Source organism: Flavobacterium hydrocarbonoxydans, assembly GCF_009789235.1.
Taxonomy (GTDB): domain Bacteria; phylum Bacteroidota; class Bacteroidia; order Flavobacteriales; family Flavobacteriaceae; genus Flavobacterium; species Flavobacterium hydrocarbonoxydans.
Genome location: NZ_WSTB01000007.1, coordinates 1 through 57671, shown reverse-complemented (window position 1 = coordinate 57671; position 57671 = coordinate 1). Strand labels below are relative to the sequence as shown.

Sequence of the window (57671 nt, the reverse complement as noted above, 5' to 3'; positions counted from 1 at the left end):
AACGATAGACAACATCTTTGCAGAAGTTCCTAATTCTAAAATTGGGAATAAATCGGTTAAGTAATCACGTAAAACATTTCCGGTTACCGAGATAGTGTCTAAACCTTTGATGATTCTGTCTAAAGTAAATTCTGTAGCAGCAACTGGATTCAGGATACGAATATCAAGGTTTACAGTATTGTGATCTTTTAGGTATTTCTGAACTTTTGCAATCAATTCTCTGTCGTGTGCTCTGTTTTCGTCTAACCAGAAAACCGCAGGAGTATCAGATAAACGGGCTCTGTTTACAGCTAGTTTTACCCAGTCCTGAATAGGAGCGTCTTTTGCCTGACACATTCTGAAAATGTCGTTAGCTTCTACATTTTGTTCCATCAAAACAGTTCCTTTAGTGTCAACTACACGAACAACTCCGTCAGCAGTCATTTGGAAAGTTTTGTCATGAGAACCATATTCTTCCGCTTTTTGAGCCATCAAACCTACGTTAGGAACACTTCCCATAGTTTTTGGGTCAAAAGCACCGTGTTTTTTACAGAAATCGATAGTTGCAGTATAGATTCCAGCGTAAGAACGGTCTGGGATAATCGCAATTGTATCTTGTTGTTTTCCTTCTTTATTATACATCTGTCCAGAAGTACGAATCATGGCTGGCATAGAAGCATCCACAATTACGTCAGACGGAACGTGTAAGTTGGTAATTCCTTTGTCAGAATTTACCATTGCCAGAGCTGGTCCGTTTGCGATTGCAGCATCGATTGCAGCTTCCACTTCTGCCTGCTCAGGTTTTCCAGCAATTTTAGCATAAACATCACCTAAACCATTTCGGGTATCAATGTTTAATTCATTGAATAAAGTTTCGTATTTTTTGAAAACATCAGCGAAATATACTTCAACGATAGCGCCAAAGATAATCGGATCTGAAACTTTCATCATCGTAGCTTTTAAATGCACAGAAAGTAAAACACCTTCTTTTTTGGCTTCAGCAATTGCATCAGCAGCAAAAGATTTTAATTTTTTTACACTTAAAACAGAACTGTCTATAATTTCTCCGGCTTTAAGCGGAGTACTTGCTTTAAGAACAGTTGTAGAACCGTCTTTAGCCACAAATTCTATTTTTACATCATTAGCTTCAGCTACAGTAAGGGATTGTTCACTTCCGTAAAAATCACCATTTGGCATCGAAGCTACTTTAGTTTTGGAGTCAGCAGACCAGGCACCCATAGAGTGTGGATTTGCTTTTGCAAAGTTTTTCACGGCTCTTGGAGCTCTACGGTCAGAGTTTCCTTCACGTAAAACAGGGTTTACAGCAGAACCTAAAACTTTAGAATATTTTGCCTTGATTTCCTTTTCAGTATCATTTTGTGGATCTTCTGGAAAATCAGGAATTTTGTAACCATGAGACTGCAATTCTGCGATTGCTCCTTTTAATTGAGGAACAGAAGCCGAAACGTTCGGTAATTTGATGATATTAGCTTCTGGTAAAGTAGCTAATTTTCCAAGTTCTGCAAGAGCATCTCCGGTTTTTTGATCCTCTGTTAAAAATTCAGGAAAATTAGATAAAATTCTACCTGCTAAAGAAATATCTCTTGTTTCAATTGCAATACCAGCAGTACCAGTAAAGGCTTGGACAATAGGTAATAAAGAATAAGTCGCTAACAAAGGCGCCTCATCAGTTAAGGTGTAAAAAATTTTTGAATTCTGTGTCATTTTTTTTTTTTTTTTTATAATCGTATCGCCTGAAGTGGGCGATGTAAAAGGTGTATTCGGCTCGAAACGAGCGGAGCAAATATAATAAAAACAGTCCGAAAACGGTTTAGTTTTAAAGATAATTCGGGAAATTAACAGATTATTATTTGAATGACTTTAAATTGTCAAATCGATGATTTTGATATTAAAAAATTACGGTTTTATCATTTGAAAAAAACAGGCATAAAAAAAACTCGTTTCAAATGATATGAAACGAGTTTTTTATAACAAAGAGATAAATGATTATCTTCTTTTATCTTTAATCTTAGCTTTTTTACCAGTAAGTTCTCTGAAGTAGAAAATTCTAGCTCTACGAACAGCTCCTTTTTTGTTGATTTCAATTTTCTGTAAAGCTGGTAAGTTTACTGGGAAGATACGCTCAACTCCAATAGCTCCAGACATTTTACGGATAGTGAAAGTTTCTGTGTTACCAGAACCTCTTCTTTGAATAACAACTCCTTTAAAAAACTGAGTTCTTGTTTTTTCACCCTCTTTAATTTCGTAGAAAACTGTGATAGTATCTCCAGCTCCGAAAACAGGGAAATCTTTTTTAGCAACTAATTCGTCTTGAACGAATTTCATTAAATCTGCCATGATAATATAAATTATGGTTTTTTATAATAGAGTAACATTCACGGATCTCGCCAGAGGTTAGTCTAATTCGGGTGCAAATGTAAGCAAAAAAATTAAAATTCCAATAAAATTAAATTCCAAATTTCAATTTCTTAACTGGTTCATTAATTGGAGTTTGCAGTTTTTCTTTTTGGAATTTCGTAAAATTTAGAGAACGAGTTTCGCAAGCTTTACTTTGCGTTGTAATTGTTTGATGTTTTTACTGGTCTTTTTATTAAGATCTAAGAATTTGTCATTTCCTAAAGATGATTTTAAATCTTTATCTCTTTTGCTAAACAAACCGTCAATTTTGCTGTCTCGTTCTGTTTTCGACACTGATTTTTTATCTAAATTTAATAAGCCCGTTGCTAAATCGGCATTTGCTTTTTCGTAACTGCTTTTTTGTTTGGCATCAAGTGTAACGCCTTCTGTTTTGTTTAACTCAGAAAGCAATGATTTTTTATTTAAACCCTGAGCAAAACTTACGGATGAAATTAAAAAAGCAAGGCAAAAACTTAGTTTGATAATTACTTCTTTCATAATTTTTAGTATTTGATTAATTAATAAGTATTTAAAATTGAAATTAAGTTACATTCATTTTAATAAAATCAAAAACAAAAATGCTGAAAGAGTTTAGTTATTCTTCCAACAAATCCGGACGTCTGTTTTTAGTATGTTCATACGCCATATCTTCGCGCCATTTATCAATTTTGGCAAAATGTCCGCTGGTTAAAACCTCAGGAACTTTCCATCCTTTATAATCGGCTGGTCGTGTATATATAGGACCCGAAAGCAAATTGTCCTGAAAACTATCTGTTAATGCAGATGTTTCATCGCTTAAAACACCTGGAATCAAACGAATCAAAGCATCAGATAAAACTAAAGCACCTAATTCTCCGCCTGATAAAACATAATCACCAATTGAAATTTCTTTGGTAATAAAATGATCACGAACACGCTGATCTACTCCTTTATAATGTCCGCACAAAATGATGATGTTTGCATACATCGACATAGTATTGGCCATTTTTTGATTTAAAGTTTCTCCGTCAGGCGACATATAAATGATTTCATCGTACGCCCTTTCGCTTTTCAAATGCGTAATACAGGCATCAATTGGCTGTACGGTCATCACCATTCCTGCTCCGCCTCCAAACGGATAGTCATCTACACTTTTTTGTTTGTTGGTGGTATAATCCCGCAAATTATGAAAATGTACTTCAACCAGTCCTTTGTCGATGGCGCGTTTCATAATCGAAGCCTCAAAAGGACTTTTTAATAATTCTGGTAAAATGGTGATAATATCAATTCGCATTGCTGTTGTTCAGTTTTATGCGGCAAAGATACAAAGTTTATGATTTGTATCATTTTTGTATGAAACATTTAAAAATTCATATTTTTTAAACACCGAATTGTTTTAAATGATAATCAAGGTGTTTCCATATCAATAAATCCCATTCCTCATAAGTTAAATCTCCAAAAAACGGATGATTCATTTCTGGAATAGCATCTCTTCCTTGATCTGCAAATACTGTAATGTATCTGATTAATTCACTTTTGGCTTTGCTAAAAACATAATGTCTTGTTATTAACAACTCTTTAGCAGTAGGACCTCCTTTTTGAAAATCACCGTTGTAAATAATTTTATGTTTTAATGTTTTTCCCAAAATTTTCATTAAATAATTCATTTTTAATTCCAGTTTTCCCTGCGATGTTTTAATGGCTAAACTACAATGTTTCAACATTTGATCAACACTCATTGTTCCCCACAATGGTTGTGAATCTTCATGTAATATATTGATTCGGGCTATCATTTTATCAGTTCCATTTTTGTCAAATATCGAATCCATAATTTGAAGTATTTAGACTACAAATGTATTTAAATATAAAATATAATGTAAGATTTTATCTCGTAATTTTATTATTTTTTTGTTTTTAAGATATTCATAACCAGCTTTGTATTAAAATTTATGTTATTTTCAATCAAATATTAATTTTTTGAAGATTAGTGCAAAAAAAATGGAATAAATAAGTTGTGTTTTTTTATGGAATTGTATCTGGGTAAATGGAATAAATCATTTGATATTTATAAAAATTAATAGTTATGAAACTAAAATAATAGTAGTTTTACGAATCTAATATTTTCATTGATTAAAATGATAACAAGACGAAATTTTATAATTAATACCGGGCTGGCTACTACAGCGGTTTTAGCTTTGCCTTCTTTAGCTTTTACTATGAATAAAAAACAAATAGGTTTGCAGTTATATACTTTGAGGGAGGAACTTCCTGGAAAAGTAAAAGAAACATTAGAAAGAGTTGCAAAGGCTGGATTTACGACTGTTGAAACGTATGGTTTTTCTATTAAAGATCAATTCTGGGGGTTATCTGCGGCAGAACTAAAGCAAATTTTAGAGGCTAACGGGCTTAAAGCTGTAAGTGGGCATTATAATTCAGGTAGTTTTTTATCTGATGGAAATACCGATGAATTAAAAGCCTCTATTGAAGCAGCAAAGATTTTAGAAAGCGAATATTTTACGATTCCCTGGCTTGATGCCGAGTTAAGAAAAAACATTCAGGATTATAAACAAATAGCTGTTCGTCTGAATGTGGCTGCGAAAATGTGTCAGGAAGCAGGTTTAAAGCTGGCGTACCACAATCATGATTTTGAATTTGATAAACACGATGGTCAAACGGGCTTCGAAATATTATTAAAAGAAACCGACAAAAATCTGGTTTATTTTGAACTGGATTTGTATTGGGTTATTTTTTCAGGTTTAAATCCTGTTGAATTGTTTCAGCAGAATCCGGGGCGTTTTAAGCTTTGGCATGTTAAGGATATGGATAAGTTAAATCGAAAATTAAATACTGAAATTGGTTCGGGATCTATCAATTTTAAAGATATTTTTAAGGAAACTAAAGTGTCAGGAATGCAGTATTTCTTTGTAGAACAGGAAAATAATTATAGCCCTACTATATTTGATTCTATAAAAACAAGTCACGATTTTGTCGCAAAAGAGTTGGCTTAAGCGATAGAAATAGTTGAATGTTTTATTTTTGTACCCATAAAAACAAATAATATGCAAAGTTTCGGAACAAGCAAAGAATTTATAAAAGGATCAGAAATCGAGTGGGAAGTAGTAGGAGAAGGCGTAAAACGCAAAATTATGGCTTTTGATGATCGTGTGATGCTGGTAAGCGTTCATTTCGAGACAGGTGCGATCGGTACTTTGCACGAGCATTACCATACACAGGTAACCTACATTTCCAGCGGAAAATTTGATGTTACGATCAGTGGCGTTACGCAAACCTTAGAAGAGGGAGATAGTTTTTACATTCCGCCTCATGCAATTCACGGCGTTCTTTGTTTAGAAAGCGGAATTTTAACCGATGTTTTCAGTCCGATTAGGGAAGATTTTATGGTTGGAAGAACATATTAAAATCAAATTTGGCCTTCGTTTTGGGTAGAGCTCACGAAAATTTATATTTTTTTTAAACTTTCGATAAAAAATAGTGTAGTATTTTTGCCTGATGAATTTATCCAAAACGAATGTCTTGTTTATGGCAGCTTGCACTGGACTTATAGTTGCAAATCTGTATTACTGCCAACCCTTAATTGTTTTAATTGCCAACGAATTTAAAATTCCCGAAGCCAACGCAGGTACGATAACCTATCTTACGCAGGCAGGTTACGCGATTGGATTGTTTTTTATGGTTCCGCTTGGCGATAAAATCGAACGCAAAAAGCAAATTTTAATCACCACTTTAGCTTCGGTAATAGCTTTGATTATTGCTGCGACGGCCAAAAGTTTCGTAATTCTTCAAATAGCCTCATTACTTATCGGAATCACCTCGATTGTGCCGCAGCTTATTTTGCCTTTGGCTGCTTCCTTGACTAGTCAGGAGCAAAGAGGAAAAGTGATCGGGACTATTATGAGCGGTTTATTGGTTGGTATTTTGCTGTCAAGAACCCTTAGCGGATTTATAGGTCAGGTTTTAGGTTGGAGGTCTATGTTTTGGATCGCTGCCGGAATTTGCTTACTGATATTTTTTGCTATTCAAAAGAAATTTCCAGTGAATAAACCTCAATTTCAAGGTACTTACGGTCAATTAATTCAATCACTTTTTACTTTAATAAAAACACAGCCAGTATTGCGCGAAGCCACCTTAATCAATGTGTTTTGCTTTGCTCAGTTTGGCGCTTTCTGGACTACGATGGTTTTGTTGCTTTCGGGGGAACCTTTCAAATTTAATAGTGCTACGATAGGGCTTTTCGGAATCGTTGGAGCTTCGGGAGCTTTGGCAGCACCACTGGTTGGAAAAATGGGAGACAAGGGAAATCCGAGAGTAGCGGTAGGTTATGGTTGTTTATTGATGTTAATCAGTTTTATTACTTTTTACTTTTCAATCGAAAGTATAATTGGCGTTGTCATCGGAATTGTTTTTATCGATATCGGAATTCAGGGCGTTCACATTTCCAATCAAACCCGAGTATATTCGTTATTGCCGGAAGCCAGAAACAGACTCAATACGGTATTTATGTCGTTTAGTTTTTTAGGAACAGCCGCTGGTTCTGCCTATGGTTTATTATTATGGAAGCTTGGCGGATGGCACGCTGTAACTATAGGATGTGCAGGATTGGCATTGTTAGCATTATTAGTTTACGGACTTACATTCAAATCATCCCGAAGGATCGGGACTAAAAAATAGAAAGCACAAATTGATATAGAATTAATTTGTAAATTTGCATTCAAATTAAAAATAACAACGATGGAAAACGGAATATACGCTAAATTCAACACGAGCAAAGGTTCGATTTTAGTAAAACTAACACACGACTTAACACCAGGAACCGTAGGGAATTTTGTAGCGCTTGCAGAAGGAAATATGGAAAATAAAGTAAAACCACAAGGACAAAAATTCTACGACGGATTAAACTTTCATAGAGTTATTCCAGATTTTATGATTCAGGGTGGTTGCCCAAAAGGAACAGGAACTGGAGATCCAGGTTATAAATTTGATGATGAATTTCACCCAAGTTTAAAACACGATCGCCCTGGAGTTTTAGCAATGGCAAACTCAGGTCCTGCAACTAATGGTTCTCAATTTTACATTACGCACGTTCCAACTTCTTGGTTAGATGGGAAACACACTGTTTTTGGTCATGTTATCGAGGGTCAGGATGTTGTTGATGCAGTTGCTCAGGGTGATGCTTTGGAGACTTTAGAAATTATCAGAGTTGGAGAAGAAGCGCAAAAATGGAATGCAATCGAAGCTTTTATTGCTTTAAAAGGTGCTCGTCTTAAAAGAGATGCAGAATTAAAAGCGGCTTCTGAAGCAAAAATGGAGCAATTGGCTGCTGGTTTTGATAAAACAGAAAGCGGTTTACGTTACAAAATGATTCAAAAAGGAGATGGTAAAAAAGCAGAAGCTGGTAAAACGGTTTCAGTTCACTACGAAGGATCTTTAGAAACAGGAAAAGTTTTTGATTCATCTTACCCACGTAAAAAACCAATCGAATTTAAATTAGGAATTGGTCAGGTTATCGAAGGATGGGACGAAGGTATTGCTTTATTACAAGTAGGTGACAAAGCTCGTTTTGTAATTCCATCTGATTTAGGATATGGACCTGCAGGTGCTGGAGGAGTTATCCCACCAAACGCAACTTTGATTTTTGACGTTGAATTAATGGACGTAAAATAAGAAGATAAAAGACAATTTAAAGTTGTTTTAAATAATAATCCCATTCGTCTGTCGAATGGGATTTTTTTTATATTTACTAAAAAACAAACGAAACATGAAATCAAGAATTTTAACCGCAGCAGTTGCTTTAGTATTATTTTCCTGTGCAACTAAAACACCTGCAGTAACTGAGGCCGCACCTGTTGCAAAAGCTGTAGAACTAACACCAGAATTGGCTGCAGGACAAAGTTTGTATGATAATAATTGTGCAAAATGCCACAAATTATATGAACCGAAGAAGTTTACTCACGAGGAGTGGAAGCCAATCCTGGTAAGAATGCAGAAAAAAGCAAAACTAGATGATACACAAATGGTTTCCATTTCAAATTATATCAATTCTCAATTGTAATTTTTAAACCCGACAGGTTTTTTAAACCTGTTGGGTTTAAAATTAAATTTATTCGTAAAAATTATAGAAATAGGTATTTTATTTCCATTTAATATTACAGCCAATACTTGGTTTCTGAGGGTTTTTTAAACTTCGATTGTAAATTAGTGCGTCGATCGCGCTTCGCAAATCACTTCCGCTTAACGGAATTCCGTTTCCAGGTCTGGAATCGTCTAATTGACCGCGATAAAATAATTTATCCTGACTGTCAAATAAATAAAAATCTGGGGTACAAGCAGCATCAAAAGCTTTGGCAACTTCTTGATTTTCATCAAATAAATAAGGGAAATCCATTTTATTTTCGAATGCAAATTCTGTCATCATTTCTGGAGAATCCTGCGGATATTTTACAACATCATTACTGGAAATAGCTATTATTCCCAAGCCTTGTACACGATAATCATTGGCAATCATAATAATTTCTGGCATAACATGATGTACAAACGGACAATGATTGCAGATAAAAATCACTAATGTTCCTTTAGCGCCTTTTATGTCTTCAAAAGAATAATTATAGTTTGAGTTAGTATCTTTTAATTTGAAATCTGGAGCAAGCGTTCCAAGTGGAAGCATATTTGAAAGAGTTCTAGCCATTTTTACAGAAAATTAGTTATCCAAATTTAACTTTAAAATTCTGTAATCAAAAGAAGTAGGAGATTAAAAAAAATACCCAAAGAAGTTTTGCTCAAAAAAATAGTACATCCTTTGGGTATTGGTTGAAAATTTACGAATTCAGAAAATTCAATAAATCCTCATTTAATTTATCTTTTTCGGTATAAAATAGTCCGTGTGGTGCGCCTTCATAAACAATAAAAGTATTATTGGCTATGGCCGCAGCCGTTTTTTCTGAACTCACTTCTATCGGAACATTTTTATCTTCATTTCCATGAATAATTAAAGTAGGAACTTTAATAGTGTGCAATTCATCTCTAAAATCAGTAGTATTTAATGATTCGGCACATTTTAAGGTAGCTCTTGAAGATGCAAACGAACATAACATTCTGTAATATTCTAACAATGGCGTACTCAAAGGTTTGTTGATGATGTTGACACCAAAAAACGTTTTACCAAAATTATCAAGAAACCCGATTCGGTCTTCTTTGATGGCTGCTGCGCTGGCTTCACCTTTTTCTTGTGGACGTCCTTCCGGATTGTCTTCGGTTTTTAATAAAAAAGGAATAATCGACGAAATCAAAGCGGCTTTTTTAACGCCTTTTCCGCCATGTCTGCTAAAATAACGAACGACTTCACCGCCACCCATTGAGAAACCTACCAACGTTACATTTTCTAATTCGAGCTGCTCAATAATTTCTTTTAAATCATCTGATAAAGTGTCGTAATCATAACCATTCCAGGGTTGGGATGATTTACCAAATCCACGTCTGTCATAGGCAATTACTCTATAATTGTTTTGAACTAAAAACTCAATTTGATATTCCCACATTTCGTTCGAAAGCGGCCACCCATGTATCAAAATGACAGGTTCTCCCTGACCATAATCTTTTACATAGAGTTTTACATTTTGTTCCGTTTCTATATATTTATCAGTATTTGGATGTTTCAAGTCATATTGAAAATACCGAATTGATGGGTTGCTGTTAGTCAGAATATTTTCCATTTTTAGTAATTTAAATGTTATCTTATAATGTGTTTTGTAAATTTAGTTTTTACTTAAAAAAATAATTTATAGAATTAATGGAATCCCTTACAGAATTAATAGATTTGTAAAACAACATTAAAAAAAAAGCAAAAATGGATTTAACCTGGAGTGAATTTGAAAGAACTGATATGCGTATTGGAACCATTATCGAAGTAAATGATTTTCCAGAAGCCAGAAAACCAGCCTTTCAGCTTACGATTGATTTTGGTTCTGAAATCGGAATTAGAAAATCATCGGCACAAATTACCAAAAGATATTCTAAAGAAGATTTATTGAATCGCCAAATTGTGGCGGTTGTCAATTTTCCTAAAAAACAAATAGGCAGGTTTATGAGCGAATGTTTAGTTTTGGGCGCAGTAGGACAGGAGGGAGACGTAATTTTACTGGCTCCCGATTTTAAAATTGAAAATGGTTTAAGAATAGGGTGATTTTTAAGATTTAGGAAAAGATTTGCTTTTTTGTAGTTGCTCAGAAAAAAAATAAAAAAATCTGTTTTTATCCGCGTTTTTACGAAGTAAATCCGTGTTATCCGCGGTCTATTTCAAGTTTAGCTTAGTTACCAACTGCTCTAAAATCAATTGTCCTTCTTCCCAGTATTCTAAATCCGAATCTGAGTTGATGTGTCCTTTTTGGCCAACATTTACGAAATCACTTCCCCACATTTTGGCAAAATATTGTTTTCTTTCAAAAGAAGCATAAGGATCATTTTCGCTTGCTACTACAATCGACGGAAAAGGCAATTTTGCAACAGGAATAGGCGAAAAATTGCGTACAGATTCGGGGGTGTGAATTGGCGAATCCACATCGGCTGGAGCCACTAAAAGCGCACCGATAATATTTTCATTTTTATTGGAACTGGCCCAATGCTGCACTAAAGAAACCGCCAGACTATGTGCCACCAAAATAGTTGGTTTTTCAAGTTTTGAAATTTCTTCGTTCAATCGTTCTAACCAATCTTTCAGTTGAGGTTCATCCCAATTATCCTGAACAATTCTTATCGAGTTTTTATATTTTTTATGCCAGAAGGTTTGCCAGTGTTTTTCTCCGGAATTTCCAAGTCCGGGTAATATTAAAAGATTGGTTTCCATGGCCGTGGATTTATTTAATGATTATTTTTAATTTTCCTTTATAATTCGGTTTACTTCGTTTACTAATAGTGGAAAAGCAGGTTCTGTCATACCGTGACCATAACCGTCTAATTCAAAAAGCTGGGTTTGTTTGTGCCCAACCAATTTCATCATTCGCTCCATATAAGCGTTCTCTTCATAGCGGCCTAACATTTCCAGTTCACGGTTACCCGTTATTAATAATAAAGGCGGAGCATCTGCGCGTACATGGAAAAGCGGAGCAAAAGCATCGATGGTAGGTTGTTTTTCAGGAATTCCGTTTTGTCTTCGAATTTCAAAATGCGTGATACACTGACTGCTAAACGGAATAAGCCCAGCAATTTTATTGGCATCAATTCCCTCTTTTTGCAGCCATTTTTTATCCAGACCAATCATCGAGGTTAAATAAGCACCTGCAGAATGTCCTGCAACAAAAATTAAAGAAGAGTCACCGCCATAATTCGCAATATTATTGAATGTCCAGGCTACTGCAGCAGCAGCGTCTTCAATACATTTTTCGGCTTTAACTTTGGGAGATAATCTATAATTTACACCAATAATTGCAAAACCTTTATTCTTTAAAGCTTCTGGTATTTCTTTGCTTCCGCCAGTTAGACCGCCACCATGAAACCATACAATCGTAGCAAAATTTTTACTGTTTTTTGGATAATAAATATCCAGCACGCATCGCTCATTGATGTAACTGTCAGCTTTGTTTACTACAGTATTATAATATTGAATGTTTGATTTGGTTTCATATTCTGTTTTTTGAGCAACAGCTGAAAATCCAATTAGGATGAAACTTATTATAAACGTTATTTTTTTCATTAGATATAGTTTTTATTCTACTTTAAAATTTCCTTCTAAACCATTTTCGGCATGCGAAGCTATCCAGAGTTTAAAATCGCCAGGCTCAGTTTTTAGCTCCATCTGATCATTATAAAAAGCCAAATCCGAAACCGGTATAGAGAATTCTACTGTTCTGGATTCTTTTGATTTTAATTCTATTTGTACAAAATCTTTCAATTCTCTAACAGGTCTCACGATACTTCCTGTAATATCCTGCACATACAATTGTACCGTTTCAATTCCGGTGGTGTTGCCGGTATTGGTGATATTCGCAGTAACTGTCAGACGATCATTGGTTTTTAAGTTTGTCTTTTCAATTTTTAAATTATCATATACAAAAGATGTATAACTTAGACCAAAACCAAAAGGAAACTGAGGTTCGTAGCCAGCATCCAGATAATGCGAATTGTTGCCTAAAGAACTTTGCCAGGCTTCAACCGGAATATCCTGAATGGCTACGAAAGTTTTAGGATCTGCAGGTCTTCCGGTACTAGGATGGTTGTAATAAATAGGAATCTGTCCCACTTCTTTTGGCCAGGTAACCGGCAATTTTCCGGATGGATTTGCAATACCTTTTACAATATCCGAAATAGCTGGTCCAGCCATAGTTCCGGGATGCCAGGCCATAAGTACGGCTTTTACATTGGGTAAAACGGCTCCAAGTGTAATAGGTCTTCCAGCCATAATTATCAATACGATTGGTTTTCCTGTTTTGGATAATTCGGCAATTAATTTTTCCTGTAAACCAGGTAAATTAATATTCGCTCTGGAATGCGCTTCACCAGATAGTATGGCTTCTTCACCAGCAAAGAACAGAATGACATCTGCTTTTTTGGCTTCAGTAACGGCTTCTGCGAATCCTTCTTCAGAAAGTGATCGGCTGTGTGAAAGCCCTGCTGCGTAAAAAACGTTATTTTGACCAAAACTAGTTTGCAAAGCTTTCAAAGGAGTCTGAGAATCGGCTTTGTTTCCGTCAAAAATCCAGGTGCCTAATTGTTCTCTTGGCGCATCCGCTAATGGGCCAATTACAGCAATTTTTTGATTGGATTGTAAAGGCAGGATTTGATTTTCATTTTTCAATAAAACACAACTTTTAATAGCAGATTCTTTTGCTGTTGCTAAAGATTCGGCAGTCAAAATCGAAAATTTTTCTCTGTCTTTAAAATAGGGATTTTCGAATATTCCGGCGCGAAATTTTATTCGTAGAATGTTACGAACCATTTCATCTAATTCTTTTTCGGAAATTTTCTTTTCTGTAATTAATGTTTTTAAATGATTTGCATAAGACAAGCTCGTCATTTCCATGTCTAATCCTGCCGAAGCAGCTTTGAGCGCGGCATCTTTTTCATCAGCAGCAAATCCGTGTGGAATCATTTCGGTGACAGAATTCCAGTCGCTTACCACAAAACCATCATATTTCCATTCTTCGCGTAATATTTTTTTAAGTAAAAATTTATTTCCCGATGCTGGAATTCCATTAATATCATTAAAAGAACTCATAAAAGTAGCTGCTCCTGATTTTGCGGCAGCTTCAAAAGGTTTTAAATATACATTTCGCAGCATCGATTCAGACATACTCACGGTATTGTAATCTCTTCCGCCTTCAGCGGCTCCATAAGCTGCAAAATGTTTGGCACAAGCTAAAATTTGTCCAGGAACCGAAGGATCTTCACCCTGAAATCCTTTAATATACGCTACTCCTAATCTCGAAGCCAATAAAGGGTCTTCACCCGGTGATTCGGCAATTCTTCCCCAACGGGCATCTCTGGCAATATCGATCATGGGTGCAAATGTCCAATTGAAACAATTTGAATACGATTCGTTTGCTGCAATTTTTGATGTTTTTTCGACCAATGGAATATCCCAGGAGGCGGCTAAACCAAGGGGAATAGGAAAAATAGTTTTATAGCCATGAATGACATCTCTACCAAATAATAGCGGAATGTGGCTAGGGCTTTCGTCAACAGCAATTTTTTGTATTTCAAATACTAATTTGGGATCTGTAAGGTTTAAAATGGCACCTACCAATCCTTTACGTACCTCATTTTTAAGTTCTTCAGATAAACCTTTACTTCGGCTCGAAGTTCCTTTTAGACAAGCCTGACCAATTTTTTGTTCAATTCTCATCTTTTTTATAAGATTATCTATTTTTTTTTCTATTTGTGGATTTGTTTTTTGTGAATAAGAAGAAAAGCTTATCACAAAGAACAGGACCAGGTAAATAATTTGGTTTTTGGTTATAGTTTTCAAGATCGTGTGGTTTTTGATTTTTAAATATATAAAAAAAGTCCAAAATGCAGCACATTTTGGACTTTAAGTTTTAAAAAGTCATTTTTTAATGACTAAATATCATCAAAATCAATGTCGGTAAAACTTGATCTTTGAGTCGCAATTCCTTCAGGTTTATCAGAACCGTACTCTTTTTTAAAATCTTTTTGGTGTCTTTCAGAGATTACTTCTTCGCCTTTGTGGTTCAAGACGTATGAAGTCATTTCTTCAAGTATTTCGGCAAAAGCACTAAAATCTTCTTTGTATAAGTAAATTTTGTGTTTTTTAAAATGAAAAGAACCATCTTCTTCAGTAAATTTTTTGCTTTCTGTAATAGTGATGTAATAATCGTCAGCTTTAGTAGCTCTCACATCAAAGAAATAAGTTCTTCTTCCTGCTCGTAATACCTTAGAAAAAATCTCTTCTTTTTCTAACATGTCATTTTCTCTCATAATACGTTCTATCATTTTTGGAATTAATAGTACTCAAAAATCATAAAAAATTATCTATTACACAACAATTAAAGTAATTCTTTTTCCGAAAGTTGTTTCAAATATAAAGCAGCATAATAACCATCCTGATTTATTAATTGATTATGAGAGCCTTGTTCGATGATTTTACCATCTTCCAGAATGATTATTTTATCGGCATTTTTTGCCGATGAAACACGATGACTTACAATGATTGTAGTTTTATTTTTACAAATATTAAAAAGATTATTCAGGATAATTTCTTCAGTTTCAGTATCCACTGCTGATAAACAATCATCAAAAAGCAGTATTGCTGGATCTTTTATAATAGCTCTTGCAATCGAAACACGCTGTTTTTGCCCTCCCGAAAGTGTAATACCTCTTTCGCCTAAAATCGTATCATATTGTTTGTTGAATGTGATAATATTATCGTGAACGACAGCATTTTTTGCAGCTTCAATTACTTCTTCATCGGTTGCATCCTGATTTCCAAATTTGATATTATTTTTGATGGTATCCGAAAATAAAAACGCATCCTGAGGCACAATACCGATGTTGTTTCGTAAATCATTTAGATTTAAAGTGCTTATTTCGTTTTCGTCAATTGTAATTTTTCCATCGGTAACATCATATAAGCGGGAAATTAGAGATAAAATTGTCGATTTTCCAGAGCCTGTTTTTCCTAAAACGGCTAATGTTTCTCCTTTTTTTACTGTGAAAGAAACATTTTTCAAGGCTTCAATATTGGTGTCTTCGTAAGTATAACTTACATTTTCGAAAATAATAGATCCCTGAATATCGGATGGATTTTCGTTATTATTTTGGATTTCCGGTTCAATTTTCAGGAATTCATTCAAACGTTTCTGCGAAGCTTCTGCCTCTTGTACCATAGACGAAACCCATCCTAACGAAGCAACGGGCCAGGTGAGCATATTTACATATAAAATAAACTCGGCAATAGTTCCGATGTTCGGAATGGTTCCGTTGATGTACATGACACCTCCAAAATAAATCACGACTAAATTACTAATTCCGATAAGGGCAATCATCAGAGGGCCAAACAACGACTGGACTTTTGCCAGATTCAAACTTTTGCTTTTGCTTTCCTGGGCAAGAGCCACCATATTATGCTGATGCTGATTTTCTAACGAATAGGCTTTTATTACTCGGATTCCAGAAAATATTTCTTGCGAAAAACTGGATACTTTCGATAAATATTGCTGAAAAATGGTACTTCGTTTATTGATTTCAGAACTTAATTTGAAAATACAATAAGACAAAATGGGTAAAGGAAGAATGGTATATAAGGTTAGTAATGGCGAAACATTATACATATATATAATCACAATGGCAAAGCGAATAAAAGTATTTATCGTGTACATAACGGCAGGCCCAACATACATACGGACTTTCGAAACATCTTCGCTTATACGATTCATCAAATCTCCAGTGCGGTTTTGTTTGTAAAAGTTTTGCGAAAGATTCTCGTATTGTTTAAAAACCTCATTTTTTAAATCAAACTCAATATGACGTGACATTACAATTAAGGTCTGACGGGTTAAGAAGAGAAAAAAACCTGAAATTATTGCAGTAGCTATAATTAAGAGTACATTATGAATTAAATCCCCTCGATAAGCATCAATAATGACTTGTGACATTTGATCTGCTTTTGGCAATTTATCAAACTTTTCAATTTCATTTAATGACTTACTAATAAGTTTTGGAGTGAATAAAGCAAATATTTGTGAGATTATTGCGATTAAAATACCAAGAGAAAAACTGTATTTGTATTTGATGAAATATTTATCTAAATAACGTAATTCTTTCATTTTTGTGAGATATTCGATGTTGAAACCAAAAGGTTTTGTAAATTATTCTCAATTTAATGTTAGAGATAAAGCAATTTTCGCAATCGTCTTTAACTATTAAATCGTTATTAAAAAGCTAAAAAATTAGCACATGTGTATTTTTTATTTAAATTTGAGTTGTCTTTTTGACGAATTCATAATTTTAATAAATAAATAGTAACACTATGGATGCAACTTTCGCAACTGGAAAAGAACTTCAAAAAATGGATCCTGTTTTTGGTCAGTTATCTTTTGACGATCATGAACAAATTGTATTTTGCAATGACAAAGATACAGGTTTAAAAGCAATTATTGGTATTCATAATTCAGTTATGGGGCCAGCTTTAGGAGGTACTAGAATGTGGAATTATAATACCGAATGGGAAGCATTAAACGATGTTTTGCGTCTTTCAAGAGGTATGACATATAAATCTGCCATTACCGGATTGAATATTGGTGGAGGTAAAGCAGTAATTATTGGTGATGCTAAAACGCAAAAAACACCTGAATTGATGCGTAAGTTTGGTGAGTTTGTTCACTCTTTAAGCGGAAGATATATCACTGCTGAAGATGTTGGGATGGAAACAAAAGACATGGATACTGTAAGAGATGTTACGCCTTATGTAACAGGTATCTCTGAAGAAAGAGGTGGTTCAGGAAATCCTTCGCCTATAACTGCTTACGGAGTTTATTTAGGAATGAAAGCGGCTGCTAAAAGTCAGTTTGGTTCTGATGTTTTAGACGGCAAAAAAGTTTTGGTTCAGGGAATTGGTCACGTAGGTGAAACTTTGGTTGATTATTTGACTAAAGAAGGAGCGCAGGTAACGATTACCGATATCAACGAAGAAAAATTATATCAGGTAGCTCAAAAATACGGAGCAACTATTTATACAGGCGAAGATTTATATACTGCTGATGTAGATATTTATGCGCCATGTGCGATGGGAGCAACAATTAATGATAATACAGTAAACAAAATCAAAGCAAAAGTTATTGCTGGTGCTGCCAACAATCAGCTTGCTGATGAGAATGTACACGGAGCAAGATTGCAGGAAAGAGGTATTTTATACGCTCCGGATTTCTTGATCAATGCTGGTGGAATTATCAATGTTTATGCTGAATTAGAGCATTATGGTAAAGCTGAAATCATGAGCAAAACCGAAAACATCTACAACACTACGTTAGAGATTATCGATTATGCTGTGAAAAACGGAATGACAACACATAAAGCTGCTTTAACAATTGCTCAAAATCGTATTGATTTGAGAAAAATTGAAAACAGTAAAAAATAATATTTTAAGTTTACAATCTCAGTTTTTAGCTCTTTGTTTCATCAGAAACGAAGGTTGAAAACTGAGATTTTTTTTATATCGATTATGAATTAGTTTTTTGAAACGTTTTTTATGGTATTAAATTTTAATATAAGACGTTAAATTCATAATTTTGCAGACTAATTTTTAAATGTTCTTACAAGGTGGTAAATAGAAGACACATACGCGTTAAAGTAATGCAATCCATTTATGCAATGCATCAAAGTGGTTCTGATAATATGGAAAAAGAAGAAAAATTTCTTTTTTACAGTATTGATAATATTCAGGATTTATACCTTATAATGCTTTCTTCGTTGATTGAAATTTGCAAAAAAGAATCTGTTTTTTTACATCTTTCAAGCAAAAAACATCTTGCAACCCCTGCAGAACGTAATCCGAACGAGAAGTTTATCAAAAATAAAATTTTTCAGCTTCTTGCCGAAAGCAACTCGCTTAGTATTGCTTTAGAAAACCGTAAAATCAACAATTGGCAGTTAAATGACGATTATATTTTATTGCTTTTAAATGATATTAAAGCAAGCGAATTGTACAAAAAGTACATGAGCAACACTACCAATACTTTTGATGAAGACAGACAATTTATAATTGATTTATTTGCCGAAGTAATTGTTCCTAACGAAAAATTATATGAGTATCTGGAAGATGATAAATTGACCTGGGTTGATGATATTCCGGTTGTAAATACGCATATTATCAAACAATTGAAAGCTATCAAAACGGAAGATCCGGATGATTTTAGAGTGCCAAAATTGTATAAAGATGTTGAAGATAAAGATTTCGCTAAAGATTTATTCAGAAGAACAGTTTTAAACGAATCCATTTTTGCAAAAGAATACGATGATAAAACACCAAACTGGGACAGTGAAAGAATTGCCGAAATTGATACGATTATTTTGAAAATGGCAATTTGTGAGTTTTTAAAATTCCCATCAATTCCTGTAAAAGTTACCCTTAACGAATATTTAGAGATTGCCAAAGAATATTCTACTCCAAAAAGTAGTATTTTTATCAACGGGATTCTGGATAATTTGGTAAAAGAACTAGAAGCCAACAAAAAAATGATAAAAGTGGGTAGAGGTTTAATGTAAGATTCTAAAATCTTAAATTTGAAAATCCAAAATCCAATTAGAATGTCACTCTGAGTAAAATCGAAGAGTCAATAATAAGAATATTAACAACAAAATTAAAACTATACACTATGCAAGATGTAATGAAATTTGCCCCATATTTACTAATGTTTGCTGTGCTTTATTTCTTTATGATAATGCCAGCACAAAAAAAGGCAAAAAAAGAAAAAGAATTTGAAAGCGCCCTTAAAGTGGGTGATAAAATAATTACAAAAAGTGGTATTCATGGTAAAGTGGCTGAGCTTTCAGAAACTACAGTAATCATCGAAACAATGTCTGGAAAATTAAAATTAGAGCGTTCTGCAATTTCTATGGAAATGAGTGCTGCTTTGAATGCTAAAAAAGCTTAATTTTTTTTTAGAAATTCCAAAAAAATATAAATCCCAAATTCCAATGTAATAATTGGAGTTTGGGATTTTTTTATTGAAAATTCATTCCAGTTTTGTCACCACGATTTATATATAAAACCAAATCTTTTTTTTTAGGAGCTAATCCCGCTATCCGTTACAATCTTTTGTTTTTTAAAGAAAAAAACAAAAGGATTTTCACTCCTATCGGGGCTAGGGCATCCGTTTTCAACAAGAATGTTTTTGTTTATTTTTTTTCATTTCGAACGAGGAATCTCTATAAGTATCTTGACAAAGATTGAAGAATAACTATATAGAGTATCTAGTGGAGATTCCTCGTTAGGAATTGACAAAAAAAAACCTTTTTCAAAGTTCAAAACTTTGAAAAAGGTTTCAATCCTTTTGGAATTTGGAATTTATTTTTTGGAATTTTTAAATTCTACCTGTATTTATCATTCAAACCAATACCTTCCAAAATCATCGGAATGATTTTTTCAAGTCTGGTCAATTTAGTTTTCTCTTGTTTGGCGGTTTCTATATATTCTAAAAACTCATATTGTTTGTAAGGAGTAAATTTCTGAAAAGCTTCTGCTAAATCCTTATTCTGGTTCATTTCCTTATTTAAAAGTTCCGAGATAATTGCTTCTTTTTTAGCAGGTTTGAGAACTTTACCTTGCTTTTCGTTTTCTATAGCTTCAACAATATATTCTAGAACTTCTTTTTCGTTAACGTCCTCTTTTGACGTAAAACGCCACTGACGTAATGATTTTGTTTTGTCTTCCTGAGCATTGATGAGTTTCTTTTTTTCATCTTTTAAAAAGACACCGTTGTAAAACCAAATCGCAAAATAGTCTTTAAAACCCCCAATTCCGATCACATTTTTTTTATTGAAAACATAAACTGGAGCGCCCCATTTTACAGTTTCAATCAGCTCAGTTTTATCAATAATGGTTTTTAGAAAAAGAATTTCTTCCTCCCAATTATTCATTTTATCCCAAACGTGTTTTTTATCTGCAATTGGTTCCACAATTATTTTCTAGTTTTAGATTTTTCAGTTACATCAAATACACCAGGAATAGCGGTCAATTCAGCAATTTTGACAATTACATCAGTGGCTTTCTGAATGCTTTCAGCCGGAACATATTCGTATTTTCCGTGAAAGTTATGGCCACCGGCAAATATATTCGGACACGGCAATCCCATATACGATAATTGCGAACCATCTGTTCCGCCACGAATTGGTTTTATAATTGGTTTTATGCCTAATTCCCGCATAGCTTTTTCGGCAATATCTACAATATGTTTTACAGGAGTTACTTTTTCTTTCATATTATAATACTGATCTTTAACTTCAGCAATTACAATATCTTCTCCAAATTGTTTAGCGAATTTTTTATTGATTTTTTTGGCAATTTTTCCAATTAAATCTTTTCGTTTTTCGAATTTTTTCTTGTTGTGATCACGGATAATCAATTCTAAAACTGTTTCTTCGATGCTTCCGGTTACGTGATGTACGTGAAAAAAACCTTCGTAACCTTTAGTTTCCTGAGGCGTTTCTCCTTTTGGAAGTTCGTTGATAAAATCATTTGCAATCAGCATCGAGTTGATCATTTTGCCTTTGGCATAACCAGGGTGAACACTTTTTCCTTTGAAAGTAATTTTGGCTCCAGCCGCATTAAAATTTTCGTATTCTAATTCGCCAATCTGGCTCCCATCCATAGTATAAGCCCATTGAGCTCCAAATTTTGCTACATCAAAATGATGCGCTCCGCGACCAATTTCTTCATCTGGAGTAAAGCCAATTCTGATCTTCCCGTGTTTAATTTCTGGATTTTGAACTAAATACTCCATTGCCGAAACAATTTCGGTAATTCCAGCTTTATCATCAGCACCTAATAGCGTAGTTCCGTCAGTTGTAATGATGGTTTGCCCTTTATATTGCAGCAAATCTTTGAAATAATTTGGCGATAAAATGATGTTTTTCTCAGCATTCAAAACAATGTCTTTCCCATCGTAATTTTCGATAATTTGAGGTTTTACATTGGCTCCGCTAAAATCGGGAGAAGTATCAAAATGCGAAACAAAACCAATGGTTGGAACTTCATGCTCTACATTACTTGGTAATGTAGCCATGATGTAAGCTTTGTCATCTATGGTAACATCTATTAAACCAATTGATTTAAGTTCTGCTACTAATTTATTAGCTAGAATCCACTGTTTTTCGGTACTTGGCGTAGTTTGTGAATTCGGGTCTGATTCGGTATCAATTGTTACATAACTGATAAAACGATCTATAATATGTTGCATTTGTTTATTTTTAGGCAAATATAAACAACAATTGCCCAACTTATCTATATAAAGTTGGGCAATTGTTAGGTGTGAAAAGTTCTAAAAAGTTTTTTTTAAATTATTTTTTAATATCCTGTACACATCTAAAACCAAGATGATTGGCAGGAGAATTATATTCACCTTTTCCTCTCGTTCCTACCATGTAACGGGTACAATATTGGTCGGTACATAAAAAGGAACCGCCACGTTGTACTTTTTTTGCGGCACCTGGCTCGGTTGGGTCACTGGTAGTGCTAGGACCTTGTGGATTTTTGATTACTCCTCCCTTTTCACTTAGTTCATTATAATAAACATCAGAATACCAGTCGTTTGTCCATTCCCATACATTTCCGCCTACATCGTATAATCCGTATCCGTTAGGAGCGTATTGTGCAGTAGGAGCAATACCTATAAATCCATCTTCTCCAGTATCTCCTTTTTCCAAAGGAAATTTTCCTTGGTAAATATTGGCTTGAAATTTTCCTTTTGGTTTTAATGTATTTCCCCAAGCGTAAAGTTCTCCTTTTTTTCCGCCGCGAGCTGCAAATTCCCATTCTGCTTCAGTTGGTAATCTTTTGCCGGCCCATTTTGCATAAGCAGCAGCATCTTCCCAGGAAACTTGTACAACAGGATAATTTCCTTTTCCTTTAATGGAACTTTCTGCGCCCTCGGGATGTCTCCAATCGGCACCTCCCTGATAGGTCCACCATTGCATATAATCGTTTAAGGCTACTTTAGTAGGAGTTGGTGTAAAAACTGCCGATCCAGCAATCAAATTTTCTAAAGGAACTCCCGGATATTCTTCTGGAGTAGGCTTTTTTTCTGCTAATGTTACATAGCCGGTCGCTTTTACAAAAGCTTCAAATTGATCGTTTGTAACTTCGGTTTTATCCATATAAAATCCATCAACATAGACCTGATGTATCGGTGCCGCATCTTTGGTAACTCCTTTTATACTGCATAAACTTTCATCTTCAATATTACTTCCCATCGAAAATTCTCCTCCAGGAATCCAAACCATCCCTTTTGGGATTTTATCAGCTGGAGGTACAGTTGTGTTGAGTATAGTTGGTTTAAATAACGAAGGTTCAGATGAAGTATTTGGAATTTCTGCGCAATCCGTAGTTGCCATCATTTTCTTTTTGGCAACAAAAAGTTTAGTATAGCTAAATGCAATTGTGATTATTGAAATGGTAAGAATAGCAAAAATCCAATAGGCTTTATTTTTCATTATAATTAGTTTAAAATAATTGTATTCGTAAGTAATTAATGATAAAGTTAAAAAAAATAACCTTATCAAACTCCATTCATTCGATAAGGTTACTAAAAATATATTATTCGTTAATTATTGTATTCCAAATACGGTTGCATAAGCTTTCTCATTACGGAAACCTTTGTGTGGTAACTGGTTTTAGAATTCAGATACATTTTCCTCTATGTAAATTCTTGATTCGGCTTTCTTTATATTGTATTAATTATCAGCTTCAACAAGAACAACTTCGTATTTGTCTTTACCATCAACTTGAACAGGTTGGTAGTATGTTTCACCAAATTTTACATATTTATTGTCTCCAATGGTTACTTCTTCACCACCTTCCGGTAAATTATCAACAAGAGTACCTGCTTGAGGCGCAACTACTGTGTAATTACTGCCGTCCTTTTCATAATAGGTACCGCCATAATAATAATTGTTTACAGTACCTGTATTAACTGTTTCAGCACCACTTGGAATATTGTTTACAGTTCCGCCTACAGGTGCAGGCACAGCGGTATAACCTCCACTTGTTGAGGTGTACCAGACTCCCTGATCATAGTGATATTGAGTGCTTTCTACGCTAACAACAATTGCTGTAACTGCTAGTGTAGTGATGAAAAATCCCCACGGATGCCAAACTGGTCCCCAATAAAATGGTCTGTATGGACGTGGATAATAAGGATGATATGCATTATAACGATATCCTCCGTATCTGTAAGGAGGACGGGCGTAAGGAAGTGTATTTCTTCTTACTACGGTATTACGATTGTTACGAACATGAACACTGTTATTCACGTTTATATTTACGTTTCTTTTGCTTTTATCAATATTTACTTTATTTCCTCCTTTGATATTGGTGTTTCTATTGCCAACTTTGTTTTTATTGATTGTTGAAGAACTTCTATTGTTGGTTATTTTTTTATCACCAATCTTTGAAGTAGAATTTGGTCTCGTAACTTTATTTTTAGAATTATTTAAACCGGTTCCGGCTCTGTTTACAGTAGATTTTCTGTTGGCTGTTGCTGCGGGTCTGTTATGTTGCGCTGCGGGTCTTGCCTGAGTAGCTCGATGTGCGCCACCGCCACCGCCACCAGCTCGGCGCTGCGCCATACTGTCAATTGTGATCAGAAAAAAAGATCCCATCAAACACATAAGTGTTGTTTTTCTAAGTGATTGTTTTATACTTTTCATTTTCAGTGTTTTATGTTATATAAATTTATTAAAAAAATTAGTTAAGTTTTAATAAAGTATGAAAATATACGTTATTAAAGTTTTTAATATCTTAGGAAACTTTCAAAACTCATACCAAAATTGATCACCTGTTCCAGTTGTGACCAAAGACGATGTAGTACCCAAAACTTCCGTCTGGTCCCATGGCAATATCAATCCTGGTTTTAAATTAAGATATGGAAAACAAAGCCCGGCATTATGCATATTTTTATCATCGTTAAAACTTTAATCATTTTTATTTTTTTTGATAATTTATAATGAAATATCCCATTGTACTCTAAAACGCCAACCATCTGCTAAAGGCAAAGATTTGTCCTGATAACTAAAATGACTCACCTCTGTTGTTAATTTGTTTTTGTGTCCTTTAAAAAACCAGTTTAATGCTAATGAAGATTCATTTTGAAGATTATCTCTGAAATTATTATCAGGTCTGTAAGTAGCATGTCTTCCAGCCATTTCTAAATTTTCAGGCCACCAGTTAAATGCATTATGAAAAAAATATCCCGCCTGAACATAATACCCTTTCATGGTGGTGGTTTTATCATTATCAAGTTTGTCTATAATATCTTTAGTATGCCATTCACTTTGCCATGAAAATCCCTGAAACATAAAAGCAGATTCCAAATTCCACTGATTGGTACGATATTGCCCTGGAGCACCATCTTCAAAACCTTCTAAGGCCCCACCGCCAGATTGCGAAAATCGTGTAAAACCACTTCTGTTAGTAAGTCCGGAAAAAGCAATTATAGCTGCCGGTTTTTCATGAAATTCTAAATCTCCGCCTTCAAAATCAAGTTGTCTTCCTAAAAAGTTCCACTGAGCCCGACCAAAATACATCAAATTGTTATCATCATTTTTAGTGTTTCCTCTTCCTGTTCCGGTAAGTGCTGCTGCCCAATAATTAAAATCGGCAATTCCTTTTCCTTTCAAATGACCATAAACTTCAACACCTTGTTGTCTGTCGGCTGTAAATGCTCTGTTGATTAGGGAACGGTCAACCATTTGTTGTTCGCCACTGCTAATAAAACGTTCTCGGGTATATTCTACTTTCCATTGCCCCACTTTAAAACTTAGCCAATCCCATTTTTCTATCATGATTCTAAAGTCTAATAAATTGGATTGGCTCAATTCATATTCCCAATAATATTTTAACCAGGGCTCAAAGGCATGACCGCCAACTTTTAGACGGGCTCTGTTTATTTTAAAAGCGGTTTGCTTGTCTTGATTATAATCATCAAAAGTGACTGGATCCTGATCATAAGGAGTAGAAAAACGAAACTGAAAACGACTTTGTAATTGAAAAAGAAACTTATTGTCTTTAGTTTGTAATTCTATTCCTTTACTACCGTATTTAAAATTTAGTAATTTGGTTGTGTCTTTTATTTGTTGCGCCCATACAGAATTAAAAAAGAGTAGCGATACAAAAACTACAGGCCAATATTTTATTTTTAGGCTGATATTAAGCATAAATAATTTTATTTTCGAGACACAAGAATTACTTTTTTAACTAAAAGATTATTGAAAAGAGAATATTTTTTTGAAATCATTTTTCATATCCACGACCATCCAGTTTTTTTCTTTTGCTTCTACTAATGCTGATTCTAAATGTCCTATGTAAGATTTAGAATCATAAGCATATTCTCTAATAGAATCGGTATGGTGCAGAATCATTCCAAAACTTTTGTATTTGCTTCCCGATGTATATTGAAGCATAGCTTGGTCACCATCGCTATTTCCTGCGCAGAAAACGGGAACTTTACCAATAAATCGGTGTATCGCTACAGGTTTGCCTTCTTTGTCATCAATAAAAGGAGCTCCTGAAATTTTTCTAATAATTGGTTTGCCATCAACAATTTCATATTTAGCTTCACCATAACTTCCTATAATTTGATAAGGTGGAATTCCATAAGTTTCTTCGGCGAAAGCCCTCATAAAATCTGCACCACCACCGCTCACGATAAATGTTTTAAATTGATTGGCTCTTAAATAATTTAATAATTCTACCATTGGAAGGTAAATTAACTCACTATATGTTTTATTAAATTTTGTATCCTTAGCGGTTGTCATCCATTTTTTTACTGCATCATCAAACTCGGTTTCGGTTTGGTTGTTGTTATGAGTAGTGTTTATTAATTTTAATATACCAGGAATTCCAGCTTTTTTAAGAGGTTCAAAATCTCCGTTAACAACGCCTTTTAAAACAGGATCTTTCAGTAAATCCGGATTTGATTTTGATAAAGTTTTAAGATTGTCAATTGCAAAAATAAATTGTGTGCTCAAAACTGGTTGCTCTGTCCAGAGTGTACCGTCATTATCAAAAACCGCAATACGGTCTGCTACCGGAATAAAATTTGCTGATGTGCTATCGGTTACCTCTTTTACCCAGGTTTCTATTCTGGATTTAGACGCATCAGACCAAGAAGCTAAATTTGTTGAAGTTTTTGTTTCAGATGAGTCTGATGAATTGGTAATGGTTTCTTTTTTACAAGACGCTAATAAAGTTATAATAGATAATCCGATGATAATTTTTTTCATTGTTACTTACTTTTAATTAATAACCTTATTTATCTCCAAAGCTTTTAGCGATTCCAAGTCCAAGTCCCCAGCTATCATAAGCGCTCCATTTTACATCATAACTAAAAGTTCCAAAAACCTCCCATCCATCTGAAATTTCGTGTCCATATTCAGCGCCAATGCGTGTAAGGGCAAAATTTTCTTCTTTAGCAAATTCACCTCCCATTCCTAGTAAAAAACTCCAATGTTCGTTAAATTTATAAATCCCCATAACGGCAGGAGCAATTGGATAACTTCTTTCGACGGTTTCTTTTTCTTCTCCGCCTTCGAGATTTTTCTCTACTTTAAATTTTTCAATTACAATGTCAGTATGTAAGCCAACTGCCCATTTTTCGCTAAAATGATAGGTATAGTCAATTGCCCAAGAAGGTAAGGTCAAAGCTTTTTTCTTATTTTCTTCGTCGCGTCCTTCAAAAATATGCACGTGATTAATAGCTATTCCGAGTTGATGATGAGGCCTAAAAGTTTCCTCAGAGGTGTTTTCCTGTGCTAATGTTTTATTTGAAAAAAATGATGCGAATCCCAATAAAATTATCGGGAAAAGTAGCTTTTTAGAGGGTAATTTGCAATTCAGCATTTTGTTTTGTTTTTGAAATGAGCATTTATCGCGATTTTATTTATGTTTTTATTTTGGAAACAAGAAGATAACAACGGCTCTCCATCCCCAATCTGCTCTCATACTTTCAGGAGCTATGATATTAATACGTGGCCCAATTGCTAATGAAACTTTTTGAGTTCCGATACTGGTTACACCACTCACATTTGGAACTAACCAAACCGATGAAGTGTTTGCTACCCAGTTTTGAGTATATTCTGCAACAACACCTAAACCTGCACCACTTTTCCAGTTGTGTGTGATAAAAGGCTGTACAAACATTTGACTTACATCAGGTCTGTCACTACTTCCTGCAACACTCCATATTTGATTGGCCAAAACTCCTAATGTCCAACCGTTGGTTTGTTTTAAAGCAATTGCAGTTGGCCCAATACCAAATTTTTTTGTAGTTAAAAAATCATCAGTTCCAGTCGGAATCAAAAATGCAGGTCCAACTCCCCAGGTATAGCCATTTTTAGTGTTCTTTGGACTAAAAAAAGCACTCACAACAGCATCGCTCAAACCGCTTTCTTTTTGACCAACTCCGGTTATATTATTTTGCGTAACAATAGGTAAAACTACTCTGGCAATCATGTTTAGATTATCGTTGATGCTTACAGGAAGCACAGGTTGAAAATTCAAAGTATTTCTACTGCCATTGAGAGTTCCAATTCCATAATCGCTATTATTTTGAAACGGAACACTAATTAAACTTGCAATCGGATTGGATAATTTTTTAGCTAATTCAGCGGCATCGTCCTGAGCTTGTAATTTTGTGCTGGAAAGTAGTACTATCAAAAATAAAACTTTTAGGTAGTTGGTATTACAATTCATAAAATTTGATTCTGAGATTAAACTTTATTTTTAGTAGATTTTATACTACAAATATAATAACTTTAAGCAAAGTATTCGGTATAAAATAATGTTTTTTTATTTACAAAAAATACGCTATTGCTAATACTATATAAGTTTATTTGAAAATTATTGATAACATATAGTAGTCGTAAAACTGCGTTGCGTTTTTTATAACTATTTGTTTAGAAGAGGGGTATAGCGAATTTACTAAAATTATCTTAAAAATAGTTTGATTTTTTTATAATAATTATTGGTATAAAATCCTTTATGTAAATCATTTTCTTAAGTTTAAACAGTTTTTGATTAAAAGGATACATTTTAAAGTTTAATAGTTAAATTTGCACTCGAAAAACAACAACTATTTTTATGTATAAATTGATAATTCGTCCGATACTTTTTTTATGTGATCCAGAAGAGGTTCATTATTTTACTTTTTCTTTTGTTAAATTCATTTCAAAAATTCCCGGAGTTTCATCAATTATAAAAGCTATTTACGAAGTAAAAGATGTTCGTCTGGAGCGTGAAGTTTTCGGAATAAAATTCAAAAACCCAGTTGGACTTGCAGCAGGATTTGATAAAGATGCTAAACTCTATAAAGAATTTTCAGATTTTGGTTTTGGATTTATAGAAATAGGAACTGTAACACCAGTTGGTCAGGAAGGAAATCCTAAAAAACGTTTATTTCGATTAAAAGAAGATCAGGCTATTATTAACCGAATGGGTTTTAACAATGGCGGTGTTATTGAAGCCGTTGAACGTTTAAAACAAAATTCAGGCGTTTTGATCGGTGGAAATATTGGTAAAAATAAAGTAACACCAAACGAAAATGCTGTAGATGATTACCTTATTTGTTTTGATGCTTTATTTGACCACGTTGATTATTTTGTGGTAAATGTGAGTTCGCCTAATACACCCAATTTAAGAGCTTTACAAGATAAAGAACCTTTGACGGCTTTGCTTCAAACCTTACAAAACAGAAATCTTGAAAAGCAAAAAACAAGTACTCAAAAAGTAAAACCAATTTTACTAAAAATTGCTCCAGACCTTACAGATGAACAATTATTAGACATTATAGATATTGTAAAAACGACTCAAATTGCGGGTGTAATTGCGACCAATACTACGATTTCGCGTGAAGGTTTGCAATCTGAAAACCAATCTGAAATGGGTGGTTTGTCCGGAAAACCATTAACGAAACGTTCGACTGAAGTAATTCGTTTTCTTTCGAAAAAAAGCAATAAAGCATTCCCGATTATTGGAGTAGGAGGAATTCATTCTGCAGCTGATGCTATCGAAAAACTGAATGCTGGAGCTAGTTTGGTACAGCTTTACACAGGATTTATTTACGAAGGACCAGCTTTGATAAAAGAGATTAATAAAATGATTTTAAAGCAATTGTAAAATCAAGGCTTGAACAATCAATCCTGTTACAATCGCAATTCCAAAACTGATTAAAGTACCAATTAAAAACATATTCGGTAAGTTTTTTCAATTATTACATTTTTTGGTAATAATTAACAATATTACAAAATTTGGTAATACTGAAAAGAAAGAAAAATTATAACTTTTTTATCTTTAAAAAAGGAACTAACTTAGCATTCATAAAAGAATTGCTTTGAGTAAAAAAATCAAAATTATAGAATGTCCACGGGATGCCATGCAAGGCATTAAGACGTTTATTCCAACTGACAGAAAGGTTTCGTACCTGCAGGCTTTGCTAAGAGTCGGGTTTGATACGATAGATTTTGGGAGTTTTGTTTCTCCAAAAGCGATTCCGCAAATGCAGGATACAGCCAGGGTTTTGGCACAGCTTGATTTGTCGCAAACAACCAGTAAACTACTTGCCATTATTGCCAATACGCAGGGAGCTACTTTAGCTTCGGAAAATGCTGCAATTCAATATTTAGGATTCCCATTTTCGATTTCAGAGAATTTTCAGATGCGAAATACACACAAGACTATTGCGGAATCTTTAATCACTTTGGATGAAATTCTGGAAATTGCCGATAAAAAAAATAAAGAAGTCGTAACTTATCTTTCTATGGGTTTTGGAAATCCTTATGGTGATCCATGGAATGTGGAAATTGTAGGCGAATGGACCGAAAAACTATCTAATATGGGAGTGAAAATCTTGTCACTTTCGGATACCGTTGGAACTTCTACACCGGAAGTCATTACGTATTTATTTTCTAATTTAATTCCAAAATACCCGAAAATAGAATTTGGAGCACATTTGCATACGACTCCAAATAGCTGGTTCGAAAAAATTGATGCTGCGTACAAAGCGGGCTGTACACGATTTGATGGTGCCATACAGGGTTTTGGAGGCTGTCCGATGGCAACGGATAAGCTAACCGGAAATATGCCAACCGAAAAATTACTTTCTTATTTTACCGCCAATAAAGCGCAAACGGATTTAAATTCTTTAAGCTTCGAAAGTGCTTACAACGAAGCTTCAAAATTGTTTGGTGCTTTTCATTAAAAAAATTACATTTACTTACCCAAGTTAATTAACCTACAATCAGAATATATTTTAATATAAATCTAATTGTTATCGAGTCATGAAATTATGTCTAAAAAAGAGAGTTTTTACAATTTTATGTTTGTCTCTATTGTTTATTTCATGCTCAAGTGATTTAGACTTTAATCAGACTGATGATTTTAAATTAGAACCTGTATTTGTAGCCAATCTGGTTTATTTTGATGTTCCGGCGCATGATTTTGTCGATGACGGAACAGAGCATATCGTAGCTTTTGATGCTGAAGATTTTGATGTTTTTAAAGATAAATTTTTCAACGATAATTTAGCAAAAGCCGAGTTTGATTTTGAGATAACCAATACTATAAACCGTGCTTTTACAGTTAGTTTACTACTTCTTAATGACAATGATGAGCAACTTGAAACACTAGATTATGAAGTGTCAGCTTATACAGGAAGTGCTAATATTTCGAAATTTCATGAAGTTTTTGAAGAACAGCGATTAGATTTACTAAAACAAACCACCAAAGTAGCTTTTGTAATCCATATCAAAGCAGGTTCTCCATTAAACGAAAACAGTTTAGGTAATTTGAAATTACGTTCATCCGCAACCGTTTATATGGAAATCGAATGAGGAAAGCAGCCGTAATTTTAGCCATTATTGCGAACTTTTACGGATTTTCGCAAAACAAACAAGTGTTGTATAATTTTACATCTATTCCGCAATCATTACTCGTAAATCCTGGCGCAGACGTTTCGTATAAATACTATTTTGGGATTCCGTTATTGTCTGGAATTTCGGCTAATGTAGGCTCTAGTAGTTATTCTGCCTATGATTTATTTGCTGATAATGGAGTAGATTTTAATGATAAAATTCGAAATATCATTCAAAAATCATCCAGTAATGATAAAACATATATTAATGAACAACTCGAAGTTTTCTCAGGCGGTTTTAGAGTTGGAGGGAGCGAAAGTCAGTCGTATGTTTCTTTTGGTTTGTATCAGGAGTTTGATTTTTTGATGTATTTCCCAAAAGATCTCGCTATTTTAGCAGTTGATGGGAATCAAAACTACATAGGAAGATCCTTCGATTTATCGGATTTGAATGTAAAAGCGGAGGTACTATCGGTTTTTCATGTAGGCTTTCATAAAAAAATCAATAAAAAATTAGTGCTCGGTGGACGTTTCAAAATGTACTCAAGTGGCGCCAATGCAACTTCTACTCAAAATTCAGGATTTATTTATACAGGACAAAATACTACCGGAATCCCCAATATTTACACCCAAATTATCGATTCTAATCTGGAGTTGCGAACTTCGGGAATTGCAAAATTCACCAAAGACGAATACGAAGGAAGTATTCCGGGCGATGTTGCGAGGAATACTTTTTTGGGCGGAAGTTTGGGTCTGGGAATCGATGCTGGTTTGACATATTATTTCAAAGACAATTTGCAATTTACCGCCAGTATTATCGATTTAGGATTTATAAAACAATCCAAAGATATTGAAACGCTGACCTACAAAGGAAAATATCAATATGATGGAGTGCAGCCCAATTTTAGTAACGCAGATGAACCGGAAAATATCTTTGATGAATTCGAAAAAGCCATTCCGCGTGATACGTTGTACAACAAATACACCACTTGGCGGCCTACGAAATTCAACGCTTCTATTCAGTATTCTTTCGGTGAAAAACGTTCAGACGAAGAATGTAATTGCAAAGCACAAAGTATGCGAAAATATGTAAACGCTGTTGGAGCACAAATGTTTGCCATGACCACTCCCCAAAACCCCTTTATTGCTTTTACCGCTTTTTACAAAAGAAGTATTCTCGAAAAATTAGATGTCAAAGCAACTTATACATTAGATGCCTTTTCGAACAAAAATATTGGTTTTGGGCTTTCGGGAACCATCGGTAAAGTCAATATTTATGCTCTTGTTGATAATATTTTAGAGTTCAGAGATGTTTCAAAAGCCAACAGTATGGCGTTCCAATTCGGGTTAAATTATGTTCTACAGGATCTTGATGAGTAATTTTCTTAAACCATATAAGTGATATAAGTTCATTAAAAAAGACTTTGAAAATTTGGATTTATTTTTTAGTCACAGATTTTTATGATTTTTAAAACTTTCTTGGCCTTTGCGCTAAAATTTGGCAAAACTTAAATTTTTTTAAATCACTTATATGGTTTAAAAAAATGGTTTGATAAATTTAAAATTATTTTCTTTCAAAATAATTCTGAGGTAGTTAGTAGGTAAGTTTCCAATTTATTCACTATATTTGCACGCAATTCAACTAGAAATTGCAACATGATAGCACACAACTCCAAGATTATCGGCGAAGGTTTAACTTACGATGATGTATTATTAGTACCTAACTACTCGAATGTGCTTCCACGCGAAGTGAGTATCAAATCAAAATTTTCAAGAAACATAACACTAAACGTTCCTATAGTATCAGCTGCTATGGATACCGTTACCGAAAGTGCAATGGCAATCGCTATGGCGCAAGAAGGCGGAATAGGTGTTTTACATAAAAACATGACCATCGAGCAACAAGCTGCGAAGGTTCGTAAAGTAAAGCGTGCAGAGTCAGGAATGATCATTGATCCTGTAACTTTACCATTAAATTCTACCATTGCAGACGCAAAAAACGCCATGAAAGAATTCGGAATTGGCGGAATTCCAATCGTTGACGAGAATAAAATCTTAAAAGGAATCGTTACCAATCGTGACTTACGTTTCGAGAAAAACGGAGCAAGACCAATCGTTGAGGTAATGACAAGCGAAAATTTGGTTACCGTTTCTGAAGGAACTTCTTTAGAACAAGCCGAAGTAGTTTTGCAAGGTCACAAAATCGAAAAGTTACCGGTTGTGAATGCTAAAAACGAATTAGTAGGTCTGATTACTTTTAGAGACATCACAAAACTTACTCAAAAACCAATCGCTAACAAAGATGTTTTTGGACGTTTAAGAGTAGCTGCAGCTATCGGAGTTACTGGTGATGCTGTCGAAAGAGCAGGTGCATTAGTAGCTGCTGGTGTAGATGCTATCATTATCGATACTGCTCACGGACATACCGAAGGTGTAGTGAATACCTTAAAAGAAGTAAAATCTAAATTCCCAAATATTGATGTAATCGTTGGAAACATCGCTACTCCGGAAGCAGCTAAATATTTAGTGGCAAACGGAGCAGATGGAGTAAAAGTTGGAATCGGACCTGGTTCTATCTGTACAACTCGTATCGTTGCTGGTGTTGGTTTTCCTCAATTCTCAGCAGTTCTTGAAGTAGCTGCAGCTATCAAAGGTACTGGTGTTCCCGTAATTGCAGATGGTGGAATTCGTTACACTGGTGATATCCCTAAAGCAATTGCTGCAGGAGCTGACTGTGTAATGTTAGGTTCATTATTAGCAGGAACAAAAGAATCTCCGGGTGAAACTATCATTTTCGAAGGAAGAAAATTCAAATCTTACCGAGGAATGGGTTCTGTTGAGGCGATGCAAACAGGTTCTAAAGACCGTTATTTCCAGGATGTTGAAGACGATGTAAAGAAATTAGTTCCAGAAGGAATCGTAGGTCGTGTTCCTTACAAAGGAGAATTAAACGAAAGTATGCTTCAGTTTATTGGTGGTCTTCGCGCCGGAATGGGATACTGTGGTTCAAAAGATATTCCAACTTTACAGGAAACGGGACGTTTTGTTCGTATCACTTCAAGTGGAATTACAGAAAGCCATCCGCATAACGTAACTATTACAAAAGAAGCTCCAAATTATTCTAGATAATTTTTTAGTTTTTGATATATAAAAGTCGCAAGAAATTAATTCTTGCGACTTTTTTGTTTAATTTATAATAGAAATACCGTTGTTTAATTCATCAATAAGGTTTTGATTCTGTTCTATTGTTTCTGCCTGCCCTCCGTAAGTCATTTGTATAGAGCCACCTTTTCCATTGTAAATAAAACCTTGATATTTATATAAGAAATCATTAAAATTTAATTCACATTCAAAATAATTCACTTCAATGTCGTTTATTTTTTTCTTGTAAATTTTTATATTCTTGATTTTGCCAAAATTTTTATATTCTTCCTCAATTGTACTTTTTATTTTTTTATCAGATATAAAATAATCATACTCAATAAAATAGGCAGCGAGTAAATTGTATTTATCATGAAATTCAGCATCCCAGTTTTCAGATTCTGAATTTTTTATCCAGTGATCAGTATTGAAATTTATCTGATAAATTTTCTTTCTACTAGTGTATGTGTCTGATTTTGATTCGTTTTTAATTTGCGCTAGCGCAAAAAAGTTTGATAGTAAAAAGTAAAGTATTATTTTTTTTTGCATTTTATATCTAAGATTAGAAGTTTAATTTATAAACAAAACTAAATAATTAGTTTAATGTATTAGAATACCTTTAAAATATTAGCTTTCCTTAAAAGCAAGTCCAGACTTCTTCAATTCTTCCAAAAGTTTAGGTATTGAACTCGGCCCAATTCCGTGTAATTCCAGAATCTCTTTTTTAGTATATTTAGATAAATCTAAAGTGTTTTTGATGCCTTTGCTTTCTAAAGCCCGTCTTGCAGGTGCTGGTAATAAAGAAAGTAAACCGTCTTTTGGTTTGCGTTCCTGTTCGCAAATAGGGCAGGTTGGGCATTCACTGGTTTTTTGATATTGATGACCTTTCGGACAAGTTCTTAAATTTCCAGGCATTGTATTTTTGATTTTAAAATTAAGAAAAAATCAATTTTAAAAATAAAATTTATCAGTATTTAGAAATTTGAACATGATGATTGAATCCGCTTTTAGAGGTCAGATTCATTGTAAATTGTTCCATTTTTATGCTAAAACCCATTTCGATTTCTATGTCATAATGTGTCGAAAATTGGTTTGGAATATTATAGGTTAAATTTCCTTTTCCAGTTCCTGTTGCGTTAATATTGTATTTGTCATTGATAATTTTCATGATATAAACCTGTGTTATATCAAATTCGGCATGGTCTTTTTCAATTTTAAGCAACTTATAATTGGTAGTAATATCCATGTCAATCGTAATACCAGCAATAGGAAGAGATAAAGGATTCTTTTGCGAAAAGGTTTCTCCTATTTTTATTTTTGTATCAGGAATTGAAATTTGCGAAAATGTAGATTGCATAGTTTGAAGTAAAGTCTTTTTAAAACTTTCCTCCATATCTTTTGAAACAATAGAATCTAATTTTGGCAAAGAGGAATCAGTTGCATTTCCGTAAATTATAGTTCCGTTTGGAATAACAATGGTTCCCTCAAGATTATTAGACTTTACAAACTCAATGGTTAATGGAAATGTTCCGTTCGGTTTTAGTTTTCCAGTTTTTAAAATGGATTCTGTAAGATTGAGAGTTTTTTTTATGGTTGGATTTTGTATCTCTTTAGCCTCCAAATTAGCCAAAAATTCTGGCGAACCTTCGTATGCAATTACCATATCAGCCGATTGTTCAATAAGCTGTGTGTAGATTGTTTCGGGAGTATATCTAATTTTAAAATCGAGACTTTCCTTTGATTGGCCTTGATTTAAGTAAGTAATAAGAAATAAAGCAAACAAGAAGAATTGTTTCATTTTAGAGAAGGATAAACTGGGTTTAGAAGGCTTTTCTTTGCAAAACGAAATAACAAAATAAAACTAACTTAACCTAAAAAAATAAACCCAATCAAAGATTGGGTTTATTGCGAATACAATCAATAGGATTGACTTATTGTGCTAACATTTTATTGCTTTCTCTCTTTTTTTGTTCCACCAAAATAGAACTTAAAAAAGGTTTTACTTCTTTCTCTAATTCACTTTCAGAAATATTCAGGGCTTTTGGATCTGTAGCTAATTGTAGCCATGGTTTTGGTCTGTCAAAATCAAAATTTCCAAAAACAATTACTGGAGTTCCTTTTACTTTTACATTTTCACTGTCTTTTAGAATCCATTCATCAGCCCACTTATAAAGATATTTGGCATCTTTTTCTAATAATCTCAGGCAAGAGTGCGAAGCTGGATAACCAGGTAATTCATATTCATGAAAACCTACACCTAATTTATTTTCGATATTAAAATTCCATTCTAAATCCCATTCGTCGTTAAAGGTACTGGTGGTTTTTTCGGCTTTCCAATTGGTAAAAAATAAACCGGTTGGTGTCTGGTCTTTTTTTCTTCCCATGTTGGTTGGGCCTGTATAAACCAACTCGCCATTTTCATAAGCTGCAAAGGTTTGAGTAGGGTAAGAAAAAATCAAAACTTTTGAAACTTCTTCTAAAGCAGAAACATGTAATGGAAACGGAAGGTAATAAACCAAATCTCCACTAAAATCAGCAGGAATAACCACTGAATCTAATTTGGCAAAATTGGCTTTATCAGTTCTGTTTACAGCGTAAGCTATTGTAAGTTTAGTCGAATCGGTTTTATTGGTTTCCAGCCATTGTTTGGTATTTTCAAGATGAAAACCAATACTTGCGGGTTTTTTATATTCAATAGTTTTTTTTGTTTTGGTTTTAGTATTTTCAACAGTTGATTCGCTCTTTTTACAAGAACCTAAAGATGCTAAAACGACTAAAAGCAAAATATTCGATGTATAATATAACTTCTTCATAAACTAGGATTTTAATTAATGTAAATTTCCTTTTTTATTGCCGAAGAACGTTACATAATTTCCTGTATGAGTTATTTGATTTTCATACAAACATTTAACGAATCGTTATTTTTTTGGTTTCATTAATGATAATGTATGAAATCGAGAATAGTTATTTTACACTTTGTGAATACTCGTTTATTACTTTGTAATCTTTGTTTTTAATTAAAATTTTATAATCACTTTTTTTTAAAACAAGATTTCCTTTTTCAGTATCAGTAATAAGTTCAATAATGTCAGCAGGAATTCCATTTTTTTCATATTCATTTGCTCGATAAGCTAATATTAATGCTGGATATTCTGTGATTTTTGCATTTTCAATTTTAACTATTTTTCTGTCTTTTGGTAAACTTAACCAATCAGGTCTGTTGTCCTTGATTTTTGTGACAGGATGAATAATGACACAATCTATCTTTTTACTATTTTCTGTACTTCCAGTAAATGCTTGATTTTCTTTATTTACCATGATAGCAGAATATTCCTGATTTACTTGCTGAATATAAGGTGAATTTAATGTTTTTGTTCCTTTCTCAGAATAAGAAGTCTGATCGATTGTAAAAGGGTTTATACCAGTCATTTCGATTATTCTGCCAGCCATAGCTTTTTCCCAGGTTGGAATTCCGGGAGTACCTTCGACCAAATGCTCGTATCCACAATGAATTAAGAATTTAGCATTTGGATTTTCGTTCATTATTTTAACAATGTTTTCAGCTTGTTCAATTTCTCTGGTTTTTCCTCCATCTCTCACTTTTGAAGTAGATTCGTATCCAAATACAGTAAATCCAATTGCTTTAGCTTCTTTTATCATATTACCGAATTGTGATTCTTTGGTGTAGAAACCACTTTCTAAAACTGCAAAATCTTTTCCATCTAAATTTTCCCATAAAGCTTCTAATCCTAAAAAGCGATACCCATTTTTGTATAAATCCTGTAATAACGAGGTTGTAAAAACTCTGTGTCTTGAGTTATTGTGTGCTTCATTTATAATAATGAGTTTTTCATTTTTAGAACGATCGATAATGTATTTCTTAGCATTTACAGGTTTAAATGATTTAAAGTAAAGACTGTCTTCTTTTGAAAGATTTCTTTTTTTAGATGTATCAGTGTTAAATTGTTTGTCCCAAGTTTCTAATCCTAGTTTGTAATAGCCGCTTCTCGAAAAATCTACAGAGGTGGTTTGAAATCTCGCCAACGATTTATCATTTTCGAAATTGGCAGCTATATCTTTTGAGAATAAATAAGTTTCTTTTTTTTCTTGCGCTTGTGTTTTTGTTAATGAAAGAATTAGAAGAAAAAGCAATTTAAATTTTAGCATTTGTCTGATTTTTATGTTAATGAATAGATTTCATTTGATGTAATTCATCGAGTAGTGCTTTTACTAAGGAAAGCAATGATTTTAAAGTTTCAATATTTTCAATTTCGCCATCAGCAAAATAAGATAATTCGAATTCGTTTTGAGGAAGTTTATTCTCCCAAATTCCTTTTTGATCAGAGATTAAAATGTTTAAATCTGTTTGTGAATCTATAAGGTCTCTGATTTCTTTGTTTCGTAATAATGCTTTTATTTTAAATTCATTATTACTCTTAATTGTAAAAGCTTTGTCAAAATCTGGAATACCAATTTCGATATCCTGCGCTCCAAAAAACTTTTCTATTCTACGAATAAACCCTTCACGGTAAATTTCAAATCTAAAATTATCATTTAACGAAATTGGCACTACAACCCTTGTCATATCAGTGCTGTGTTTCCCTGACCAAATTTTATAATTATCAAAAATGATTTTCCAGTTTTTATAATCTATTACAGTCGAATCTGAACGCCAGGACCAGCCTTCAACAAAAGCACCATTTGTTTCTTTTGCAAATTCTTGCCAGGTATTGATGTTGTTTTTGGAAGTATTAAGCATTTTTTTTTTAGAAATTAGAATGATTTGGAGTTTTTTGTGTTGAGAATAAAAAATCAGAAATATTTTTAACCCATTCTGTTTTGTTTTTTATTAAGTAGTTTTCGTGCCCGGTATCTTGATAAACATTCAGTTTTTTTGTTCCTTTTAAGTTGGTATAAATTTCATCAATCTCTTTTCTGCTTACACTTTTATCCTTTTCACCATATAATAATAGGGTAGGACAATTTATGTTTTTAGCATATTCTGTTGGGTTATGGCTGAATCCCCAAAAGCCATTTTGAATTCCTCCCCAAAACAATAAAACTCCAGCCATCGGAAAAGTTGGTGCATTCATTTTGTTAAATCTTGCACAGATAGTTTTATACATTGAGCCAAATGGGCATTCAATAATGATTCCTTTTGGTTTTATGAGATTGTCATTAAGACATTTCATTATCGCAACAGCTCCCATTGAAGTGCCAAATAAGTAGATGTTTTTTTCTCCAGCTTGTGTCAGGTAGTCAAATGCAGTTTTAACTTCATCAGCTTCTTTATAGCCAATGGTAGTTTGATTTCCCTCTGAATTTCCGCTTCCCATAAAATCAACAAGCATGGTACTAAAGCCTAATTTTTGAAATTCATCAGATTTTGAAATCATTGAAGATTTTTCAGCACCATATCCATGAAACAATACAACAGTTCCTTTGGATTCTTCATTTTTAATAAGCCAACATTCGATTTCTTTGTTACTTTTTAATCGAATGGTTTCAAATTTTTGAGAAGGAAATTTTAAATTTTTAGGTTTTGGATTATTAACACCTAAAAAAAGAGTTTGTGCTTTTTCTAATGACGATAATTTTTCCGGACTCTTTGTTTTTGAAGTATTGTTTTCTGAAAAATGGGTGAATTTATAAGCATGAACGAATGCAACAACATTCATGATTATAAAAACTAGGACTAAAATTTTAAGTAATTTCAGAGGATTTTTTACTAACTTCATTTAGGATTTTCTTCTTTCTGTATAAGATTTAAAAATACTCAAAAAATCTTTACACCAAACCTTTTATTCTCGCATGTTGCAACAAAATAATGGTCTTAGCATCTGATATTTCTCCAGATTCCATCATGGCATAAGCTTCATCAAAGGTATATTCAAGAACTTCGATGTTTTCCTGTTCAGCAGCTAATCCGCCACCATCACTTACTTTCATAGATTCATCATATTCACCAACAAAAAGATATAAAATCTCAGTTACAGCACCCGGCGACATATACGTTTCGAATACTTTCTGCACTTTTTTTATACGATAACCGGTTTCTTCTTCGGTTTCACGAATCACACATTCTTCGGGATTGTCCTGATCAAGAAGTCCTGCACAAACTTCGATCATCATTCCGGATTTGTTTCCGTTAAGGAAAGTTGGCAAACGAAATTGACGTGTTAAGATAACCGTTTTTTTAGTAGAATTATACAATAATATAGCTGCTCCATTACCTCGGTCATATACTTCGCGAATGTGAGTTTGTATTTTTTCGTTTTCTTTTTGGTAAGTAAAAGTAACTTTGTTCAGAATATACCAATTGTCTGACAATAAAGAAGTTTCGGTTACTTTTATTTCTGGGTTTATCATAAAAAAAAGGTTTTTTGCCACAGATTAAAAAGATTGAAAAGATTTTTATTCCTCTTAGTTATGTGGTTTTTTTAAATATAAGTTAGGTTGTTTTTTGATGTATAAAAAAACGCCCTGAAAATCAGAGCGTTTAGTGTTTTTTATTTCATTATCGTTTGCTTTCTGTCTGGTCCAACCGATACAATTTTGATTGGCACTTCAACTTCTTTCTCAATAAATTCAATATATTCTTTTAGCTCAACTGGTAATTCATCATAAGTGGTCAATCCTGTTAAGTCAGCTTTCCATCCTTTAAATTCTTTATAAACAGGTGTTACGTTTTCCGGTTCGATGTTGTATGGAAAGTGTGAGATGTTTTGTCCTTTGTAGTTATACTCCGTACATACTTTCAGTGTTTCAAATCCTGAAAGAACATCGCCTTTCATCATCATCAATTGTGTTACTCCGTTTACCTGAACAGCATATTTAAGCGCTACTAAGTCTAACCAGCCACAACGTCTTTGTCTTCCTGTTACAGAACCAAATTCGTTACCTACTTTTGCCATAGTAGCACCCACTTCGTCAAAAAGTTCAGTAGGGAATGGGCCGCTACCAACACGGGTAACATAAGCTTTAAAAATTCCATACACTTCTTTGATTTTGTTAGGCGCAATTCCTAAACCTGTACAGGCTCCGGCAGCAGTAGTGTTTGAAGACGTTACAAACGGATACGTTCCGAAATCTACATCTAACAAAGAACCTTGTGCACCTTCGCATAAAATTGATTTACCTGCTTTTTGAGCCTGGTGAATATATTCTTCACTGTCGATGAAGTCTAATTTTTTTAATTCCTCGATAGCTTCAAAAAACTCTTTTTCAAGCTCCGCAAGGTTGTATTGAATAGCCACATCATAAAAAGCAATCATGGCTTCGTGTTTGTCGGCTAATGCTCTGTATCTTTCTTTAAAATCTTCTAATTCGATATCTCCAACACGCAAACCATTTCTACCTGTTTTGTCCATGTAAGTCGGACCAATACCTTTAAGTGTAGAGCCAATTTTTGCTTTTCCTTTTGATGCTTCAGAAGCAGCGTCAAGCAAACGGTGTGTTGGTAAAATTAAATGTGCTTTTCTGGAAATAATCAATTTGCTTTTAATGTCAAGATTGAATTTTTCCAAACCTTCGATTTCTTTCTGAAAAACTACCGGGTCAATTACAACTCCATTTCCAATGATGTTGATTGATTTTTTATGAAAAATTCCAGATGGAATCGTTCTAAGTACGTGTTTGATTCCGTCAAATTCTAATGTATGTCCAGCATTTGGCCCACCTTGAAAACGAGCAATAATGTCATAATTAGAGGTAAGAACGTCAACAATTTTTCCTTTACCTTCATCTCCCCATTGTAATCCTAGTAATAAATCTACGGTCATTCTGTTTTAATTTGCGTTGAGACAATTTGAGTTGCCCTACTGATTAATGTAGTTAATTTTCTTTTTTTTTTATTTTTTAAAATAATTCCTTTCGGGATTTATTGTTTTTGCTTTTTGTTTCCGTAGAAATACAAGGAATGATTCGTAATTTCGATATCAAATATTTCTTCGATTGTTTTTTTGATGGTCTGAATTCTTGGATCGCAAAATTCAATTACTTCCCCAGAATCAGTCATGATAATGTGGTCGTGTTGTTTGTCGAAATACGATTTTTCGTAGTAAGCCTGATTTTGTCCAAATTGATGTTTTCTAACCAAAGCGCAGTCTAACAAAAGTTCGATCGTGTTGTATAAAGTTGCTCTACTCACACGATAGTTCTTGTTTTTCATCTTGATATAAAGGTTTTCTATATCAAAATGTTCTTCGCTATCGTAAATTTCCTGAAGTATAGCATAGCGCTCAGGAGTTTTACGATGCCCTTTTTGTTCAAGATACATTGTAAAAACATTTTTTACAATTTCTTGATTCTTAGTGTTGTCAGTTGAAATGAGTGTCATATCCGGCAAAGATAATTTTTTATTTTTAATGAATAAAAGTTTAAGGTTTAAAGTTTAGTTATAAAACCCATATAGAAGGGTTAAAAAGTTAGGTTCTGTACTCTCTTGTAACCTTATCAACCCCGTCAATTTTCTTAATCGCATTAATCATTTTTTTCAGAATGGTATTATTTTGAACAATTACCGCCACCTGACCGTGAAATAGTCCCGCATCTGTACTCAATGAAATACTCTGGATATTCACGCTCATATTGTTCGAAATTACTTTGGTCAATTGGTTGGTAAGCCCCAGAACATCCATTCCGGTAATATTGATAATGGCTTTGAATTCTTCCTGCGACGAGTCAATCCATTTGGCACTCATGATACGATAAGCATAATTAGATTGCATCCCGATTGCGTTCGGACAATCTTTTTTGTGCACTTTTATTCCTTCGTTAATGGTTACAAAACCAAAAACATCATCACCCGGAATCGGATTGCAACAAGGCGAAAGTTTGTAATCAAGTTTGTCATGCTCCGTCCCAAAAACCAGCATGTCATAATTGCTGCTGATGACTTGTTTATGAATATCTTCGTCTGCAGTATCTTTATTTCTTTTGATTTTGTTTTTAAAGAAATTGATAAAAGTATTGCTTTTTTGCGCCGCGTAATCCTTCAATTGCTGGTTTTCGATAGCGCCAATTCCAACTCTGTAAAATAAATCTAAACTGGTTTTGAGTTTGAAAAAATTCACCAATTCATTAATAACCTGCTCATTGATGGTTATTTTTAAGTGTTTCAGCTTTCGTGTAAGCAACTCTTTACCTTCCTCGGCAATTTTCTTAGTATTCTCGTTAAGGACGTTTTTTATTTTTGTTTTGGCTCTGGCTGTGGTTACATATTCCAGCCAGTTTACTGTAGGTTTTTGGTTAGCCGATGTAATAACTTCGACCTGATCACCACTTTTTAGTTCATGATTAAGCGGAACCAAACGTCCGTTTACTCGTGTTCCTCTGGTTTTAATTCCGATTTCGGAGTGAATACTAAAAGCAAAATCAAGCGAAGTGGCACCTTTAGGCAACGATTTTATTTCACCTTTAGGAGTAAAAACGAAGATTTCCTTTGAATATAAATTCATTTTGAAATCTTCTACAAAATCTACGGCATTAGTTTCCTGATTTTCCAGAGCTTCACGTAGCAAATTAAGCCAGACATCCAAACCGCTTTCTTCAGTAGCACCGTTTTTGTATTTGTAATGTGCTGCGTAGCCTTTTTCGGCAATTTCATCCATGCGTTCACTACGTACCTGAACTTCGACCCAACGGCCTTTTGGCCCCATAACGGTGATGTGCAACGCTTCGTAACCTGTTGATTTTGGCGATGAGATCCAGTCGCGCAAACGACTCGGGCTTGGTCGGTAATGGTCGGTTACGATAGAGTATATTTTCCATGCGACAAATTTTTCATCGTGTTGGTCTGATTTATAGACAATTCGAAGCGCAAATTTGTCATATACTTCATCAAAACTTACATTTTGGGCACGCATTTTTCGACGAATCGAATAAATAGATTTAGGACGGCCTTTGATGATATAATCAATGTTTTCTGCGTCTAAAGATTTCTTTAAAACATCTGAAATGTCTTTGATATAGGCGTCCTGCTCTTCTTTGGTTTCCCTAATTTTGCTTACAATGTCATTATAAACAGTAGGTTCGGTATATTTTAAACCTAAATCTTCCAGTTTGGTTTTGATGTTGTAAAGTCCCAAACGATGGGCGAGTGGTGCGTAAATATATAAAGTTTCCGAAGCGATTTTGGTTTGTTTATATTCTACCATCGACTCCATGGTTTGCATATTGTGCAATCTATCAGCAAGTTTTATCAGAATTACACGAACGTCATCATTCAGCGTCAGAATCATTTTTCTAAAATTCTCAGCCTGCATCGAAGCATTTAAATCCTTCTGAACCATCGAAATTTTGGTCAGACCTTCAACCAGCTGAGCTACTTTTGGATTGAATAAACGTTCGATATCTTCTACGGTGATTGGAGTATCTTCGACCACATCGTGCAACAAAGCAGCAGCAATTGCCGTTGCTCCCAAACCAATCTCTGAGGCAACAATTTTCGCAACGGCTATAGGATGAAAGATGTAGGCCTCACCGGATTTACGGCGTTGTTCTTTATGAGCATCAACCGCCACGTCAAAGGCTTTACGAATTAATTTTTTGTCGGTAGCCGATAAAGTCTGGTAACTAATTCGAAGTAATTCTTTATATTCCTGCGCAATCGCTTTGTTTTCTTTTTCTGTATCTATTTCTATCATAACGGCATGGATTCAATTCTTAAAAATACGCATAAGTTTGAATATATGCAAGGGATTAAAGGGCTGATTTTAGAGCTTAAATTTCAGGTAGATTTTGACTTTTTTAAATGTAATCTTATATTGTAATTCATCTATTTTAAATAATACCAGTAAAGAATCGAAAAGAGCTAACTAAGTTTTAATTCAGTGTTTTAGCTTCAGTTTATTCCATAAAAAAACCGACAAGATTTAAAGCTTGTCGGTTTTTTTATGTTTTTCAGAGTAACTATTTTACAGGTTGTTCTTTGTAGGTTTCAATTTCGAAAACCAAAGTTGCATTTGGCGGGATAACTCCTCCGGCACCTTTTTCGCCATAAGCTAGGTTAGCAGGTAGAAAAAACGTTCCTTTTTCTCCATCAGACATCATATTCAAAGCTTCAATAAAACCCGGAATCATGCCATCTTTTTTACCGGCTACAAAAGGAAATGCCTGATATCCTTTTTGGGCATCTCTGTTAGCATCATATTTTCCATAAGTTTTAGCTACTTCAGCTTTGCTGCTGTCAAAAAGATTTCCGTCTTCAAAATAACCTGCGTAATGGAAATAAAAAGTGGTTCCTTCAGCTGGTTTTACACCCGAACCTTTTTGTGTGATTACATATTTTAAACCCGAAGCACTTGTAGTTGCAGTCGCTTTTATTTTAGCAAAATGAGCCGCTTTAGTTGTAATTACTTTTTGGCTTTCTGCTTTTTTTGCTTCTCCTTTTTTCATTTCATCAGTGAATATTTTTGCAGCATCGAACTTTTTAGCAGCAGCACCTTTACGGGTAATCGTAATTTTTGTAATTACATCATCCTGCACAATTTTATTCACATTATCCATTCCGGAAACTACGTGTCCAAAAATAGTGTGTTTTCCATTTAGCCACTGTGTGTCTTTGTGTGTAATAAAAAACTGACTTCCGTTTGTAGTAGGTCCGGAATTGGCCATAGCCAGAACACCTCCCTTGGCGAATGTAAGCTCTGGAACGAACTCATCTTTAAAAGCATATCCTGGGCCTCCAGAACCATTTCCGTCCGGATCACCGCCCTGAATCATAAAATCATTGATTACTCTATGGAATTTTAATCCGTCATAAAAAGGTTTTCCTTTTAAAGTTTCTTTTTTTACATATGGGTTTTTTCCTTCTGCCAAAGAAATAAAATTTGCTACCGTTACTGGTGCTTTTACATATTCTAAAGACAAAACAATGTCTCCTTTTGTGGTAGAAATCGTTGCAAAAAGCCCATCGTTAGGGTCAGCTTTTGGAGCTACTTTAGTTGTGGCAGTTTTTTTTGCAGCTGGTTTTGCTACCGGTTTTTTTGTAGTTTGCGCCTGAATGCTGAACATTGCCAGGCAGAATAAAAATAAAATTTTAAATTTCATTGTGATCCAATTTAAGTCAATATTTAGTTATTGAAAATAATTATTGTTGTGGCTTTTCTAATAATTCAATTTCGAAAATGATAGTTGCATTTGGCGGAATTACACCACCGGCTCCTGCTTCTCCGTAAGCTAAATGCGAAGGAATAAAAAGAACTGCTTTATCACCAAAAGAAAGTTTTTCGATACCTTCAATAAATCCAGGAATAAGACCGTCTTTACGACCTGCCTGAAACGAAATTGGCTGGTAGCCGTTTGCCTGAGCTCTTCTGGCATCAAATTTTCCGAATGTTTTATTCACTTCTTCTATACTAGAGTCAAATAGTGTTCCGTCTTCTAAAAATCCTGCATAATGAATGTAAACCTGAGTACCTGTAGCTGGTTTTTTACCACCGCCTTTTTGAGTAATTACATATTCTAATCCTGAGGTAGTTTTAGTCGCTTTTGGTTTTAAAGAAGCGTAATAGGCTACTTTTTCTTTTTGAATACCAGCGTATTTTCCTTTTTCTTTTGCTATTTCAGAAAAATAGTTGCTAAATACTTTTACCGCATCAAACTTTTTTGCAGCTTCACCATTTCTGATGATTGTAATCGAAACAATACTATCGCCCTGAACTACTTTATTAACCACTTCTTGCCCTTTATCAACTACGTGACCAAAAATAGTATGTTTTCCGTTTAACCAAGGCGTTTCAAGGTGTGTGATAAAAAACTGGCTGCTGTTTGTTCCAGGACCATTATTAGCCATTGCTAAAACTCCGGCTTTATCAAATTTCAAATCGGTAATTTCATCTTTAAATTTGTATCCGGTATCACCAGATCCTGTTCCTAATGGATCACCTGTCTGGATCATGAAACTTTCAATCACTCTATGGAATTTTAATCCATCAAAAAAAGGTTTGTTTTTAAGATTTTCATTGGTTACAAATTCATTTTTACCTTCGGCCAGAGTTATAAAGTTAGCTACCGTTATAGGCGCTTTTTTATAATCCAATTCAACAATAATGTTTCCTTTATTGGTTTCAATATCGGCGTATAAACCGTCTGGCAGGTTACTGTGTTCGTCTTTACAAGAATAGAATGAGGTAACGGCTAATAGCAATAATAAAATACTTTTTTTCATTTTTAAAAATTGATTTTTATGGGTTTAAGGTGTCTTTTTTAGTTTCAGTAGTAACAGGTTTTGTGACTGCAGGCTTTGGAGTCTGTACAGCAGGATTTGCTGTTTTTGGAGCTCCTTCGGTAACAAAATTACGAAGCGAAACTGTACATATTAAAGATTGATTAGTTCCGATTTTTTTATTGTCTCCGTGATAACCGTATGCAATATGCGACGGAAACAAAAAGGTTACGGTTTCGTTTTTGTGCATCAGTTTAATACCGTCACGCAATCCCATCATAATGTCTTGTTTATCCACATAATAAGTTTGTGGACCAAGGTCAGCTTCAGAATAAATTATGTTTCCTTTTATGTCTTTTACTTCTAAATTAAAATAAGCAATATCGCCTTTTTTAGGTTTTAGTGTATCCGTTATGTTGCGCTCTTCATAGGTGTACCAATAGCCTTTTTTTGAAGCAATATATTTTACTTTCGGATTGCTTTTGATAATTTTTTTAATAGTACTTTCTTCAGTAGCAACCAGTTTTTTATTTCGGTCAGCCGATTTTTTCATGAAGCTTCCGGAGGCTCTTGAAATAGGTTTTCTGGCTTCTTCGTGATGTTTGCAACTGGCAAGCAAAACAGTAAAAAGCAACGCTGAAATGCTTATTTTTAAGTAATTCATACTTGGTTATATTTTTAATTTAGTTACTAAATCTTCAAATTTGCTAATTGTTTCTTCCATCGAAAGTTCCGATTTTCCACCAGCTGCATTAATGTGTCCTCCACCATTAAAGTGGTCTCTCGCAAACTGATTTACATCAAATCCTCCTTGTGAACGGAAAGAAATCTTGATTATTTTTTCGTCTTTATTTTCGATAAATATAGCGGTAAAAATGATTCCTTTTATACTTAAACCATAATTTACAATTCCTTCAGTATCACCTTTTATATAATTAAAAGAATCTAATTCGTCTTGTGTAAGCGTAGTGTAAGATGTTTTATGGTCTTCAAAAACTTTCATATTCTGCAAAGCGCGACCTAATAATTGCAAACGATTGTAAGAACTGTTGTCGAATAATAATACCGGAATTTCAGTATTTTCGGCACCCAAATCAATTAAATCAGCCACAATACGATGGGTGTTTCCTGTGGTTTTTGGAAAACGGAAAGAACCAGAATCGGTTAATATTCCCGTGTAAATACAGGTTGCAATTGTTTTGTCTAAATCTTCTTTTTTGCCTAAAAAAGAAATGAAGTTATAAATCATCTCGCAAGTAGAACCAAATGAAGTGTCTGAATACATATAAGCAGCATAATCATCCGGTTTTTGATGATGATCGATCATGATAAACGGAGCTGTTAACCTGGCTAGAGTATGTTCCATTTCGCCAACACGATGCAAAGCGTTGAAGTCAAGCGTAAAAATCAGTTCAGCTTCTTCTAATATTTTAGTGCAGTTTTCGGTATCTTTTTCAAAAATTTTCACGCTTTCTGAGCCCGGTAGCCAAGCCAGAAAATCAGGGAAATCATTAGGAGCAATCACGGTAGGCTGGTGATTGTTTTTTAATAAAAAGTGGTATAATGCTAGTGTAGAACCCATGGCATCACCATCTGGTCCTCTATGTGGAATTATAGCGATTTTCTTTGGGGTTGCGAGCAACAATTGTATCGCCTGAATGTCTTGTATTTTCATAGTGTGCGAATTTACATTTTTTTAATGTAATGTTGAAATCATTTTACAGATTAACACACTTTTTGGAATTGAGAGGTTTTGGTTCTGAGTTCTGAGTTTTGAACGTTGAGTTTTAGTTTCGCTAATTTAATGTTGAAATTGCTATTGAAATTGATTTTTGTGATTGAAATTGCCATTGAAATTGCAATTTTAAAAATTGGAATTTACTTTAGAATACAATTTATATTTAGCACCTTTTACAATTTGAGATTTATAAATTCCCATAGGACCTGATGAAAAATAGGCTATTAAACAAGCTATAGCTATAAAAAATCCAGGAGCAATCCCAAATAATTCTAATCCCATAATGGTGCAGGCGATAGGAGTGTGGGTCGCCCCGGAAAATACGGCTACAAAACCCATTCCGGCCAAAAGAGCTATGGGTAAAGGAATAATCATGGATAAAGCACTTCCTAAAGTGGCGCCAACAAAGAATAAAGGGGTTACTTCGCCACCTTTAAAACCGGCTCCAAGGGTAAAACCTGTAAACAAAATTTTAAGTAAAAAATCATACCAGGGATTCGGATTCGAAAAAGACTCAACAATAACCGGAACTCCCAAACCTGAGAATTTGGTTAAGCCAAATCCTGCAAAAGCAATAGCCAAAAATATTCCGCCAATAAAAGGACGAAGCGGCGGGTATTTGATTTTTTTTGAAAAAAGAGAACCCCAAAAATGAGTGCTTCTAGAGAAAAGCAAAGCGGCTAAACCGGATAGAAACCCAATTATAATGGTGTAAAATAAATTGGTAAAAGTGATTTCAGGAACAATCGGAATACTATAATGAGTATGTTTTACCTGCCAAAATTCTACCGTAAAATAGGCAGCATAAGCCACTAAAAAAGATAAAATGATGCTTTTGAAATTGATTTTACTAAAGTATAAAACTTCCAAAGCAAATATTGCACCCGCCAATGGAGTCCCAAAAACCGATGCAAAACCAGCACTGATTCCCAGAATAATCAGAATTTTTCTTTCGGAATTATCCAGCTTGAAAATTTTTGTAAATTGATCTGCAATAGCACCGCCCATCTGTACAGCTGTGCCTTCACGTCCGGCGGAACCTCCGAATAAATGGGTAAGGAATGTTCCTAAAAGTACCAAAGGAGCCATCTTAAAAGGAATTACTTTTTTAGGCTTTTCGTATTCTTCGAGTAATAAATTATTGCCTTTTAGAACTGATTCTCCCCAATAATAATAGATCAGACCAACGAGTAATCCGCCAATGGGCAGCAACCAGACAATCCAATCATTTTGAATTCTAAATTGGGTAACCCATTCTAATGAAACTAAAAAAAAAGCAGAAGCTGAACCCGAAAAAAAGCCTATTAAAACACAAATGAAAATCCATTTGAAGATTATAAGTGATATTGTTTTGCTTTTTTTAAAGGTCATAAATAAATTTAATTTTTTCGCCACGAATTCACGAATAAAACGAATTTTAAAACTTTAATAGTTTCAAAGTTTTAGCAAAAATAATCTTTTAATCCTTTTTAAACTGTGGCTAAAAAAAATATTCGTGAATTCGTGACTAAAAATTTTTACTGAACAACAGCAGTAAATTCAATTTCAACTAAATATTCAGGAGCAACTAGTTTGCTTATTTCATAAAAACCAGTAGTAGGTTTTACATCTTTAAAAAATGCCGAATGCGCTCTGGCAACTTCTTCAAAAGAAGTAATATCAGTTGTGAAAATGCGGGTTCTTATGACGTCTTTCATTCCAACATTCAAATCTTCAAGAACTTTTTCTACACGTTCCAGAATATTATAAGTTTGTGCATAAGCATCGTCGGCCTTTACTTTTTCACCATCAACGATTGCGACAGTTCCGGAAACTTCAATAATATTTCCGATTCTTACCGCACGACAATAGCCCATTTTGTCTTCCCAAGGCGAACCCGTCAGGATGTTTTCTCTTTTCATTTTAAGATAATTTTTTAATGCTTTAGTGGTTTTATAAAAGCATTTGTAGTTAGAATAATGTGTTGCAATTTAAAAATTTTGTGATAGAAAAGCATCAGGATAACGAGATTCCTTTGTAAAGAAATGAGTTCTTTTTGTGATAATTTGAAATCTGGGTTGTGAGTTGTGAGTTGTGGGTTGTGGGTTGTGAGTTGTGGAATTTAGGTTTTGGAATTTGGAATTTGGAATTTGGGATTTGGGATTTGGGATTTGGGATTTGGGATTTGGGATTTGGAATTTTAAACCTGGCAGGTTTTTTGCTTCTAAAAATTAGTATAATATAATGTTATAAAAGTCTTAATGTTGTATAGCCTAACGAATTTATGTTATTTTTGCGAAGCTATACTTTTGATTTATACAAATTATAAAAGCCCATTCGATAATACTTTTTCAATGAAGCATATTTTATTTTTCATATTGTTCCTTACAGTTGCTACAGTATCAGCTCAAACTGAATTTGGCGGAAAGTACAAACCTATTCCAGCCCCAAAATTTAGCTCTAAACCTAAAAAGGTTCCAGCTCCCGAAGTTAAAAAGCCAGAAGAAAACTTAGATATTCCAAGTATCAATACTCCTAATGTTTTTGATAATACGAGTATAACGCCCAAATCCAAATATCAGATAGGAGAGAAAAAAAGTACATTTTCTATGTCAACCGAAAATGATTTTGCAAACCCAGGTGATCGTTATGTAGCTAAAATGGAGAAAGATCTGGATAAGGCTTTAAAGGACGCCGGACTTAAAGAAGACGGTGAAAAATTAGTTTTAAGTGATGTTTCTTTTGGAGAAATAAGAACAACTTCTGCTTATTTTATTATTAAATGTCGTGATTATGGTGCCATTGATGGCGATTTGATAAAAGCAACTTTAAATACGGATACAGTAAGAGATGGATTGCTTTTGGGGCCTATTTTTAAAGAATTTAAAATTGTCTTGCAAGATGGAATCAATACATTCGAATTAGAAGCTCTTAATAAAGGCGAATTAGGTGGTAATACAGGAGAATTTCAAATATATGATGCTGAAGGAAAATTTGTACTGTCTGATTTTTGGAATAATTTTAATGCGGGTGTAAGAGCAAAATTTATAATTGTAAAAGAAAATGTAATTAAATAAATCTCTAAAACAAACTAAGGTTTAAATTACTAAACTTTCGTAAAGAGTTACAAAAAACTCTCCTTGATTTTATAACTAAATCCTGAGTTTTAAAATTTATTCGGTTGTAAAATTCAAAATCAGAGTCCCTTAGAAACTCAGAATCTGAGTCCCTGAAAAAAAATCAAAAATCCATTTTTCAAATTCGAATATAAAAAGTATTTTTGCGCATGCAACACAACGTACTTATTTTAGATTTCGGATCGCAATATACTCAGCTTATTGCGCGTAGAGTTCGCGAATTAAATATATTCTGCGAAATTTTCCCTTACAATCACTTTCCTAGTGATTTATCATCGTATAAAGCAGTTATTTTAGGAGGAAGCCCTTTTTCTGTTCGTGCAGAAGATGCGCCACATCCTGATTTATCTCAAATTCGAGGCAAGCTGCCTATGTTGGCGGTTTGTTACGGAGCACAATATTTAGCTCACTTTAGTGGAGGTGAAGTTGCGGCTTCGAACACCAGAGAATACGGTAGAGCTAATTTATCTTATATTAAGGAGGACGAAGTTTTCTTTAATGGAGTTTCTGAAAACAGCCAGGTTTGGATGAGCCACAGTGATAGTATCAAAGCTTTGCCAACCAATGCAGTAAAATTAGCAAGCACGCATGATGTAGAATTTGCAGCTTACAAAATTGAAGGCGAAACAACTTATGCTATTCAATATCATCCAGAAGTTTTTCATTCTACTGATGGATCAAAAATGTTAGAAAACTTTTTGGTTAAGATTGCTGAAGTACCTCAAAATTTTACTCCAAATGCTTTTGTTGAAGAAATGGTAGCAGAGTTGAAAGAAAAAGTGGGTGATGATAAAGTAGTTTTAGGACTTTCAGGTGGAGTAGATTCTACTGTAGCTGCGGTTTTATTGCACAAAGCTATCGGGAAAAACTTATATTGTATTTTCGTAAACAATGGATTGCTTCGTAAAAACGAATTTCAGGCGGTTTTAGACCAATACAAAGGAATGGGACTGAATGTAAAAGGAGTTGATGCTGGAGATCGTTTCTTAGGCGAATTAGCCGGAATCAGTGATCCGGAAACCAAACGTAAAACTATTGGCCGTGTATTTATCGAAGTTTTTGATGATGAATCACACTTAATCGAAGATGTAAAATGGTTGGCGCAGGGAACTATTTATCCTGATGTAATTGAGTCAGTTTCGGTAAAAGGACCATCAGCAACAATCAAATCGCACCATAATGTGGGTGGATTACCAGATTATATGAAATTGAAAATTGTAGAACCACTTCGAATGTTGTTTAAAGACGAGGTTCGCAGAGTGGGTGCTACTTTAGGAATAGATCCAGAATTGTTAGGAAGACACCCTTTTCCGGGACCTGGATTATCCATTAGAATTTTAGGAGATATTACTCCGGAGAAAGTTCAAATTTTACAGGATGTAGATGCTGTTTTTATCGAAGGATTAAAATCCTGGGGATTATACGACAAAGTTTGGCAGGCAGGAGCTATTTTACTTCCGGTAAATTCTGTTGGAGTTATGGGCGATGAGCGTACTTACGAAAAAGTAGTAGCGCTTAGAGCCGTAGAATCTACAGACGGTATGACGGCTGACTGGGTTCATTTGCCATATGAATTCTTAATGAAAGTGTCAAATGACATCATCAATAAGGTAAAAGGCGTGAATCGTGTGGTTTACGATATTAGTTCAAAACCACCAGCAACAATTGAGTGGGAATAATACTTTTTTTATAGTTGAGTCGTTACATTTGTAACGACTTAATTTTTTTAAGTTAGTTTGTGAAAAAATATTATCTTTCTCGAATGTTTATTAAATTAGAAAATAAATTTTTTTTCAGATGAAATTATAAGGGAGTTAAATTTAGGTTTGGCTCGAATCTTGTTTAATTAGAAACGATTATTTTCTTTTAGATTAAAAATTAAATTGTTTAAGCCATATTATGAAGTATTATTCGACATTATTATCTATTGTTTTTTTTACTACAAGTTTTGCTTTTTCCCAAGAAAAAGTGGTAAAATATACAGTTTCGAGTGGAGAAACAGTAAACGAAATTGCGGTTAAATTTAAGGTAACGCCTTATGATATTTATCAGTTGAATCCAGACGCCCGAAACGGAGTGAAACCTAATACAGTTTTATTAATTCCAAGTCTGGCTTCCAAATCATCAGTGCCTAAACCTGTTGCTGCCTCTCAAAAGAAAGGAACAGCAGGAGATGTAATACACAAAGTTTTACCTAAAGAAACCCTTTTCGGAATCGAGAAAAAGTATGGTATATCTGATGAAGCCTTAAAAGCGGCAAATCCATTTTTAGTTAGTGATGGTTTGCAAATTGGACAGTCATTGGTGATTCCTTCAAAAGGATGGAGTTCTAAAAACGGTGCTACAGGTAGCAAAACAAAAAGTTCATCGTCAGAAAAATATGTTTTTCATGATGTTGTTGCAAAAGAAACTAAATACTCGATTGCAAAACAATACAAAACGACAATTGAAGATTTAGAAAGACGCAATCCGGAAATAGTTTCAAATTTACCAATTGGTTACCGATTAACAATAAAAGGAACTGCTCCTAAAACAGATGCTTCTACAGCGGTTGCAGTTGCCGGTGGTGAGCCTAAAAAAGTTGAAAGTACTAAAACTAATGCAACTTATATGGAATATCAGGTAAAGCCAAAGGAAACTTTTTATAGCCTGACCAGAATTTTTCATATTACGCAGGAAGAATTGGTTTCTTTAAATCCAACGCTTTCTGAAGGAGTAAAAGAAGGAATGGTTCTAAAAGTTCCATCCGGATATTTGGCACCAGCTCCAATAATAGCACAACAGCCGGTTCAAAAAGAAACAATAACTCCAATTGAAAGTGTAGAAGAGAAACCTGCCGACAAACCAGGAACTATAAAAATCGTAGGAACTGTAAAGTCTGACAATGCTAATTTACCAGAAATGGTAGAGCTGAAGAAAAAGAAAGGTCAAAACGAACGTAAAAAGATCGTTTTATTAATGCCGTTTAATTTGGCTAAAATTCAGAGTGATACGACCAATATCAGCGAACGTTTGAAAAAAGATAAATTTTTAAACATGACATTGGATTTTTATTCAGGAGCTTTAATGGCGATTGATTCGGCGAAAGCCTTAAAATTACCAATAGATGTTTCTATTTATGATTCGCAGGAAACAAAAAACAGTTCTAATGTTTCGAGTTTAATGGCTCAGAACAAATTGCAGGATGCTGATGCTATCGTTGGACCATTTTATCAAAGTAATGCCGAAGCAATTGCAAATTCAGTTCGCTTGTATAATGTACCGGTAATTTCACCATTATCAAAAGACAGCGCTAACCCAATCGATAATTTGTATCAGACGATTCCAACTAATGATGTGGTTCGTAATACGGTTTTTGATTATATGCGCGCTAAAAACGGAAACATTGTAGCGGTTGTGGATAAGAAGAAAGAATCAGTAATTAGTTATATTAAAGAAAATCAAAAAGGAGTTGTTTTTGCTTCGTTAACAGAAACGGGAGGTCTTGATGTGGCGAACTTAAAAAGCTTATTATTGCCAAACCGAATGAATTATGTGGTAATGGAAACGGCCAATACCGCTATGGTAAAAGCAACTATCAAAGCCTTGGTCGATTCGCAAAAAACGTGTCAGGTACAATTGGTTATTTTGGAACCAAACAGTACTTTGGATACGGATGAGATTAATTTTGAAAATTTAATTAAATTAAAATTAATGTATCCATCGGTAAGTCGTGAAAGTGACGAACAGCCAGTTTTGATTTTTGAAAAAGAGTATAGATTGAAAAACAAAGTAAATCCAAATAGTTATGCGACCCGCGGTTTTGATGTGACTTTTGATACTATGATGCGTTTGGTGCAAGGAAAAACATATCAGGAAACGGCGGATTTAATGACCACAGAACAAGTAGATAATAGATTTCAATATTATAGAAAAGAAGACGGCGGACACGCTAATAAAGGTGTTTATATTTTATATTACGACACGGATTTAACTTTAAAAGTAGCAAATTAATGACATCAAAAGTAACCTATTTAGGCGATTTAAGAACAAAATCAATTCATGTGCAATCAGGAAGCGAAATCATTTCTGATGCACCATTAGACAATAACGGAAAAGGCGAAGCTTTTTCTCCAACCGATACAGTCGCAAACGCTTTAGCAAGCTGTATGATGACTATTATGGGAATCAAAGCAAGGGATATGAATGTTAATCTTAACGATTCGACTGCCGAAGTAACCAAAATTATGAATGCTGAGCCAAGACGAATTGGGGCTATCGAAATAGTTTTTGAAATGAAAGGCGTGAGCGATGAGAAAAACAGAACAATTTTAGAACGTGCTGCTATGACTTGCCCTGTATTTTTAAGCTTAAACACTGATATTGAGAAGAAAATTATTTTTAACTGGAAGTAATTTTTAAGAATTATATTTAGAAAAACCATCAAGAAATTGATGGTTTTTTGTTTTAGAATGAGTTTTACAGGATTTTTGGAATTTGTAAAGAAGCCTTTTTCTAAAGAACAAAGAGCTTAAAATTAACAAAAGTTTGATATTCAACTTAGAAATCAATTTAAGATAATGCGTTACCTTTGTTTTGCAAAAAAAATGTAGATATTTGCAAAAAAAATGCAATCATAAAATTCCTTGTATAACATTTTTAAAGAAGTTATCTTTATATGGTGTTAATTATTAGTAGTTTAAGTTTTTACGACACTCTGTTTTATATCAGCCTTTTCATTTTTTTTAGTTAATGAAAAGCAATTACTCAAAAAAAATAAAAAAATCATATCATGTTAAAAAGTAAAATCGACAAAGCAACAGGATTCGAGAAGCGATTCGAGAACATCAATACGGTTGTTTTTGAAAATTCGGGCGAAGCATCAAAAGCAGTTGCGAAGGAAATTGCCGCTTTAATTCAATTAAAACAAAAAGAAAACAAACCTTGTATTTTAGGACTTGCTACGGGTTCATCACCAAAAGGTTTGTATGCAGAATTGGTGCGTTTGCACAAAGAAGAAGGTTTGAGTTTTAAGAACGTCATTAGTTTTAATCTGGATGAATATTATC

General features: G+C 34.0%; 55 protein-coding genes and 1 pseudogene (1 of these 56 running past the window's edge). 19 read left to right on the top strand and 37 right to left on the bottom strand.

Features of this window, described 5'->3' with window-relative positions; all coding sequences use genetic code 11:
• The 5 genes from GON26_RS13455 to GON26_RS13435 all read right to left on the bottom strand — a co-directional run.
• Positions 1 to 1704 carry the 5' portion of an NADP-dependent isocitrate dehydrogenase gene (locus tag GON26_RS13455; protein ID WP_160375295.1) on the bottom strand. Its footprint begins 519 nt before the window's first position, so 1704 of the gene's 2223 nt are visible here — the first part of the coding sequence; the start codon lies at positions 1702 to 1704; the stop codon falls past the left edge of the window.
• Positions 1705 to 1986: 282 nt separating this feature from the next.
• On the bottom strand, positions 1987 to 2337 hold the full coding sequence (gene rplS / locus GON26_RS13450) for a 50S ribosomal protein L19 (protein ID WP_160375294.1): 351 nt from the start codon (positions 2335 to 2337) through the stop codon (positions 1987 to 1989).
• Between the two features lie 186 nt (positions 2338 to 2523).
• Entirely contained in the window at positions 2524 to 2895 is a 372-nt protein-coding gene (locus tag GON26_RS13445) for a hypothetical protein (RefSeq protein WP_160375293.1), read from the bottom strand.
• A gap of 97 nt (positions 2896 to 2992) precedes the next feature.
• On the bottom strand, positions 2993 to 3670 hold the full coding sequence (gene trmD / locus GON26_RS13440) for a tRNA (guanosine(37)-N1)-methyltransferase TrmD (RefSeq protein ID WP_160375292.1): 678 nt from the start codon (positions 3668 to 3670) through the stop codon (positions 2993 to 2995).
• A gap of 85 nt (positions 3671 to 3755) precedes the next feature.
• Positions 3756 to 4205, bottom strand: coding sequence for a DUF1569 domain-containing protein (locus tag GON26_RS13435; protein WP_160375291.1), 450 nt, complete (start codon positions 4203 to 4205; stop codon positions 3756 to 3758).
• 306 nt (positions 4206 to 4511) lie between these two features.
• Here GON26_RS13435 and GON26_RS13430 point away from each other — a divergent pair, with 306 nt between their 5' ends.
• From GON26_RS13430 to GON26_RS13410, 5 genes are all read left to right on the top strand, one after another.
• Positions 4512 to 5384, top strand: coding sequence for a sugar phosphate isomerase/epimerase family protein (locus GON26_RS13430; protein ID WP_160375290.1), 873 nt, complete (start codon positions 4512 to 4514; stop codon positions 5382 to 5384).
• Positions 5385 to 5435: 51 nt separating this feature from the next.
• Positions 5436 to 5795: a cupin domain-containing protein gene (locus tag GON26_RS13425; protein WP_160375289.1), complete on the top strand. Its 360-nt coding sequence runs from the start codon at positions 5436 to 5438 to the stop codon at positions 5793 to 5795.
• Positions 5796 to 5916: 121 nt separating this feature from the next.
• Positions 5917 to 7065 carry an MFS transporter gene (locus GON26_RS13420; protein ID WP_230407938.1) on the top strand — a complete coding sequence of 383 codons (1149 nt, stop codon included), beginning with the start codon at positions 5917 to 5919 and terminating at the stop codon, positions 7063 to 7065.
• A gap of 60 nt (positions 7066 to 7125) precedes the next feature.
• Positions 7126 to 8058 carry a peptidylprolyl isomerase gene (locus tag GON26_RS13415; RefSeq protein WP_160375287.1) on the top strand — a complete coding sequence of 311 codons (933 nt, stop codon included), beginning with the start codon at positions 7126 to 7128 and terminating at the stop codon, positions 8056 to 8058.
• A 94-nt stretch (positions 8059 to 8152) separates the two neighbouring features.
• Complete coding sequence (locus tag GON26_RS13410; RefSeq protein ID WP_160375286.1) at positions 8153 to 8446, top strand: cytochrome c; 294 nt, start codon at positions 8153 to 8155, stop codon at positions 8444 to 8446.
• A gap of 78 nt (positions 8447 to 8524) precedes the next feature.
• Here GON26_RS13410 and GON26_RS13405 read toward each other — a convergent pair whose 3' ends face one another.
• Entirely contained in the window at positions 8525 to 9079 is a 555-nt protein-coding gene (locus GON26_RS13405) for a thioredoxin family protein (protein WP_160375285.1), read from the bottom strand.
• Between the two features lie 130 nt (positions 9080 to 9209).
• The gene (locus tag GON26_RS13400; RefSeq protein ID WP_160375284.1) at positions 9210 to 10103 is read right to left on the bottom strand and encodes an alpha/beta fold hydrolase; all 894 of its coding nucleotides are present in this window, start codon (positions 10101 to 10103) and stop codon (positions 9210 to 9212) included.
• A gap of 134 nt (positions 10104 to 10237) precedes the next feature.
• Between GON26_RS13400 and GON26_RS13395 the strand changes: the two genes are divergently transcribed.
• Complete coding sequence (locus GON26_RS13395; RefSeq protein ID WP_160375283.1) at positions 10238 to 10573, top strand: tRNA-binding protein; 336 nt, start codon at positions 10238 to 10240, stop codon at positions 10571 to 10573.
• 108 nt (positions 10574 to 10681) lie between these two features.
• Here the strand turns inward: GON26_RS13395 and GON26_RS13390 are convergent, their stop codons facing one another.
• The 5 genes from GON26_RS13390 to GON26_RS13370 form a co-directional block, all read right to left on the bottom strand.
• On the bottom strand, positions 10682 to 11233 hold the full coding sequence (locus GON26_RS13390) for an RBBP9/YdeN family alpha/beta hydrolase (protein ID WP_160375282.1): 552 nt from the start codon (positions 11231 to 11233) through the stop codon (positions 10682 to 10684).
• 27 nt (positions 11234 to 11260) lie between these two features.
• Positions 11261 to 12079: an alpha/beta hydrolase gene (locus GON26_RS13385; protein ID WP_160375281.1), complete on the bottom strand. Its 819-nt coding sequence runs from the start codon at positions 12077 to 12079 to the stop codon at positions 11261 to 11263.
• Positions 12080 to 12091: 12 nt separating this feature from the next.
• Complete coding sequence (locus GON26_RS13380) at positions 12092 to 14227, bottom strand: glycoside hydrolase family 3 N-terminal domain-containing protein (RefSeq protein ID WP_160375280.1); 2136 nt, start codon at positions 14225 to 14227, stop codon at positions 12092 to 12094.
• A 215-nt stretch (positions 14228 to 14442) separates the two neighbouring features.
• Positions 14443 to 14820 (bottom strand): PUR family DNA/RNA-binding protein, encoded by a 378-nt coding sequence (locus GON26_RS13375; RefSeq protein WP_160375473.1) that lies wholly within the window; start codon positions 14818 to 14820, stop codon positions 14443 to 14445.
• Between the two features lie 68 nt (positions 14821 to 14888).
• Positions 14889 to 16667, bottom strand: a complete 1779-nt coding sequence (locus GON26_RS13370; protein WP_160375279.1) for an ABC transporter ATP-binding protein — start codon at positions 16665 to 16667, stop codon at positions 14889 to 14891.
• 203 nt (positions 16668 to 16870) lie between these two features.
• Here GON26_RS13370 and GON26_RS13365 point away from each other — a divergent pair, with 203 nt between their 5' ends.
• From GON26_RS13365 to yajC, 3 genes are all read left to right on the top strand, one after another.
• Positions 16871 to 17977, top strand: a complete 1107-nt coding sequence (locus GON26_RS13365) for a Glu/Leu/Phe/Val family dehydrogenase (RefSeq protein WP_160375278.1) — start codon at positions 16871 to 16873, stop codon at positions 17975 to 17977.
• Between the two features lie 215 nt (positions 17978 to 18192).
• Complete coding sequence (nusB, locus tag GON26_RS13360) at positions 18193 to 19104, top strand: transcription antitermination factor NusB (RefSeq protein WP_160375277.1); 912 nt, start codon at positions 18193 to 18195, stop codon at positions 19102 to 19104.
• Positions 19105 to 19214: 110 nt separating this feature from the next.
• Positions 19215 to 19493 (top strand): preprotein translocase subunit YajC, encoded by a 279-nt coding sequence (yajC, locus tag GON26_RS13355; protein ID WP_160375276.1) that lies wholly within the window; start codon positions 19215 to 19217, stop codon positions 19491 to 19493.
• A gap of 436 nt (positions 19494 to 19929) precedes the next feature.
• On the opposite strand, the gene GON26_RS13350 is transcribed toward yajC, so the two are convergent.
• From GON26_RS13350 to GON26_RS13315, 8 genes are all read right to left on the bottom strand, one after another.
• Complete coding sequence (locus GON26_RS13350) at positions 19930 to 20517, bottom strand: YdeI/OmpD-associated family protein (RefSeq protein WP_160375275.1); 588 nt, start codon at positions 20515 to 20517, stop codon at positions 19930 to 19932.
• Positions 20518 to 20519: 2 nt separating this feature from the next.
• Positions 20520 to 21797 (bottom strand): peptidase T, encoded by a 1278-nt coding sequence (gene pepT, locus GON26_RS13345; RefSeq protein WP_160375274.1) that lies wholly within the window; start codon positions 21795 to 21797, stop codon positions 20520 to 20522.
• Positions 21798 to 21897: 100 nt separating this feature from the next.
• Complete coding sequence (locus GON26_RS13340; RefSeq protein WP_160375273.1) at positions 21898 to 23049, bottom strand: formylglycine-generating enzyme family protein; 1152 nt, start codon at positions 23047 to 23049, stop codon at positions 21898 to 21900.
• 240 nt (positions 23050 to 23289) lie between these two features.
• Positions 23290 to 24264: a DUF6515 family protein gene (locus GON26_RS13335; protein WP_160375272.1), complete on the bottom strand. Its 975-nt coding sequence runs from the start codon at positions 24262 to 24264 to the stop codon at positions 23290 to 23292.
• A 291-nt stretch (positions 24265 to 24555) separates the two neighbouring features.
• Positions 24556 to 25770, bottom strand: coding sequence for an OprO/OprP family phosphate-selective porin (locus GON26_RS13330; protein ID WP_160375271.1), 1215 nt, complete (start codon positions 25768 to 25770; stop codon positions 24556 to 24558).
• A gap of 48 nt (positions 25771 to 25818) precedes the next feature.
• Positions 25819 to 26838, bottom strand: a complete 1020-nt coding sequence (locus GON26_RS13325; protein ID WP_160375270.1) for an HAD family hydrolase — start codon at positions 26836 to 26838, stop codon at positions 25819 to 25821.
• A gap of 25 nt (positions 26839 to 26863) precedes the next feature.
• Positions 26864 to 27454 carry a hypothetical protein gene (locus GON26_RS13320; protein ID WP_160375269.1) on the bottom strand — a complete coding sequence of 197 codons (591 nt, stop codon included), beginning with the start codon at positions 27452 to 27454 and terminating at the stop codon, positions 26864 to 26866.
• Positions 27455 to 27502: 48 nt separating this feature from the next.
• Positions 27503 to 28270 carry a hypothetical protein gene (locus tag GON26_RS13315; protein WP_160375268.1) on the bottom strand — a complete coding sequence of 256 codons (768 nt, stop codon included), beginning with the start codon at positions 28268 to 28270 and terminating at the stop codon, positions 27503 to 27505.
• Between the two features lie 423 nt (positions 28271 to 28693).
• Here GON26_RS13315 and GON26_RS13310 point away from each other — a divergent pair, with 423 nt between their 5' ends.
• The 5 genes from GON26_RS13310 to guaB all read left to right on the top strand — a co-directional run bounded on the left by GON26_RS13310 (position 28694) and on the right by guaB (position 34589).
• Positions 28694 to 29728 carry a quinone-dependent dihydroorotate dehydrogenase gene (locus tag GON26_RS13310; protein ID WP_160375267.1) on the top strand — a complete coding sequence of 345 codons (1035 nt, stop codon included), beginning with the start codon at positions 28694 to 28696 and terminating at the stop codon, positions 29726 to 29728.
• Positions 29729 to 29942: 214 nt separating this feature from the next.
• Positions 29943 to 30809 (top strand): hydroxymethylglutaryl-CoA lyase, encoded by an 867-nt coding sequence (locus GON26_RS13305; RefSeq protein WP_160375266.1) that lies wholly within the window; start codon positions 29943 to 29945, stop codon positions 30807 to 30809.
• 79 nt (positions 30810 to 30888) lie between these two features.
• Complete coding sequence (locus GON26_RS13300) at positions 30889 to 31440, top strand: hypothetical protein (protein ID WP_160375265.1); 552 nt, start codon at positions 30889 to 30891, stop codon at positions 31438 to 31440.
• Positions 31437 to 32840 (top strand): DUF5723 family protein, encoded by a 1404-nt coding sequence (locus tag GON26_RS13295; RefSeq protein WP_160375264.1) that lies wholly within the window; start codon positions 31437 to 31439, stop codon positions 32838 to 32840. The genes GON26_RS13300 and GON26_RS13295 overlap by 4 nt, the downstream gene beginning before the upstream one ends.
• A gap of 276 nt (positions 32841 to 33116) precedes the next feature.
• Positions 33117 to 34589 (top strand): IMP dehydrogenase, encoded by a 1473-nt coding sequence (gene guaB, locus GON26_RS13290; RefSeq protein WP_160375263.1) that lies wholly within the window; start codon positions 33117 to 33119, stop codon positions 34587 to 34589.
• A 57-nt stretch (positions 34590 to 34646) separates the two neighbouring features.
• On the opposite strand, the gene GON26_RS13285 is transcribed toward guaB, so the two are convergent.
• From GON26_RS13285 to GON26_RS13205, 17 genes are all read right to left on the bottom strand, one after another.
• Entirely contained in the window at positions 34647 to 35150 is a 504-nt protein-coding gene (locus tag GON26_RS13285; RefSeq protein WP_160375262.1) for a hypothetical protein, read from the bottom strand.
• A 78-nt stretch (positions 35151 to 35228) separates the two neighbouring features.
• Entirely contained in the window at positions 35229 to 35516 is a 288-nt protein-coding gene (locus tag GON26_RS13280) for a helix-hairpin-helix domain-containing protein (RefSeq protein WP_160375261.1), read from the bottom strand.
• A 52-nt stretch (positions 35517 to 35568) separates the two neighbouring features.
• Positions 35569 to 36399, bottom strand: a complete 831-nt coding sequence (locus GON26_RS13275) for a hypothetical protein (RefSeq protein ID WP_160375260.1) — start codon at positions 36397 to 36399, stop codon at positions 35569 to 35571.
• A 133-nt stretch (positions 36400 to 36532) separates the two neighbouring features.
• Positions 36533 to 37414: a L,D-transpeptidase gene (locus GON26_RS13270; protein WP_160375259.1), complete on the bottom strand. Its 882-nt coding sequence runs from the start codon at positions 37412 to 37414 to the stop codon at positions 36533 to 36535.
• A 151-nt stretch (positions 37415 to 37565) separates the two neighbouring features.
• Complete coding sequence (locus GON26_RS13265) at positions 37566 to 38768, bottom strand: hypothetical protein (protein ID WP_160375258.1); 1203 nt, start codon at positions 38766 to 38768, stop codon at positions 37566 to 37568.
• Positions 38769 to 38784: 16 nt separating this feature from the next.
• Entirely contained in the window at positions 38785 to 39360 is a 576-nt protein-coding gene (locus GON26_RS13260) for a hypothetical protein (RefSeq protein WP_160375257.1), read from the bottom strand.
• A gap of 7 nt (positions 39361 to 39367) precedes the next feature.
• Positions 39368 to 40279, bottom strand: coding sequence for an alpha/beta hydrolase (locus tag GON26_RS13255; protein WP_230407937.1), 912 nt, complete (start codon positions 40277 to 40279; stop codon positions 39368 to 39370).
• Positions 40280 to 40388: 109 nt separating this feature from the next.
• Positions 40389 to 40970 carry an NUDIX domain-containing protein gene (locus GON26_RS13250; RefSeq protein ID WP_160375255.1) on the bottom strand — a complete coding sequence of 194 codons (582 nt, stop codon included), beginning with the start codon at positions 40968 to 40970 and terminating at the stop codon, positions 40389 to 40391.
• Positions 40971 to 41110: 140 nt separating this feature from the next.
• Positions 41111 to 42382 (bottom strand): adenylosuccinate synthase, encoded by a 1272-nt coding sequence (locus tag GON26_RS13245; protein WP_160375254.1) that lies wholly within the window; start codon positions 42380 to 42382, stop codon positions 41111 to 41113.
• Positions 42383 to 42480: 98 nt separating this feature from the next.
• Entirely contained in the window at positions 42481 to 42939 is a 459-nt protein-coding gene (locus GON26_RS13240) for a Fur family transcriptional regulator (protein ID WP_026981862.1), read from the bottom strand.
• Positions 42940 to 43027: 88 nt separating this feature from the next.
• Entirely contained in the window at positions 43028 to 45247 is a 2220-nt protein-coding gene (locus GON26_RS13235; protein ID WP_160375253.1) for a RelA/SpoT family protein, read from the bottom strand.
• 265 nt (positions 45248 to 45512) lie between these two features.
• A complete protein-coding gene (locus tag GON26_RS13230; protein ID WP_160375252.1) occupies positions 45513 to 46652 on the bottom strand; it encodes a peptidylprolyl isomerase in 1140 nt (379 codons plus the stop codon).
• A gap of 40 nt (positions 46653 to 46692) precedes the next feature.
• Positions 46693 to 47772 carry a peptidylprolyl isomerase gene (locus GON26_RS13225; protein WP_160375251.1) on the bottom strand — a complete coding sequence of 360 codons (1080 nt, stop codon included), beginning with the start codon at positions 47770 to 47772 and terminating at the stop codon, positions 46693 to 46695.
• 16 nt (positions 47773 to 47788) lie between these two features.
• Positions 47789 to 48433, bottom strand: a complete 645-nt coding sequence (gene gldI / locus GON26_RS13220) for a gliding motility-associated peptidyl-prolyl isomerase GldI (protein ID WP_160375250.1) — start codon at positions 48431 to 48433, stop codon at positions 47789 to 47791.
• A 6-nt stretch (positions 48434 to 48439) separates the two neighbouring features.
• Positions 48440 to 49444, bottom strand: a complete 1005-nt coding sequence (locus tag GON26_RS13215) for a DHH family phosphoesterase (protein ID WP_160375249.1) — start codon at positions 49442 to 49444, stop codon at positions 48440 to 48442.
• Positions 49445 to 49633: 189 nt separating this feature from the next.
• The gene (locus tag GON26_RS13210) at positions 49634 to 50878 is read right to left on the bottom strand and encodes a voltage-gated chloride channel family protein (protein ID WP_160375248.1); all 1245 of its coding nucleotides are present in this window, start codon (positions 50876 to 50878) and stop codon (positions 49634 to 49636) included.
• Positions 50879 to 51024: 146 nt separating this feature from the next.
• Entirely contained in the window at positions 51025 to 51408 is a 384-nt protein-coding gene (locus GON26_RS13205; RefSeq protein WP_160375247.1) for a RidA family protein, read from the bottom strand.
• 432 nt (positions 51409 to 51840) lie between these two features.
• On the opposite strand from GON26_RS13205, the gene GON26_RS13200 reads away from it, so the two are divergent.
• The 5 genes and pseudogenes from GON26_RS13200 to GON26_RS13180 all read left to right on the top strand — a co-directional run.
• On the top strand, positions 51841 to 52563 hold the full coding sequence (locus GON26_RS13200; protein ID WP_160375246.1) for a hypothetical protein: 723 nt from the start codon (positions 51841 to 51843) through the stop codon (positions 52561 to 52563).
• 209 nt (positions 52564 to 52772) lie between these two features.
• The gene (gene guaA / locus GON26_RS13195; protein WP_160375245.1) at positions 52773 to 54302 is read left to right on the top strand and encodes a glutamine-hydrolyzing GMP synthase; all 1530 of its coding nucleotides are present in this window, start codon (positions 52773 to 52775) and stop codon (positions 54300 to 54302) included.
• A gap of 220 nt (positions 54303 to 54522) precedes the next feature.
• A complete protein-coding gene (locus GON26_RS13190; protein ID WP_160375244.1) occupies positions 54523 to 56616 on the top strand; it encodes a PBP1 and LysM peptidoglycan-binding domain-containing protein in 2094 nt (697 codons plus the stop codon).
• Positions 56616 to 57017 carry an OsmC family protein gene (locus GON26_RS13185; protein WP_160375243.1) on the top strand — a complete coding sequence of 134 codons (402 nt, stop codon included), beginning with the start codon at positions 56616 to 56618 and terminating at the stop codon, positions 57015 to 57017. The genes GON26_RS13190 and GON26_RS13185 overlap by 1 nt, the downstream gene beginning before the upstream one ends.
• Positions 57018 to 57394: 377 nt before the next feature.
• A pseudogene (locus tag GON26_RS13180) lies at positions 57395 to 57671 on the top strand (glucosamine-6-phosphate deaminase); the annotation flags it as partial.

Bases quoted from the DNA above. Each gene is read 5' to 3' on its own strand.
- rplS (WP_160375294.1), bottom strand. From the start codon at position 2,337: ATGGCAGATTTAATGAAATTCGTTCAAGACGAATTAGTTGCTAAAAAA.
- GON26_RS13445 (WP_160375293.1), bottom strand. From the start codon at position 2,895: ATGAAAGAAGTAATTATCAAACTAAGTTTTTGCCTTGCTTTTTTAATT.
- trmD (WP_160375292.1), bottom strand. From the start codon at position 3,670: ATGCGAATTGATATTATCACCATTTTACCAGAATTATTAAAAAGTCCT.
- GON26_RS13435 (WP_160375291.1), bottom strand. From the start codon at position 4,205: ATGGATTCGATATTTGACAAAAATGGAACTGATAAAATGATAGCCCGA.
- GON26_RS13430 (WP_160375290.1), top strand. From the start codon at position 4,512: ATGATAACAAGACGAAATTTTATAATTAATACCGGGCTGGCTACTACA.
- GON26_RS13425 (WP_160375289.1), top strand. From the start codon at position 5,436: ATGCAAAGTTTCGGAACAAGCAAAGAATTTATAAAAGGATCAGAAATC.
- GON26_RS13420 (WP_230407938.1), top strand. From the start codon at position 5,917: ATGGCAGCTTGCACTGGACTTATAGTTGCAAATCTGTATTACTGCCAA.
- GON26_RS13415 (WP_160375287.1), top strand. From the start codon at position 7,126: ATGGAAAACGGAATATACGCTAAATTCAACACGAGCAAAGGTTCGATT.
- GON26_RS13410 (WP_160375286.1), top strand. From the start codon at position 8,153: ATGAAATCAAGAATTTTAACCGCAGCAGTTGCTTTAGTATTATTTTCC.
- GON26_RS13405 (WP_160375285.1), bottom strand. From the start codon at position 9,079: ATGGCTAGAACTCTTTCAAATATGCTTCCACTTGGAACGCTTGCTCCA.
- GON26_RS13400 (WP_160375284.1), bottom strand. From the start codon at position 10,103: ATGGAAAATATTCTGACTAACAGCAACCCATCAATTCGGTATTTTCAA.
- GON26_RS13395 (WP_160375283.1), top strand. From the start codon at position 10,238: ATGGATTTAACCTGGAGTGAATTTGAAAGAACTGATATGCGTATTGGA.
- GON26_RS13390 (WP_160375282.1), bottom strand. From the start codon at position 11,233: ATGGAAACCAATCTTTTAATATTACCCGGACTTGGAAATTCCGGAGAA.
- GON26_RS13385 (WP_160375281.1), bottom strand. From the start codon at position 12,079: ATGAAAAAAATAACGTTTATAATAAGTTTCATCCTAATTGGATTTTCA.
- GON26_RS13380 (WP_160375280.1), bottom strand. From the start codon at position 14,227: ATGAGAATTGAACAAAAAATTGGTCAGGCTTGTCTAAAAGGAACTTCG.
- GON26_RS13375 (WP_160375473.1), bottom strand. From the start codon at position 14,820: ATGAGAGAAAATGACATGTTAGAAAAAGAAGAGATTTTTTCTAAGGTA.
- GON26_RS13370 (WP_160375279.1), bottom strand. From the start codon at position 16,667: ATGAAAGAATTACGTTATTTAGATAAATATTTCATCAAATACAAATAC.
- GON26_RS13365 (WP_160375278.1), top strand. From the start codon at position 16,871: ATGGATGCAACTTTCGCAACTGGAAAAGAACTTCAAAAAATGGATCCT.
- nusB (WP_160375277.1), top strand. From the start codon at position 18,193: ATGCAATCCATTTATGCAATGCATCAAAGTGGTTCTGATAATATGGAA.
- yajC (WP_160375276.1), top strand. From the start codon at position 19,215: ATGCAAGATGTAATGAAATTTGCCCCATATTTACTAATGTTTGCTGTG.
- pepT (WP_160375274.1), bottom strand. From the start codon at position 21,797: ATGCAACATATTATAGATCGTTTTATCAGTTATGTAACAATTGATACC.
- GON26_RS13340 (WP_160375273.1), bottom strand. From the start codon at position 23,049: ATGAAAAATAAAGCCTATTGGATTTTTGCTATTCTTACCATTTCAATA.
- GON26_RS13335 (WP_160375272.1), bottom strand. From the start codon at position 24,264: ATGAAAAGTATAAAACAATCACTTAGAAAAACAACACTTATGTGTTTG.
- GON26_RS13330 (WP_160375271.1), bottom strand. From the start codon at position 25,770: ATGCTTAATATCAGCCTAAAAATAAAATATTGGCCTGTAGTTTTTGTA.
- GON26_RS13325 (WP_160375270.1), bottom strand. From the start codon at position 26,838: ATGAAAAAAATTATCATCGGATTATCTATTATAACTTTATTAGCGTCT.
- GON26_RS13320 (WP_160375269.1), bottom strand. From the start codon at position 27,454: ATGCTGAATTGCAAATTACCCTCTAAAAAGCTACTTTTCCCGATAATT.
- GON26_RS13310 (WP_160375267.1), top strand. From the start codon at position 28,694: ATGTATAAATTGATAATTCGTCCGATACTTTTTTTATGTGATCCAGAA.
- GON26_RS13300 (WP_160375265.1), top strand. From the start codon at position 30,889: ATGAAATTATGTCTAAAAAAGAGAGTTTTTACAATTTTATGTTTGTCT.
- GON26_RS13295 (WP_160375264.1), top strand. From the start codon at position 31,437: ATGAGGAAAGCAGCCGTAATTTTAGCCATTATTGCGAACTTTTACGGA.
- guaB (WP_160375263.1), top strand. From the start codon at position 33,117: ATGATAGCACACAACTCCAAGATTATCGGCGAAGGTTTAACTTACGAT.
- GON26_RS13285 (WP_160375262.1), bottom strand. From the start codon at position 35,150: ATGCAAAAAAAAATAATACTTTACTTTTTACTATCAAACTTTTTTGCG.
- GON26_RS13280 (WP_160375261.1), bottom strand. From the start codon at position 35,516: ATGCCTGGAAATTTAAGAACTTGTCCGAAAGGTCATCAATATCAAAAA.
- GON26_RS13275 (WP_160375260.1), bottom strand. From the start codon at position 36,399: ATGAAACAATTCTTCTTGTTTGCTTTATTTCTTATTACTTACTTAAAT.
- GON26_RS13270 (WP_160375259.1), bottom strand. From the start codon at position 37,414: ATGAAGAAGTTATATTATACATCGAATATTTTGCTTTTAGTCGTTTTA.
- GON26_RS13265 (WP_160375258.1), bottom strand. From the start codon at position 38,768: ATGCTAAAATTTAAATTGCTTTTTCTTCTAATTCTTTCATTAACAAAA.
- GON26_RS13260 (WP_160375257.1), bottom strand. From the start codon at position 39,360: ATGCTTAATACTTCCAAAAACAACATCAATACCTGGCAAGAATTTGCA.
- GON26_RS13255 (WP_230407937.1), bottom strand. From the start codon at position 40,279: ATGAATGTTGTTGCATTCGTTCATGCTTATAAATTCACCCATTTTTCA.
- GON26_RS13250 (WP_160375255.1), bottom strand. From the start codon at position 40,970: ATGATAAACCCAGAAATAAAAGTAACCGAAACTTCTTTATTGTCAGAC.
- GON26_RS13245 (WP_160375254.1), bottom strand. From the start codon at position 42,382: ATGACCGTAGATTTATTACTAGGATTACAATGGGGAGATGAAGGTAAA.
- GON26_RS13240 (WP_026981862.1), bottom strand. From the start codon at position 42,939: ATGACACTCATTTCAACTGACAACACTAAGAATCAAGAAATTGTAAAA.
- GON26_RS13235 (WP_160375253.1), bottom strand. From the start codon at position 45,247: ATGATAGAAATAGATACAGAAAAAGAAAACAAAGCGATTGCGCAGGAA.
- GON26_RS13230 (WP_160375252.1), bottom strand. From the start codon at position 46,652: ATGAAATTTAAAATTTTATTTTTATTCTGCCTGGCAATGTTCAGCATT.
- GON26_RS13225 (WP_160375251.1), bottom strand. From the start codon at position 47,772: ATGAAAAAAAGTATTTTATTATTGCTATTAGCCGTTACCTCATTCTAT.
- gldI (WP_160375250.1), bottom strand. From the start codon at position 48,433: ATGAATTACTTAAAAATAAGCATTTCAGCGTTGCTTTTTACTGTTTTG.
- GON26_RS13215 (WP_160375249.1), bottom strand. From the start codon at position 49,444: ATGAAAATACAAGACATTCAGGCGATACAATTGTTGCTCGCAACCCCA.
- GON26_RS13210 (WP_160375248.1), bottom strand. From the start codon at position 50,878: ATGACCTTTAAAAAAAGCAAAACAATATCACTTATAATCTTCAAATGG.
- GON26_RS13205 (WP_160375247.1), bottom strand. From the start codon at position 51,408: ATGAAAAGAGAAAACATCCTGACGGGTTCGCCTTGGGAAGACAAAATG.
- GON26_RS13200 (WP_160375246.1), top strand. From the start codon at position 51,841: ATGAAGCATATTTTATTTTTCATATTGTTCCTTACAGTTGCTACAGTA.
- guaA (WP_160375245.1), top strand. From the start codon at position 52,773: ATGCAACACAACGTACTTATTTTAGATTTCGGATCGCAATATACTCAG.
- GON26_RS13190 (WP_160375244.1), top strand. From the start codon at position 54,523: ATGAAGTATTATTCGACATTATTATCTATTGTTTTTTTTACTACAAGT.
- GON26_RS13185 (WP_160375243.1), top strand. From the start codon at position 56,616: ATGACATCAAAAGTAACCTATTTAGGCGATTTAAGAACAAAATCAATT.